Below are 55742 nucleotides of genomic sequence, written 5' to 3'. Positions count from 1 at the left end.
GGGAGCCGCCGTTCTCGATGTTGCGGGCCGCACCCAGGAAGCGCTTGGGCGGGTACAGCGCCGTGGAGTCGACACCGCCGGAGAGGATGCGCCCGCTGGCGGGGGCCGCCAGGTTGTAGGCACGGCCCAGGCGCGTGATGGAGTCCAGCAGGACGACGACGTCGTGGCCCATCTCGACCAGGCGCTTGGCCCGCTCGATCGACAGCTCCGCGACCGTGGTGTGGTCCGACGGCGGCCGGTCGAAGGTCGAGGCGATGACCTCGCCCTTCACCGAGCGCTGCATGTCGGTGACCTCCTCGGGCCGCTCGTCGACGAGGACGACCATGAGGTGGCACTCGGGGTTGTTCGTCGTGATCGCGTTGGCGATCGACTGCAGCACCATCGTCTTGCCGGCCTTGGGCGGGCTGACGATCAGCGCGCGCTGCCCCTTGCCGATCGGCATGACCAGGTCGATGACCCGGGTGGTCAGCTGGTGCGGCTCGGTCTCCAGCCGCAGGCGCTCCTGCGGGTAGAGCGGGGTCAGCTTGGTGAACTCCGGACGCTGCCGCGCCTGCTCGGGGTCCAGGCCGTTGACGGTGTCGAGCCGGACCAGGGCGTTGTACTTGTCCTTGCGCTCGCCCTCGCGCGGCTGCCGGACGGCGCCGGTGATGGCGTCACCGCGGCGCAGGCCGTAGCGGCGCACCTGCGACAGCGAGACGTAGACGTCGTTCGGCCCGGTCAGGTACCCGGAGGTGCGGACGAACGCGTAGTTGTCCAGCACGTCGAGGATGCCCGCGACCGGCAGCAGGACGTCGTCCTCGCTGACCGTGGGCTCGTTCGGCTCGAAGCGCTCGCGCCCGTTGGGGCGGCGGTTGCGGTCCCGGTACCGGCGCCCGCGGCGGCCGCGGCCGCCCTCGAAGTCGTCGTCGTCCTCGTCGGGACGGTCGTTGCCCCGGTCGTTCCGGTCGTTCCGGTTGTCGCGGGTGTCGGTGCGGTTGTCCGGCCGGCCGCCGCGCTCGGGGCCGCGGTCGTTGCGGTCCTGGCCACGGTTGCCGTCGCGGTCGGGGCGGTTGCCGTCCCGGTCGGCGCGGTTGCCGCGCTCGGCCCGGTCGCCACCGTCGCGGGTGGGGCGCTCACCGCCGTCGCGGGTGGGGCGCTCGCCGCCGTCGCGCTCCGGGCGGCTGCCGCGCTCGGCGCGGTCACCGCCGTCGCGGTCGGTGCGGCTGCCGTCACGCTCGCCGCGGGTGCGGCCGGTGCGCTCGCCACGGTCACGGCTGCGCTGCGGGCGGTCACCCTCGGCGCGGTCGCCGTCGGTGCGCTCGCCCTCGGTCCTCTCGGGAGCCGGGGCCGGAGCCGCGACCTGCGCGGACTCGGCGGCGGGCGCCTCGAGGCGCGGCTCGGGGGTGGCCGGGGCCGCCGGAGTGACCTCGCCGGCCGGCGCGGTGCTCTCGACCGCCGGCGGCGCCGCGGCGCGGCCTCGGTCGCACCGGTGGCGGGCGCCGTCACCGGGCCGCTGTTCGCGCCGCCGCTGACCGGGGCCTCGAGCGGCTCGGCCGTGGCGGCGACACCGCGGGCGGTGTCGGCACCGCGGGCGGCCGGGATCCCGGCGGTCGGAGCGACATCGGCGGGCGCGTCGCTGGCGCCATCTCCGCCCACCTGGCGGGCGGAGATGGCGGCGACCAGGTCGCCCTTGCGCATCCGGCCGGTGCCGGAGATGCCGAGCTCGGCCGCCAGGCGCTGCAACTCGGGCAGCAGCATGCCGGACAGCCCGCTGCCGCGGCGACGGGTACGGCCCGTCGTCCCAGAAGCGGCAGGTGCCTCGTCGTTCTCAGCGCCCTGCGGCGCGGTGACGAGGTCGGTGGTCTCGCTCACGTACAGGTCCTTCCCTGCGGAGACCTGCGCCTATAAGCGCAGGGGGTGACCCGGTTCCTCCCCGCCCGGCCTGTGTGAGGACAGGGGAGAGAACGGGATCGAGTGGGTGCGAGGCGGAATCTGCGGCGACGGAATCTCTTCGGTCTGCAACGCCCCGCGCGAGGCTCGCCCGAGAGGGCGGCTACGTCGTGAGCCTAAACCGCGCTCACGACCACGACAACACTGGTGGGTACCGGTGTGTTCCCCGTTACCGAGACGATACCTGAACTGCGCCGTTCACGACGCAGGCGCCGCCCGCGTCGACGTCCAGCGGACGCACCTTCCACCCCGCAGGGGTGAGATCGGCCACCTCGCGCAGCGCGGGCAGCTCCTCCCCCGTCGTCCGCCGGGCGAGCACCAGCACGCTCGGCCCAGCGCCGGAGACCACGGCGGCGTGGCCGGCGGCCCGCAGCCGGTCGAGGAGGGCCAGGGTGTCGGGCATGGCCGCGGCGCGCTGCCGCTGGTGCAGCCGGTCCTCGGTGGCGTCGAGCAGCAGCGCCGGCTCGGCGGTCAGCGCGTGCACGAGCAGCGCCGCGCGGGCGGCGTTGAAGGCGGCATCGGCGTGCGGGACCAGCTCCGGCAACAGGCTGCGGGCCACGTGGGTCGACAGCGTCGCCTCGGGCACCAGCACGATCGGCGCGATGGAGGGGTCGACCGGCAGCCGGTCGGCGACCGGGCCGCGGTCGGTCGTCCACGACAGCGTCGCCCCGCCGTACAGGCACGGCGCGACGTTGTCGGGGTGCCCCTCCAGTTCGGTCACCAGGCGCAGGACGGCACTGCGGTCGATCTCGGCGACGTCGGGGCACAGTGCCCAGGCGCCGACGACCCCGGCGACCACGGCCGCGGCCGAGGACCCCATCCCCCGCCCCTGCGGGATGCCGTTCTCCGCGACGACGCGCAGGCCGGACGGCGTCCAGCCCAGCTCGGCGCAGGCCGCGCGGAAGGCGCGCACCACCAGGTGGGACTCGCCCGTGGGCAGCTGGCCGGCCCCGACGCCGGAGACCTCGACGCTCAGGCCCGCGGTCGTGACGGCGAACTCGAGGACGTCGTGGCAAGCCAGGGCCAGGCCGGCGCAGTCGAACGCGGGGCCGAGGTTCGCGCTGGTCGCGGGCACCCGCACCCGCGCGATGCCGGTCACAGCCCGAGCTTCGCGGCGGCCACGCCGGCGTCGACGGGGACGGTCACCGGGGCCGGCGCGCCGGAGATCGCCCACTCCGGGTCCTTGAGGCCGTTGCCGGTCACCGTGCACACCACCCGCTGCCCGGGCTCCAGGCCGCCGGCCTCGGCCACCTGCAGCAGCCCCGCGACCGAGGCGGCCGACGCCGGCTCGACGAAGACCGCCTCGCTGCGGGCCAGCAGGCGGTAGGCGGCCAGGATCGCCCGGTCGGTGACCGCGTCGATCAGCCCCCCGGACTCGTCGCGGGCGGCCAGCGCCTTGGTCCAGGACGCCGGGTTGCCGATGCGGATGGCCGTGGCGATGGTCTGCGGGTGCTCGACGACCTGACCGCTGACGATCGGGGCCGCGCCCGCGGCCTGGAAGCCCCACATCCGCGGCGTGCGTGACGCGGTGCCGTCCGCGGCGTACTCGCGGTAGCCCTGCCAGTACGCGGTGATGTTGCCGGCGTTGCCGACCGGCAGGCAGTGGATGTCGGGGGCGTCGCCGAGCACGTCGACGATCTCGAAGGAGGCGGTCTTCTGCCCCTCGATGCGGAACTGGTTGACGCTGTTGACCAGGCTGACCGGGTAGTCGATCGCCAGCTTGCTGGCCAGCGCCAGGCAGTCGTCGAAGTTGCCGTCGACCTGCAGCAGCTTCGCGCCGTGGACCAGCGCCTGGGCCAGCTTGCCGAGCGCGATCTTCCCCTGCGGCACGAGGACGGCGCAGACCAGGCCGGCGCGGGCGGCGTACGCGGCCGCGCTGGCGCTGGTGTTGCCGGTCGAGGCGCAGATGACCGCCTGCGAGCCCTCCTCGACGGCCTTGGTGATGGCCAACGTCATCCCGCGGTCCTTGAACGACCCGGTCGGGTTGGCGCCCTCGACCTTGAGGTAGACCTCGCAGCCGGTGCGGCGGGACAGCTCGCGGGCGGGCACCAGCGGGGTGGCGCCCTCCTGCAGCGTGATCACCGGCGTGCTCTCGCTGACCGGCAGCCGCGAGCGGTAGGCCTCGATCAGGCCGGGCCAGTACGGCGAGACGGCACCCCGCACAGGCAGGTCGGTCGTCATGAGAGTCCTTCCACACGCATGGTGCTGGTGACGGCGCGGACGGCCGGCATCTCCCGCAGCGCGGCCACCGTCGCCGAGAGCGCGGCGTCCGGGGCGCTGTGGGTCACGATCACCAGCGTGGCGGCCTCGCCGTGCCCGTCCTGGCGCACCGTCGCGATGCTGACGCCGTGCCGCGCGAACTCCTGCGCCACGGTCGCCAGCACGCCGGGCTTGTCCGCGACGTCCAGGCTGACGTGGTAGCGGGTGGGCGTCTCGTCGATCGACCGGACCGGCAGCCCCGCGTAGGTGGTGACCCCGGGGCCCGCCACGCCGGTCACCCGGTTGCGGGCGACGGCGACCAGGTCGCCGAGGACGGCGCTGGCGGTCGGCTCCCCGCCGGCGCCCTGGCCGTAGAACATCAGCTGGCCGGCCGCCTCCGCCTCGACGAACACGGCGTTGAACGCCCCGCCGACGGCGGCCAGCGGGTGCGTCGTCGGGATCATCGCCGGGTGCACGCGGACGGCGACGGAGTCCCCGCCCTCGCCCGGGACCCGCTCGCAGATGGCCAGCAGCTTCACCGTGCAGCCGATCTCCGCCGCCCGGGCCACGTCGGTCGCGGTGACCGCGGAGATGCCCTCGCGGTGGACGTCGGCCGCGGTGACCTCGGTGTGGAAGGCCAGCGAGGCGAGGATGGCGGCCTTGGCGGCGGCGTCGAAGCCGTCGACGTCGGCGGTCGGGTCGGCCTCGGCGTAGCCGAGCTCGGTGGCCTCGGCCAGGGCCTCGGTGAACCCGTGCCCGGTCTCGGCCATGCGGGACAGGATGTAGTTGGTCGTCCCGTTGACGATGCCGACCACCCGGCGCAGCTGGTCGCCGGCCAGCGACTCGCGCAGCGGGCGCAGCAGCGGGATGGCCCCGGCGACCGCGGCCTCGTAGTACAGGTCCACCCCGGCCTTGGCGGCCGCCCGGTGCAGCGCGGTGCCGTCGTCGGCCAGCAGCGCCTTGTTCGCGCTGACCACCGACTTGCCCGCCTCGACGGCGGCCATGAGCAGCGCGCGGGCCGGCTCGATCCCGCCGATCACCTCGACGACGAGGTCGACGTCCGGCCGGGTCACCAGGGCCGCGGCGTCCGTGGTGAGCAGCTCGGCGGGGACGTCGGGGTGCCGGTCGGGACGGCGGACGGCGACCCCGGCGACCTCGACCGGCCGGCCGATGCGCGCGGCGAGGTCGCCGGCCTGCTCCTCGAGCAGCCGCAGCACGGCGCTGCCGACGGTGCCGCAGCCGAGCAGGGCGACCTTCAGTGGGGCGGTGTTCACGAGCGGGCTCCGGCGGGGTGCTCGGGTGCGGGCTGGTCGATCGCCGGCGAGGGTGCGGGCACGTCGGCGAGGACGGCGTCGAGGGCGAACACGTCCGCCAGTGTCTGCCGACGGACGATCTCCGTGGCGACGCCGTCCCGCACGGCGACCACCGGCGGCTTGAGCAGGTAGTTGTAGTTGCTCGCCATCGACCAGCAGTAGGCGCCGGTCGCGGCGACGGCGAGCAGGTCACCGGGCTGGACGTCGGCGGGCAGCCAGAGGTCGCGGACCAGGACGTCGCCGCTCTCGCAGTGCTTGCCCACCACGCGGCACAGCGCGGGCGGGGCGTCGGAGACGCGGTTGGCCAGCACGCAGGTGTAGGCGGCGTCGTAGAGGGCGGTGCGGATGTTGTCGCTCATCCCGCCGTCGACCGACACGTAGTTGCGCACGAGCGGGGTGCCGGGCGCTCCGCTGGCACCGAGCCGGACCGGCTTGATCGTGCCGATCTCGTAGAGCGTGACGGTGCCCGGACCGGCGACGGCCCGGCCGGGCTCGACGGCCAGCCGCGGCACCGGCAGCCCGGCCATCGCGCACTCGGCCTCGACCACGGCGACCAGCCGCCGGGCGACGTCGGCCGGGCTGACCGGGTCGTCGTCGGCGAGGTAGGCGATGCCGAACCCGCCGCCGAGGTTGAGCTCCTCGAGCACCTGGCCGGTGGCCTGCGAGACCTGGCCCATCAGCCCGACCACGCGGTGGGCGGCGGCCTCGAAGCCGGCCGTGTCGAAGATCTGCGAGCCGATGTGGCTGTGCAGGCCGGTCAGCCGCAGCGCCGGCTCGCGGATCACCCGCACCGCGGCGGTCAGCGCGTCGCCGGTGGCCAGCGAGAAGCCGAACTTCTGGTCCTCGTGGGCCGTGGCGATGAACTCGTGGGTGTGCGCCTCGATGCCGACCGTCGCGCGGATGAGCACCGGCACGGGGCTGCCGCCCGCGGCGACCCGCGCCGCGGCCAGGGGCAGCAGCCGCTCGATCTCGTCGAAGGAGTCGAGGACGACGTGCCCGATGCCGGCGTCGACGGCCAGCCGCAGCTCGACCAGCGACTTGTTGTTGCCGTGCAGCGAGATGCGCTCGGCCGGGAAGCCGGCGGCCAGCGCGAGGGCCAGCTCGTTGCCGGAGCAGGCGTCCAGGTGCAGGCCGTCGTCGGCGATCCAGCGGGCCACCTGCCCGCACAGGAACGCCTTGGACGCGTAGTGCACGTCGGCGCCGTCGAACGCGGCGGCGAAGTCGGCGGCGCGGCCGCGGAAGTCGGCCTCGTCGAGCACGAACAGCGGCGTCCCGTGGGCGCGGGCCAGCTCGGTGACCGGCCGGCCTCCGAGGTGCAGCTCCCCGCCGACCCGCGTCGCAGTCCGCGGCCAGACGTGCGGGACGAGCGCGCCGAGGTCGGCCGGGGGCGCGCCGGCCGCCGTCGGCGGGGCGATCGTGCCGTGCAGCGGCCCGGCCGGGTGCGCCCTCACATCCGCTCCGGGGCGCTGACGCCGAGGACGCCGAGGCCGTTGCGCAGCACGACGGCGGTGGCCGCGCACAGCCACAGCCGGGCGGTGGTCAGCGCGGTCGGCTCCTCGTCGCCGCGCGGCAGCACCCGGCAGTTGTCGTAGAACCGGTGGTAGGTGCCGGCCAGCTCCTCCAGGTAGCGGGCCACCCGGTGCGGGGCGCGCAGCTCGGCTGCCGCGGACACCACCCGCGGGAACTCGCCGATCGCCCGCAGCAGGTCGTTCTCCCGGTCGTGGGTCAGCTGCGCCGCGTCGACGTCGCCGGGTCCGCCGAGGGCGAGACCGAGGTCGGCGCCGTTGCGCAGCACCGAGGAGATCCGGGCGTGCGCGTACTGCACGTAGAAGACCGGGTTGTCGTTGGTCCGCCGGCTCCACAGGTCGACGTCGATGTCGATCTGCTGGTCGACCGAGGCGCGTGCCAGCGCGTAGCGGGCGGCGTCGACGCCGATCGCGTCGACCAGGTCCGACAGCAGCACGATCGTGCCGGCGCGCTTGCTCATCCGCACCGGCTCGCCGCCCTGCAGCAGGTTGACCAGCTGGCCGATGAGGATCTCGAGGTGCTCGTCGGGGTCATCACCGGCCGCGGCGACCAGCGCCTTGTACCGGCCGACGTAGCCGGAGTGGTCGGCGCCCAGCATGATCACGACCCGGTCGAAACCGCGGCCGCGCTTGTCCAGGTAGTAGGCGCAGTCCGAGGCGAAGTAGGTCGTCTCGCCGTCGGCCTTGACCAGGACGCGGTCCTTGTCGTCGCCGAAGTCCGTCGTCCGCAGCCAGACCGCACCGCCGGCCTCGTAGACGTGGCCCTGCTCGCGCAGCCGGGCCAGCGCCTTCTCCACCGCGCCCGAGTCGTACAGCGACTTCTCGCTGAACCAGACGTCGAAGGCGGCGCCGAAGTCCTCCATCGACCGGCGGATCTCCTCGAGCATCAGCGCGACGCCGCGGTCCCGGAAGACGGCCAGCTGCTCGGCGTCGTCCCGGCCGGTCACGTCGGGCTCGAGCGCGACGACCTGCGAGGCGATGTCGGCGATGTAGGTGCCCCCGTAGCCGTCCTCCGGCACCGGCCGGCCGTTCGCGGCGGCCGCCAGGCTCCGGGCGAAGCGGTCGATCTGCGCGCCGGCGTCGTTGATGTAGTACTCGCGGGTCACCTCGGCGCCGCTGGCCTCCAGCAGCCGGCCGATCGCGTCGCCGACCGCCGCCCACCGGCTGCCGCCGATGTGCACGGGGCCGGTCGGGTTGGCCGAGACGAACTCCAGGTTCAGCCGCTGGCCGGCGAGGGCGCCGGTGCGGCCGTACGCCTCGCCCGCGGTCACCGCCTCGACCGCGATCCGGCCGAGCGCGCCCTCGGCGAGGGTGATGTTGAGGAAGCCGGGGCCGGCGATGTCGACCGCGGCGATCCCCGCGTGGGCCCGCAGCTCGGCGGCCAACACCTCGGCGACCGCGCGCGGCGGCCGGCCGGCGGGCTTGGCCAGCCGGAGGGCGACGTTGGTGGCGTAGTCGCCGTGCTCGGGGTTCTTGGGACGCTCGACGAGGACGTCCGCGGGCACGTCGACGGGCAGCTCGCCGCGGTCGACGGCGGCGGCCACGGCGGTCCGGACGACGTCGCGCAACTGCTCCGGTGTCACCGCGTGATCGTACGCAGCGCGGTGCGCATGCCCGGTCCCCCGCCCCCGACGCGGCACGCCGCTGCCAGGGCCCTGCCAGGCAGCCGCCCTAGACTGGCCCCCCGGGGAGGGCAGCGGGCCCGTCCCCGGACCAGCGCGTGCGTGGGCTCCCGGGCCCCCACCAGGCGCGGCGCGGTCCCGCGAGCATCTGGTGCACGAGGAGACAGTCCGTGGCCAAGGACGGTAAGCCCCAGGACGGCCGCGCGCGCGGCGGGTCCGGCAAGCCGGGCGGCCGACCGGCCGCCGGCACCAAGGGGCGCACCCGCCCGCCGGTGACCAACGTCGTCAGCCAGCAGCGCCCCTGGGGCCTCATCGCCGGAGCGGTCGCCGTGGTGGTGTTCGCCGCCGCCGTCATCACCTACGCGGTGGTGCAGGTGAACCAGGCGGAGGAGGGCCGGATCGACTCGGTCGACGAGATCGCCGGGGTCGCGACCTTCGAGTACGCCGCGGGCCAGGAGCACGTGACCACCCCCGTCCAGTACGAGCAGTCGCCGCCGGTGGGGGGGCCGCACGACGGCGAGTGGGCCGACTGCACCGGCACCGTCTACGACGTCGACATCCGGCACGAGAACGCCGTCCACAGCCTCGAGCACGGCGCCGTCTGGATCACCTACGACCCGGACGCGCTCTCCGAGGACGAGATCGCCACGCTGGCCGAGCTGGCCGACGAGTCCGGCCGGATGCTGTCCCCCTACGCGGGCCAGGACTCCCCCGTCAGCATCCAGTCCTGGAACCACCAGCTGAAGGTGGACTCCGTCGAGGACGTGCGGCTGACGCAGTTCGCCGACTTCCTGACCTACAACCAGGAGTTCTTCCCGGAGCCCGGGGCCAGCTGCGAGAACCCGCAGTTCATCAGCGCCCCGCTCACCGTCGACGACGTCAGCCGCGGCAGCGCGTCGATGACGACCGACGCCCCGACCACGCCGGAGGCCGGGGCCGAGACCGGCGCCCCGTGACCCCCGCCGGGGGCCCCGGACGCGGGCTGCGGACGGCCCTGCTCGCGGTCATCGCCGTCGGGCTGGTGCTGCTCGGCGGCGGCCTCGCCGTGGCCCTCGGCATCGGCCGGGGCGACCCGGTGCCCGGCGCCGACTCGGTGGACGCCGGGTTCGCCCGGGACATGTCGCGCCACCACCTGCAGGGCGTGGAGATGGCCAACCTCGCCCTCGACCTCAGCGCCGACCCCGAGGTGCGCCGGCTGGCCTTCGACATCTCCGCGACCCAGACGAACCAGACCGGCCGGATGCAGGGCTGGCTGTCGTTGTGGGGGCTGCCCCCGACCGGCGGCGAGACGATGGCCTGGATGGCTCCCGCGACCGGGCACACCGGCCACGGGACGGCCGGCGAGCTCATGCCCGGGATGGCGACCGACGAGGAGCTGGCCCAGCTGCGCTCTCTGACCGGCACGGAGTTCGACGTCCAGTTCCTGCGGCTGATGATCCGGCACCACCAGGGCGGCCGGGAGATGGCCGAGTACGCCGCCGAGCACGCCACCCAACCTGCGGTGGCGACGCTGGCGGGCACGATCGCCGAGACGCAGGCCGCCGAGGTGACGACGATGGAGCGGATGCTGACCGCCCGCGGAGGAACGCCCCTGCCCGCGCCGTGACGGCCGCCGTCAGGGCTGCCGCGCGGGGCTGGTAGGTTTCTCCCTGCCCCACCGCAGAGCCCCCGTAGCTCAGGGGATAGAGCACCGCCCTCCGGAGGCGGGTGCGCAGGTTCGAATCCTGCCGGGGGCACCCTTCAGTCCAGCACCGCGATGGCCTCCACCTCGATCAGCAGGTCCGGCTCGGCCAGCGCCGCCACCCCGACGAGCGTCGTGGGCCGCCGCGGGTCGACGCCCAGCCGCTGCGCGGCCCGCCCGGCGCCGGCGCCGAGGTCGGCCATCTTCTCCGGCGACCAGTCGACGACGTAGATCGTCAGCTTGGCGACGTCGGAGTACTCCGCCCCCACCCCGCGCAGCGCGGTGACGACGTTGATCAGCGCCTGCTCGGTCTGCGCCGCGAGGTCACCGGCACCCACCGGGCGCCCGTCGGCGTCCCGGGCCACCTGACCGGACAGGTAGACGGTGCGCGTGCCGGTGGCGACGCCCACCTGCGCGTACTGCTCGGACCTCGGCAGACCTTCGGGATCGACGATGTCGACGGGCACGGGGGTCTCCTCGCGGTGGTCGGGTGGAGCGGGTGCGAGGAGGACAGCACGGGCCACCGACAGGAACGGCCGCCGCCCCGCGGGTCTCGTCTCCGCACCCCGGTCGGCGTAGCGTCCCCCGCGTTGTGAACTGGGTCACGTTCGAGGTGTTCGACGGCGCCACGGCGGCCGCCGGGTGGGCGCGCGGGTGGCACGACCGGCTCGTCGAGGCGGCGCTGGCCGGCGGCGCCGCCTTCTGGGACGAGCACGAGCACCGGTGGGGTGTCGTGCTCGAGTTCGCCTTCCCCGAGGAGCGGCAGCGGGACGCCTTCCGGCAGTCCCCCGTCGTCGGCGCCGCGCTGGACGCCGCGCCCGACCCGGTGAACGGCGTCCTCGTGTACCCGCACCGCGGCGGGGGCACCGGCGACCGGGTGCCCCGCCGGCCGGGCCCGCTGGTCAGCGGCGGTGCCGCGGCGCTCCCGGAACCGGATCCCGACGCCGACCGGGTCGTCGCCTGCACCTGCCGGGTGGAGGAGTGCGCCGGCTGACCCGGCGTCAGGCCGGCAGGGGGCGTCCCACGACCGAGGACACCACCAGCTCGGGGACCGGGACCGCCGGGTCTCCGGGATCCGCGCGGCCGGGGAAGTCGAAGACGCCCAGCATCAGCTGCACCGGGTAGTCGGGCGCCTGGCCGACCCGGCGGACGACGTCGCCGTCGACGCTGAACACCAGCGACCCGGGCGCCCAGTCGACGGCGTAGGTGTGGAACCGCGCAACGTCGACGGGCAGCCGCTCGGCGCCGAAGTCCTCGGTCAGCCGCGGGTCCCGGAACCGGTGCAGGCCGGTCCCGACCGCCGCGGTCCCGTCGCGGACGGTGTCCCCGAAGACCTCGGCCACGCAGATCTCCCCCGAGTGCTCCGGCCGGTCCTCGATGCCGGAGAGCCAGAACGCGACCATGGACCGGCCCGTGATCCGCGCCCGCATCCGCACCTCGAGGTGCCCGTACCGCGGGGTGTAGCCCCAGAACGGAGCGTGCTCCTCCCGCACCACGAGGCCCTCGGCGAACGGCTGCTGACCCACGCTGCTGCCGGTCTGCAGGCAGGACACCCGCAGCGGCTCCTCGTGCAGGTCCGGGCACCAGAGCGGCTGGTCGGCGGGGATGGTCAGGTGCAGCTCCCCGTCGGCCACCCGCCACGTCGCCGCGGACGCCGCCCGCGAGCTCCAGTGCGGCAGGTAGTGGGGGAACCACACGTCGGTGTCGAGCGACTCCCCCGGGAAGCGCTCGTCCAGCTCCTCGCGCACGGCCGGCAGCGTAGGGCCGGCCGCCGACGCCGTCAGCTGGTCAGCAGCCCGCCCTCGACCGGCAGCGTCGTGCCGGTGACGTAGCCCCCGGCGTCGCTGACCAGGAACACCAGCGCCGCGGCCAGCTCGCGGGGGTCGCCCTTGCGCCCGACGAGCACCCGGGACAACTGCGACTCGATGTACCCCTCCGGGTACTGGTCGGTCATCTCCGACTCGAAGAACCCGGGCGCGAGCGCGTTGACCCGGATGCCCTTGCGGCCGGTCCACTGCTGCGCCAGGTCGCGGGTCAGCCCGATCAGGCCGGCCTTGCTCGCCGCGTACGCCGCCTGCGGCAGCCCCGCCGTCGTCAGCCCGAGGATGCTCGAGACGTTGACGATGGAGCTGCCCGGCTGCATGACCCGCCCGCAGGCCTGGGCCATCCAGTAGCAGCCGTTGAGGTTGACGTCGATGACGTCGCGGAACTGCTCGGGGGTCTCCCGGGTGGCCGGGACGGCGGTGCCGACCCCGGCGTTGTTGACCAGCACGTCGACCTTGCCGAACTCGGCCATCGCGGCGTCGACCAGGCCCTGGCAGTCCTCGGGCCGGGCGACGTCGGTGCGCACCGGGATCGCCCGCCGGCCCGCGGCCTCGACCGCCTCCCGGGTGCCGGCCAGCCGGTCCTCGCGACGGGCACCGAGTGCGACGTCGCAGCCGGCCTCGGCGAGCGCCTGGGCGAAGACCGCGCCCAGGCCGGAGGAGGCCCCCGTCACGATCGCCACCCGGCCGTCGAGCCGGAACATGTCGAGGATGCCTGCCACTGTCGCTCCCGTCGTCGGTGTCGGTGCCCGCGAGCCTGTCGCCCGCGAGGCCCGGCCGCCACCGCGACCCCAAGTGAGGGGTGGACCACCCCGCGGCCGGGTAGGGGTCGGCTCCCAGCCCCCAGCAGAGGTGGCAGCCCCATGACGAACCTGGCCCAGCACCTGGTGGACACCGCGGCGGCGCACGGCGACCGCCCGGCACTGCGGATGGACGACGCCGTCCTCACCTACGACCGGTTCCGGGAGGACGCGACGCGGGTCGCCGCCGGGCTGCGGGCCCGCGGGGTGCAGCCCGGCGACCGGGTGGGGATGGTGCTGCCCAACGTCGTGAGCTTCCCGGTCGTCTTCTACGGCGCCCTCATGGCCGGTGCCGCCGTCGTCCCGATGAACCCGCTGCTCAAGGCGCGCGAGGTCGAGTACTACCTGCGCGACTCCGGCGCCCGGATCGTGGTCGCGCTCGACTCGGTGGCCGAGGCGGCCACCGAGGCCGCCGGCGCGGTCGGTGTGGACGCGGTGGCCGTGGGGCCGACCGGGACCGGGGACGCGCTGACCGGCACCCCCGACGGCGACGTCGTGGACCGCGCCGACGGGGACGCCGCGGTGATCCTCTACACCTCGGGGACCACCGGCCCGCCCAAGGGCGCCGAGCTCACCCACGCCAACCTGCGCGGCAACGCCCGGACGACGCAGGAGACGCTGCTCGAGGGCTCCCCGGACGACGTGATCATGGGCTGCCTGCCGCTGTTCCACGTCTTCGGCCTGACCTGCGCCCTCAACGCCGGCGTCCTCGCGGGGTCGTGCCTGACCCTGCTGCCGCGGTTCGACGGTGCCAAGGCGCTGTCGATCGTCGAGCGGGACCGGGTGACCGTCTTCGAGGGGGTGCCGACGATGTTCTCGGCGATGCTGCACTCCCCCGACCGCGACCGGTACGACGTCTCCAGCCTGCGGCTGTGCGTCTCGGGCGGGTCGGCGATGCCGGTGGAGGTGATGCGCGGCTTCGAGGAGGCGTTCAGCTGCATCGTCCTGGAGGGCTACGGCCTGTCGGAGACCTCGCCGGTCGCCTCGTTCAACCACCCGCACGCGGAGCGGAAGCCCGGCACGATCGGCACGCCGATCCGCGGCGTGGAGATGCGCCTGGTCGACGACGAGGGCCGCGACGTCCGCGAGGGCGACGTCGGCGAGATCGCGATCCGCGGCGAGAACGTCATGAAGGGGTACTGGAACCGCCCCGAGGAGACGGCGAAGGCCATCCCGGACGGCTGGTTCCGCACCGGCGACCTCGCCCGCCGGGACGCCGACGGCTACTACGCGATCGTCGACCGGAAGAAGGAGATGATCATCCGCGGGGGCTACAACGTGTACCCGCGGGAGATCGAGGAGGCGCTCTACGAGCACCCGGCGGTCGCCGAGGCCGCCTGCATCGGCGTCCCACACGCGGAACTGGGTGAGGAGGTCGCCGCCGCCGTCGCGCTCAAGCCCGGCACACAGGCCGACCCGGCCGAGCTGCAGGCCTGGGTGAGGGAGCGGGTCGCCGCCTACAAGTACCCGCGGCACGTCTGGCTGGTCGACAGCCTCCCCAAGGGGCCCACCGGCAAGATCCTGCGCCGCGCCGTCGAGGTCCCCACGGAGGTCGGTCAGTGACGCAGCAGTTGGACACCAGCCACCTGGGCGAGGCCCTCGGCACCGACTTCTTCTCGGTGCGCGACCAGTTCACCGAGGAACAGTGGGAGAAGTTCCTCGCCGTGCGGCGCTTCGTGGACAGCGAGGTGCTGCCGGTCGCCGGCGACTACTGGGAGCGCGCGGAGGTGCCGTGGCCGCTGATCCGCCGGCTGCCCGAGCTGGGCATCGTCGGCGGCAGCATCACCGGCCACGGCGCTGCGGGGATGAGCCCCATGGCCGCGGGCCTGGTGCAGATGGAGCTGCACCGCGGCGACGGCAGCCTGGGCACCTTCCTCGGCGTGCACGCCGGGCTGGCGATGCAGTCGATCGAGATGTGCGGCTCGGCGGAGCAGAAGGACCGCTGGCTGCCGCAGATGTCGACGCTGGACAAGCTCGGCGCGTTCGCGCTCACCGAGCCGCACCACGGGTCGGACTCCGTCGCGCTGGAGACCACCGCCCGCCGGGAGGGCGACACCTGGGTGCTGGACGGCTCGAAGCGCTGGATCGGCAACGGGTCGCTGGCCGACCTGGTGGTCGTGTGGGCGCGGGACGTCGCCGACGGACAGGTCAAGGGCTTCGTCGTCCAGACGCCGGCCGAGGGGTACGAGGCGACGGTCATCACCGGGAAGATGTCGCTGCGCGCGGTCTGGCAGGCCGAGATCGAGCTGAGCGGCGTCCGGGTGCCCGAGGCCGACCGGCTGCAGGAGGCGCACAGTTTCGCCGACACCGGCCGGGTGCTGGCCACCACCCGCGGCGCCTGTGCGTGGATGGCCCTGGGGCACGCCACCGCCGGCTACGAGACGGCGCTTGCCTACACACGCGAGCGCAAGCAGTTCGGCAAGCCGCTGGTCAGCTTCCAGATCGTGCAGGAGCGGCTGGTGCGGATGCTCGCCGCGCTCACCGGGATGCAGCTGTACTGCATGCAGATCGGCCGGCTGGCCGAGGCCGGCCGGCTCTCCCCGACCGTCGCGGGGCTGGCCAAGATGCACAACACGCGGACCGCCCGCGAGATCCTCGCCGAGGCCCGCGACCTGCTCGGCGGCAACGGGATCCTGCTGCAGAACCACGTCATCCGGCACATGGCCGACATCGAGGCGATCCACACCTTCGAGGGCACCGAGACGGTGCAGACGCTCATCGTCGGCCGCGACATCACCGGGGTCAGCGCCTTCACCTGAGCCCGCACCCGCCGACCCGAGGAGGAACCGTGGCCGACGCACGCCCGCCGCTGTGGCGGCAGGCCTTCGACGCCGCCGAGCGCCGGGTGACCCCGCGCGCCGAGGAGTTCGTCCGCACCGACACCTTCTCGATCGGCGCCGCGCTGCTGCGCCGGGCCACCACGCTGGCCCGCGACTCCGCGCGGGACGTGACCACCCGCGCGTGGCACCTGCTGAACCTGCCCGCCGGCACCGACGTCAGCCGGCTGCGGGCCCAGGTGGGGGCGCTCGACCGGGAGATCCGGCGGCTGACCCTGCAACTCGAGGCGGAGCGACGACGCACGACCGAGGAGAGCCATGCCGACAGCGCCTCGTCCGCAGACGATCCTCGACCGCGTCCGTCGCGACGTCGAACGCAACGCCCTGCGCGCCCGTAACGGGCTGAAGCTGGTCAGCGGGGTCGACCGGCCCGGGGTCGGGCTGACCCCGAAGGACGTCGTCTGGCAGCGCGGCCGCACCCAGCTGTGGCACTACCGCAACGACGACGTGCGGCACAGCCCGCCGCTGCTGATCGTGTTCAGCCTGGTCAGCCGCAGCTACGTCCTGGACCTCACGCCGGGCAACAGCTTCGTCGAGCAGCTCCTGGGCGCGGGGTTCGACGTCTACCTGCTCGACTGGGGGGAACCGGACGAGCGGGACGCGGCCAACACCCTCGAGGACTACGTCGACGACTACATCCCGGCCGCGGTGCATCGGGTGCTGGAGCTCTCCGGCGCCGGCGAGGTCAACCTGTTCGGCTACTGCTTCGGCGGGAACCTCACCCTGCTGTACGCCGCGCACCACCCCGACGCCCCGCTGCGCAGCCTCACCGTGCTCGCCACGCCGGTCGACTTCCGGCACATGGGCCCGCTGGCCGACCTGTTCCGGGTGGGCGGCCTGGAGGTCGCCGCGGTGCTCGACGCGAACGGCAACGTGCCGCCGCGGGTCGTCGTCCAGGGCTTCCGCGCGCTGACCCCGACCTCCGAGGTCACCCGCTACGTGACCCTGTGGGAGCGGCTCTGGAACGACGAGTACGTCTCCGCCTACCAGGCCATGACCGGCTGGTCGGACGACCACGTGCCCTTCCCCGGGGCGGCGGCGGAGGAGACGGTGCGGATGCTGGTGCGGGACAACGGGATGGTCACCGACCGGCTGGCGGTGAGCGGGGACCGGATCCACCTGGCCGACATCCGCGTGCCGTTCCTCACCGTCCGAGCCGACCGCGACCACATCGTCCCGCCCGAGGCGACCGCGCCGCTGATCGACCTGGTCGGCTCGCCGGACAAGCACGAGCTGCGGCTGTCGGCCGGGCACATGGGCCTGGTGGTCGGGCGGACGGCGGCCCGCACGACGGTGCCGCAGATCATCGACTTCCTCCGGCGGCGCAGCGAACCGCTGGACGCGACCGCCGAGGAGGCCGCCCGGTGAGCGACGTCGTCGAGGTGACCGACGCGCACTGCGACGCGCTGCTGCGCTTCTTCGCCGACCTCCCCGAGGGCGACCGCACCTTCATCCGCGAGGACGTCACCGACCCCGACGTGGTGCGGGGGTGGACGGCCGGCGCCCCCGGCGTCCGGCGGTGGGTGGCCCTGGACGGCGACGGGCGGGTCACCGGGTACGTCGCGGTGCTGCGGCTGCCCGGCTGGTCGGACCACGTCGGCGAGCTCCGGCTGGTCGTGGCGCCCGGCGCGCGCGGCAGCGGCCAGGGCCGCGAGCTGGCCCGGCACGCGATGGTGCAGGGCCTCGAGGAGGGGCTGACCAAGCTGGTGGTCGAGGTGGTCGCCGAGCAGGGCGCGGCGCTCGCGCTCTTCACCGACCTGGGCTTCACCGGCGAGGCGCTGCTGGTCGACCACATCCGCGACCGCGACGGGGAGCTGCGGGACCTGCTGGTGCTGGCGCACCACGTCCGCGACACCTGGGCCGGGATGAGCGCGGTCGGCCTCGCCGACGCGCTCGGCGACGGCTGAGCCGGCAACCGGCGCGGAGCGCCCACCCCGGAACGTCCCGGCACCGTCGCCTCGGTGTCATCGCCCGGCCATCTCCGCCGGTCACGCTCGGTCCCCACGGGCCCACCCGGGCCCGGGTGACCCTGGAGGTCCCGGTGTCCCGACCGTCCGTGCCCCCGCCCCCCGCCTCCGCCCGCTGGCTGCGCACCGGCGCCCTCGTCGCCACCGAGCGGCTGCGCCCCGCCGTCGGCAGTTCCCGGCGCCGGGCGGTGTGCGGCGCCTCCCGGGTGCTCACCGGCCTGGGGGTCCGGGTGGCGGTTCGCGCACCGTCGGCGCCGTGGCCCCGCGCCGGCCGCGACCCGGGACTGCTGCTGGTCGCCAACGCCGTCTCCGCGCTGGACCCGCTGGTCCTGCAGACGGCGCTGCCCGGGGTCCTGGTCGCGGGACACCGCGACCGGATCGCCGGGGTGCCCGTGCCCGCCGTCGCCCCGGTCTCCGCCCGCGTCGCGACCGCGCTGCGCCGCGGGACGCCGGTCGTCGTCCGCCCCGAGGAGCAGCCGACCGGGGCCGCCGCGCTCGGCCGCTTCTCCCCCGCGCTGTTCGCCGCGGCGGCGGAGACCGGCGCCCCCGTCTGCCCGGTGGCGCTGCGCTACCGCGGCGCGGGCGACCCGCCGGCGACCCGCTCGACGGTCGCCACCCTCCGCTGGCTGGGCGCCGCCGCGGGCGTGGTCGTGGAGGTGCACCTGCTGCCGGCGCTCTCCTCGGCCGCCGCGACGGCCGAGGAGCTCGCGACGCTGGCCGAGTACGCGGTGGCCGCCGTCCTCGAGGCGCCGTCGCCCGCCCCGGCGACCGGCCTCGCTGGAGGGGCCCGCCGCGAGCCGGCGAGAGGTCCCGCTACCCGGTGACCCGGCCGCCGTCGACGGCGAGCCGGCGGGTGGTCTCCACCGCGGCCAGCATCCGGCGGTCGTGCGTGACCAGCAGCAGCGTGCCGCGGTAGCCGGCCAGCGCCTGCTCCAGCTGCTCGATGGCCGGCAGGTCCAGGTGGTTGGTGGGCTCGTCGAGCACCAGCACGTTGACGCCGCGCGCCTGCAGCAGGGCCAGCCCCGCGCGGGTGCGCTCCCCCGGCGAGAGCGTGTCGGCGGGCCGGAGCACGTGCTCGGCGGTCAGCCCGAACTTGGCCAGCAGGGTGCGCACCTCCGCGGTCGGCCGGTCGGGCACCTCCGCCGAGAACGCGGCCAGCAGCCCCTCCGACCCCAGGAACGCCCGGCGCGCCTGGTCCACCTCGCCGATCCGCACCGCCGGCCCCAGCGAGTGCCGCCCCGCGTCGAGCGGCACCCGCCCGAGGAGGGCGGCCAGCAGGGTGGACTTGCCGGCGCCGTTGGGCCCGGTGATCGCCACCCGGTCGCCCCAGTCGACCTGCAGGTCGACCGGCCCGAGCGTGAAGCCGCCGCGCCGGACGACGGCGCCGGACAGGGTGGCGACCACCGCACCGGCGCGCGGCGCCGCGGCGATCTCCATCCGCAGCTCCCACTCCTTGCGCGGTTCCTCCACCTCCTCGAGCCGCTCGATCCGCCGCTCGGTCTGCCGGGCCTTGGCCGCCTGCTTCTCCGAGGTCTGCCGCTGGAAGTTCTTGACGTGCTTGTCCGGGTCCTTCTGCTTGCGGACGGCGTTGCGCAGCCCCTTGTCCATCCAGGAGCGCTGCGTCCGGGCCCGCGCCTCGAGCCCCGATCGGGTGTCGGCGTACTCCTCGTACTCCTCGCGGGCGTGCCGGCGGGCGACCTCCCGCTCGACGAGGTAGGCCTCGTAGCCGCCATCGTGCACCCGCACCAGCTGCTGGGCGAGGTCCAGCTCGACCACCCGGGTCACCGTGCGGGCGAGGAACTCGCGGTCGTGGCTGACCACGACGATCCCGCCGCGGGCGTCGGTGACGAACCGCTCCAGCTGCTCCAGGCCGGCCAGGTCGAGGTCGTTGGTCGGCTCGTCGAGCAGCAGGACGTCGTAGCGCGACAGCAGCAGCGCCGCCAGCCCGACCCGGGCGGCCTGCCCGCCGGAGAGCCCGGTCATGGCGGCGTCGAGCGCGACGCCGGGTGCCACCTCGGCCACCACCTGCTCCGCGCGCTCGTCCAGGTCGGCGCCGCCGAGCGCCAGCCAGTGCTCGAGGGCGTCGCCGTAGGCGTCGCCGGCCCCGTCGAGCCCGGCGGTGAGCGCGGACGTGGCCGCGTCCAGTGCGGCGTGGGCCGCGGTCACCCCGGTGCGGCGGGCCAGGGCGTCGCGCACCGACTCCCCGGGGCGCCGCTCGTGCTCCTGCGGCAGGTACCCGAGAGTTGCCGTCGGCGGGCTGACCGTCACCTCCCCGGACTCGGCCGGCAGCTCGCCGGCCAGCGTGCGCAGGAGGGTGGACTTCCCCGCGCCGTTCACCCCGACCAGCCCGACGACGTCACCGGGCGCGACGACGAGGTCGAGGTCGGAGAACAGGACGCGGGCGCCGTGGCCGGCGGCCAGCCCGCGGGCGACGAGGGTGGCGGGCACGGGTTCAGCCTCTCACCGGCCCCTGTCAGGGCTGCTCGCCGTCCTCCGGGGCGGCGAGGACCTCGTCGGCCATCTCGTCGAGCATGCCCTCCAGGGCGTTGTCCTCCCCGCCGGGAGGACGGCGGCGGACCAGCCACGGCTGCAGCTGGTCGTACCCGCGGACGGAGACCCGGTTCAGCGGGCGGACCCGGTACCGCGGCAGGCCGCGCAGGTGCCGGGCCAGCTCGCGGTCGACCAGCAGGGCCGACGGCCGGGCGATCGAGGTCAGCCGGCTGGCCAGGTTGACCACCGGGGAGTAGACGTCGCCGAGGTGGGTCAGCACCGTGCCGTGCGCGGCACCCACCCGCAGCGGCGGGCGGTCGGCGGCCTGCCACGCCTCGGGGAGCTCCAGCCCGATCTCGACGGCGTCGATGGGTGAGACGGCGGTGTAGAGGACGCCGTCCCCCACGGTCTTCACCACCCGGCCGTGGTGGCGGGCGATCACCTCGCTGGCGGTGCTCTCGAAGTCCTCGACCATCTCGCCGAGCTCCCGCCCGCCCATGCCGCGGCTGCGGGTGGTGTAGCCGACGAGGTCCGCGAAGCCGACGGCGAGCTCGCGCCGGTCGCCGGGTCCGGCCGAGGCCAGCAGCCGGTCGGCGTTGGCGGCCAGGTGACGCCGCCACACGTAGTCCTGCACCTCGCGCAGCAGCGGGAAGAGCCGCTGCGCGGTCCGCACCGCCTCCGCGGGGTCGATCGCCTGCTCGCCGCCGGCGTCCCGGGTCAGCAGGTCGGCGAGCATGTCGGTCTGCCAGTCGGCCAGCCGGGACAGCGACTGGCCCATGGCCCGGGCGATCGACGCCTCGGTCTCGGGGTCGACGAAGCCGGAGTCGATCAGCGCCGAGAGCGTGCCCAGCGCCCGCACGTCGGTGTCGGTGAAGAGCGCCTCGTCGTCGGCGGCGTCGGGGAAGCCGAGCGCCCGCCACAGCCGCTGCGTCCGCTCCGGCGGCATGCCGGCCAGCTCGGCGACCTGCAGCCGGGTGTAGCAGCCCGGGCCGTCGAGGAGCAGCCGCTCGAGCGCCTCCCGGGCGTCGGGTGCACCCGCGGCGGCGTCCTCGGCTCCGGTGCCCGGCAGGGGGTCAGCCCGTGGTGTGGACGACCAGCACGTCGACCGTGGACCGGCGGGTCACGTCGGAGGGCACCGACCCGAGCAACCGGCCCTTGATGCTGTTGAGCCCGCGGTTGCCCACCACGAGGAGGTCGGCCTGCTCGCGGGCGCACACGTCGAGCAGCGTCTCGACCGGCGCGCCGACGACGGCGATCGGGTAGACGTCGGTGGCGCCGGCCTCCCGCGCACGCTCGGCCGCGGTCTGCACCGTGGACTCGGCCGGGCCCGAGCCGATGACCTGGTAGGCGTCGTCACCGAAGACCTCGCGCGCCTCCTGGAGCTCGCGCTCGTCGACCCGCGGGGGCTGGTAGGCGCAGACGAGGACCAGCCGCGCGCCACAGGCCCCGGCCAGCGCGCCGGCGCGGCGCACCGCCCGCAGGGATGACTCCGACCCGTCGGTCCCGACGACCACCGTGCGATACGCGCTCACGGCTCGGGAACCTACCGGCAGGGCCTCCGCTGTGCGCGCGATCACCCTCGGCCGCCACGCCCGCCGGGACTCCCGGACCGTCGTCCGGGTGCGCTTGGATGGAGCCGTCGTCAGGCCCCCGCCGACCCCAGGAGAGCGCCATCCGCCCCGGCAGCACCGCACCCCGAGACCCCGTGCGGGTCGAGGTCCGCGGCCTCACCAAGACCTTCGGCGCCGTGCGCGCCGTCGACGACCTGACCTTCACCGTCGAACCCGGGTCGGTCACCGGCTTCCTCGGGCCCAACGGGGCCGGGAAGACCACGACCATGCGCATGCTGCTGGGCCTGGAGCAGCCGGACTCGGGCACCGCGACGTTCAACGGCGCCCCGTACACGGCCCTGCCCGCGCCGGTCCGCACCGTGGGCGCCGTCCTCGAGACGGCGTTCCACCCGGCCCGTTCCGGCCGCAACCACCTGCGCGTGTACTGCCGCGCGGCGGGGCTGCCGCTCTCCCGCGCGGAGGACGTCCTCGTGCAGGTCGGGCTGGCCGACGCCGGCGGACGCCGCGCGGGCGGCTACTCCCTCGGCATGCGGCAGCGTCTCGCGCTGGCGACGGCGCTGCTGGGCGACCCGGCGGTGCTCGTCCTCGACGAGCCGGCCAACGGCCTGGACCCCGAGGGCATCCAGTGGCTGCGTGGGTTCATCCGCCACCTGGCCCACGAGCAGGGCCGCACCGTGCTGGTCTCCAGCCACCTGCTCTCGGAGATGGAGCACACCGCCGACCGCGTGGTCATCGTCGGCGCCGGCCGGCTGGTCCGCGAGGGCTCGATCGCCGAGCTGCACGCCGGCGCCCAGGGCCCCGGGACCGTGCTCGCCCGCAGCCCCGAGGCCGCCCGGCTGGTCGAGGTCCTCGGATCCGCCGGCCTCGAGGTCGCACCGGGCGGCGACGGGCTGGTGACCGTCTCCGGGACGACGCCGGCCGTCGTCGGCGCCCGCGCGTTCGCGGCCGGGATCGAGCTGCACGAGCTGCGCGCCGAGAGCAGCGGCCTGGAGGACCTGTACTTCCGGCTCACCGCGGGCCAGGAGCAGTTCGCCGCCGCTCCGACCGACACGATCACGCAGGGAGCTGCCCGATGACCGCGCTCGTCCGCGCCGAGTGGACCAAGCTGTTCACCACGCGCGTGTGGATCGGGCTGCTGCTCGGCGCCTGCGTCATGGTGACCGGCTTCGCGATCCTCTTCACCGCCTTCGCCGGCGGCGCGGAGAGCGGCCTGCCCGCCGTGGGCACGGAGGCCTACGAGGAGCTCGCGCTGGCCACCGCGGCCAACGTCACGGTGCTGTTCCTCATCCTCGGCATCATCGGGATGACCCAGGAGTACCGGCACCGCACCGCCACGCCGACCTTCCTCACGACGCCCCGGCGCGGCCGCGTCGTCGTCGCCAAGCTGATCGGCTACGCGCTGGCGGCGGTGCCCTTCGCTCTGCTGGTGCTGGCGGTGAACTACCTCGTCGTCGCGATCCACGCCGGCGCCCGGGGGGCGGCACCGTCGCTGACCGGGGACAACCTGCGGGTCATGACGGGTGCCGGCCTGGCCCTGGTCATCTACGCCGTCATCGGCGTCGGTCTCGGCGCGCTGCTGCGCAACCAGGTGGGCGCCATCGTCGGCGGCCTGGTCTACCTGTTCGTGGTCGAGCCGATCATCCGCCAGATCCCGGCCACGGCCGGGGCCTACAAGTGGATGCCCGGCGGCGCGCTCGAGGCGATGACGGCGACCTTCCAGGGTCCCGAGCTCCTCGAACCCTGGCAGGGCGGGCTGCTGCTGCTCGGTTACGGTCTGGTGGCGGCCCTGCTGGGCACCCTGCTCGCCGTCCGGCGGGACGTCGTCTAGCACGGCCGCCCGGCACGTCCCGAACGGAAACGGGGATCCCCCATGACCACCCGCATGACCGGCCCGCGGCTGGCCCGGCTGATCGCCCAGGGTGACGTCGACGCCGTCCGCACCGCCGTCGAGCAGTCGCCGCGGCTGCTGTCGGCGACCGTGGAGCGGGACGGACAGGGCGGCTGGACGCCGCTGCACGTCGCGGTCGCCGAGGGTCAGGCCGAGATCGTCCGGCTGCTGGTCGCCGCCGGCGCGGACCCGGCCGCGCGCACCGAGCAGCACCGCACGCCGCTGCACACCGCGCTGGAGTCCGCACCAGACCTGGTCGCCGTCCTCCGGAGCCTCGGCGCCCCGGTCGACGCGCCGAGCGCGGCCTACCTCGACGACGCCGACCAGCTGGCCGCGGCGCTCGACGCGGGCGCACCGCTGGCCGACCCGGTCACCGGCGTGGACCTGCTGACGTGGGCCGCCGCGGGCGGTGCGGCCGGGGCCGCCCGCGCGCTGCTCGACCGGGGCGCGGACGCCGACGCCGGGGCCCTGCACGCCGCCGCGGCGCACGGCCGGCTCGAGCTGGTCCGGCTGCTGCTGGACGCCGGCGCCGACGTCAACCGTCGGGAGCCGGACACCGGCCGCTCCCCGCTGCACGCCGCCGTCGCGGCCGGCGTCGACCGCGACGCGCCCGAGGTGGTGCGTGTCCTGCTCGACGCCGGCGCGGACGTCAACGCCACCACCAACGACGGGGCCAGCGCCCTCGACATCAGCCGCGTGTCGGCGGCCCGCACCCGACGCGAGGACGCCGGCCGGGCCACCGCCCACGACGCGCTGGCCGACCTGCTCGTCGCCCACGGTGCCACCGCCTGATGCACCGCCACCCGCCTGGCCGCGAGCCGGTGCAGGCTGCGCGGGCAGCCCGGTCCGGGCACCCGGACGGGCGTACACTCCCCACCCGGTCCAGACACGTCCACCGACGACGAAGAAGGCACTCGACCCCGTGTCAAGCGTGAACTCATCCCGGCCGTCCTCCACCCCCTCCTCCTCAGCGGTGGCAGGGTTCGGCACCAACGAGTGGCTGGTCGAGGAGATGTACCAGCAGTACCTCGCCGACCCGTCCAGCGTTGACCAGGCCTGGCACGAGTTCTTCGCCGACTACCGGCCGGGCAGCCCGGTGGCCGCGAGCGACGACCGCCAGCAGCCGGCCGCCTCCCCGGACGGCCCCGAGCCGGCCCCGTCCTCCGCCGAGCCGTCGGCCGAGCCGGAGGCGACTGCGCCGGCGGCCGGCGCCCCGGCCCCGCAGGCGCCCGCCGCCCAGGAGCCGGCGGGCGGCGCGCCGTCCCGGGCCACCCCGGTGGAGCCGAAGACGGAGGCGACCGTCGTCGACCGCGCTGCCGACACCGCCGCCGCCCAGCAGAAGGCCACCCCGGCGCCGAAGCCGGCCGCCAAGCCCGCGCCGCCGAAGGCGCCGGCCGGCGAGGGCCCGAAGCAGACACCGCTGCGCGGCGCGGCCGCCAGCATCGTCAAGAACATGAACGCGTCGCTGACCGTCCCGACGGCGACCAGCGTGCGCGCGGTGCCGGCCAAGCTGCTGGCCGACAACCGCATCGTCATCAACAACCACCTCGCCCGCTCCCGCGGCGGGAAGGTCTCCTTCACGCACCTGATCGGCTACGCGCTGATCCGGGCGCTGGACGACTTCCCGGAGATGAACGCCTCCTTCACCGAGGTCGACGGCAAGCCGACCCTGGTGACGCCCGAGCACGTCAACTTCGGCCTGGCCATCGACCTGCCGAAGGCCGACGGCTCGCGGTCCCTCGTCGTGGCCTCGATCAAGGCCGCCGAGCAGATGGACTTCGCCCAGTTCTGGGGCGCCTACGAGGACGTCATCCGCCGGGCCCGCGCCGGCAAGCTGACCCTCGAGGACTACTCCGGAACGACGATCAGCCTCACCAACCCGGGCACGATCGGCACCAACCACTCGGTGCCGCGGCTGACCGCCGGCCAGGGCACGATCGTCGGCGTCGGCGCCATGGAGTACCCGGCCGAGTTCCAGGGGATGAGCCCCGAGGCGCTCACCGAGATGGCGGTCAGCAAGATCATCACGCTGACCTCGACCTACGACCACCGGATCATCCAGGGCGCGCAGTCCGGCGACTTCCTCCGCCGCCTGCACCAGCTGCTGCTGGGTGAGGACGGCTTCTACGACGGCGTCTTCCGGTCGCTGCGCATCCCCTACGAGCCGGTGCGCTGGATGCCCGACGTGCGGGTCAGCCGCGAGGGGCAGATCGACAAGGAAGCCCGGGTCATCGAGGTCATCGAGTCCTACCGGCGCAACGGCCACCTCATGGCCGACACCGACCCGCTCGAGTTCAAGGTCCGCAGCCACCCCGACCTGGACATCCTGCAGCACGGCCTGACGCTGTGGGACCTCGACCGGAAGTTCCCGGTCGGCGGGTTCGCCGGCGAGAAGCTCATGGCCCTGCGCGACGTCCTGGGCGTGCTGCGCAACTCCTACTGCCGCACCGTCGGCGTGGAGTACATGCACATCACCGACCCCGAAGAGCGGGACTGGATCCAGCAGCGGGTCGAGCTCAAGGCCGAGCAGCCCGACCGGGACAAGCAGAAGCACGTGCTCGGCCGGCTCAACGCCGCCGAGGCCTTCGAGACGTTCCTGCAGACCAAGTACGTCGGCCAGAAGAGGTTCAGCCTCGAGGGCGGCGAGTCGGTGATCCCGCTGCTGGACGAGGTGCTCATCGCCGGCACCGACCACGACCTCGACGAGGTCGCGATCGGCATGGCGCACCGCGGCCGGCTCAACGTGCTGGCCAACGTCCTGGGCAAGAGCTACGCCAAGATCTTCGGCGAGTTCGAGGGCAACATCGACCCCGGCACCGTGCAGGGCTCCGGCGACGTGAAGTACCACCTGGGCGCCGAGGGCACCTTCAAGAACCCGTTCGACGACAAGTCGATCGCGGTGTCGCTGGCCAGCAACCCGTCGCACCTCGAGACGGTCAACCCGGTGCTCGAGGGCATCACGCGGGCCAAGCAGGACCTCATCGACAAGGGCGAGAACGGCTTCACCGTGCTGCCGGTCCTGCTGCACGGCGACTCCGCGTTCGCCGGCCAGGGCGTGGTCGCCGAGACGCTGAACCTCTCCCAGCTGCGCGGCTACCGCACCGGCGGAACCGTGCACGTCGTCATCAACAACCAGGTCGGCTTCACCACCAGCCCGGCGGCGGCCCGGTCGAGCCTCTACTCGACCGACGTCGCCCGGATGATCGGCGCGCCGGTCTTCCACGTGAACGGCGACGACCCCGAGGCCTGCGTGCGGGTGGCGCGGCTGGCGGTCGAGTACCGGCAGGCGTTCAAGAAGGACGTCGTCATCGACCTGGTCTGCTACCGCCGGCGCGGGCACAACGAGGGCGACGACCCCTCGATGACCCAGCCGCTGATGTACGACATCATCGACCGCAAGCGCTCGGTCCGGAAGCTCTACACCGAGGCGCTGATCGGCCGCGGCGACATCACGCTGCAGGAGGCCGAGGAGGCGCTCAAGGACTACCGCGAGCAGCTGGAGCGGGCCTTCGCCGAGACCCACGACGCGCAGGACTCCTCCGCGCCCGAGCCGGTCATGGACCCGCGGACGGCGCACGAGTCCACGGTCGCCACCGCGATCACCACCGAGGTGCTCAAGGCGATCGGCGACGCGCACGTCTCGCTGCCGCAGGACTTCACCGTCCACCCGAAGCTCCAGCGGCTGCTCGAGCGCCGCGCGGCGATGGTCAGCGAGGGCGGCATCGACTGGGCCATGGGTGAGCTGCTGGCCTTCGGCTCGCTGCTCATGCAGGGCGTCCCGGTCCGGCTGGCCGGCCAGGACTCCCGCCGCGGCACGTTCGTGCAGCGCCACTCGGTCCTCATCGACCGGCAGTCGGCCGCGGAGTACACCCCGCTGGCCAACCTCGCCGAGGACCAGGCGAAGTTCTTCGTCTACGACTCCCTGCTCAGCGAGTACGCGGCCCTGGGCTTCGAGTACGGCTACTCGGTGGCCAACCCGAAGGCCCTGGTGCTGTGGGAGGCTCAGTTCGGCGACTTCGTCGACGGCGCGCAGATGGTGATCGACGAGTTCATCAGCTCCGGCGAGGCCAAGTGGGGTCAGCGCTCCGGCGTCGCCCTGCTGCTGCCGCACGGACTCGAGGGCCAGGGCCCCGACCACTCCAGCGGTCGCCCCGAGCGGTTCCTGCAGCTGTGCGCCGAGAACAACATGACCGTCGCCAACTGCACGACGCCGGGCAACTACTTCCACCTGCTGCGCCGCCAGGCGCTGTCGGACGTGCACCGGCCGCTGGTCGTCTTCACACCGAAGTCGCTGCTGCGGGCCAAGGCGGCGGTCAGCCCGGTCGAGGACTTCACCGAGCAGAACTTCCGCCCGGTCCTTCCGGACGCCGGTGTCGGTGGCGAGCCGCTCGACGACGCCGCGGTGCGGCGGGTCCTGCTGTGCAGCGGCAAGGTCGCCTACGACCTGCAGGCGCAGCGGGAGTCCGACGGCAGCGCAGACACCGCCGTGGTGCGGGTCGAGCAGCTCTACCCGCTGCCGGCCGAGCAGATCCGGGCGGAGCTGGAGCGGTACCCGAACGCGAGCGACGTCGTCTGGGTGCAGGAGGAGCCGATGAACATGGGCGCCTGGCAGTTCATGGCGGTCAACCTGCCCGAGCACCTGCCGGCCGGCCGCACCCTGCGCCGGGTCAGCCGTCGCGCGTCGGCCAGCCCGGCCGTCGGCTCGGCCAAGGTGCACGAGGCCGAGCAGAAGCAGCTGATCGCGACCGCCTTCGCCGACTGACCCACCCGCCCGACTCCGACGCCCGGCCACCGATCTCCCTCGGCGGCCGGGCGTCGTAGGTTCTGGTGCGTGTACTTCACCGACCGGGGTCTGGAAGAGCTCGCCGAGCGGCGCGGCGAGGAGCAGGTCACGCTCGCCTGGCTCGCCGACCAGATGCAGGCGTTCGTCGACCAGCACCCGGACTTCGAGGTGCCGGTCGAGCGGCTGGCGACCTGGCTGGCGCGGGGCGGCACGGACGACGACGACTGAGTTGTCGGCACGTCGACCCCGTCCCGGGTCCCGCCCTGAGCCTGCGAAGGGCGGGGTGGACGGCGCCCTCTCCATCCCGTTGGAACGGGTGACCGTCCGGCGGGAAATCCGCGAGCCCGACGCCTGGTTCTGGGCGCTGCCGGTCATCGCGCAGCTGCGGGACGAGGGCATGCCGCTGGCGCCGGTCACCGTGCTGGTCGGGGAGAACGGCAGCGGCAAGTCCACGCTCGTCGAGGCCGTCGCCCGCGCCTGGCAGGAGCTGCTCACCGCCCAGGTCCACCACTGGGGTCCCGAGCCGTCGGCGGAGGACGCCTCCCTGTGGCGGGGGCTCTGGCTGGAGACGGCGTACCCCCGCCCCCAGGGCGGCATCTGGCTGCGGGCCGAGACGATGCACCAGCTCTTCGCCTCCGTCGACCGGGAGGCGGTCGAGTTGCGGCCCTTCGACGGCGTTCCGCTGAACACCCGCTCCCACGGCGAGGGCTTTCTCGCCTTCCTCGAGTCGCGCACCACCGAGCGGGGCCTCTGGGTGCTCGACGAGCCCGAGTCGGCGCTGTCCTTCCGGTCCTGCCTGCGGCTGATGGTGCTGCTGCAGGGCGCGGTGCGGACCGGCTCCCAGGTGCTGCTGGCCACGCACTCCCCCGTGCTGGCGGCGTACCCGGGCGCCACCGTCTACGAGCTCGACGCCGGCGGCTACGCCGCCCGGGCGTGGGCCGAGCTGGAGCTGGTCCGGGACTGGGCGGCCTTCTACGAGGACCCCGGGCGGCTGCTGCACCACCTGTTCGACGAGTGAGGTGACACGCCCGGGCGCCGGGATCCCCCGCTGCCGGCCCGGACGGCGGGACGCTTCGTGCGTGCTCGGTCACTCGCACGCCCTGTCCGGGCTCGCCGCAGGCGCGGCGACACTGCCGTGGGCCCCGGTCGAGGGCCCCGTCGCCCAGGTCGCCTGGATCGCCGCCGTCGGCGGGATGTCGATGCTCCCGGACCTGGACTCCAGCGGCTCGACCGTCTCGGACATGTGGGGGCCGGTGACCGACGTCCCCTCGGGGGCGATCGGGCGCCTGGCGCAGGGGCACCGCTGGGGCACACACGACGCCGTCCTCGCGCCGATCGCGTTCGGGGCGCTCGCGCTGGCCGCGGCCAACGCGTTCTGGTCCAGCCTGCTGCTCCTGGCCCTGGCGATCGGGCTGGCGCTGCGCGCCCTGCACTTCGTCATCCCCGGCCGGGCGGAGAACACCGTCGTCGGCAACCTGGTGCTGTCCTGGGGCTCGGCCTGGCTGCTGCTCGGGCACATGCCCTCCCCGGCCTGGCTGCCGTGGGCGGTGGCGCTCGGCGTGCTCACCCACATCGCGGGCGACGCGATCACCAAGCAGGGCGTCCCCGTCCCGCTGATCTGGCTGGTCCGGCGCTGCCGGGTGGTGCTGACCCCGCTGCGCACCGGGGCCACCCTCGAGAAGGCCGTGCTCGCCCCGGCGTTCGTCGTCGGAACGCTGTGGTTCGTCTACGCGAACACCGGCGTCCGGACGGCGGTCGAGCCGTGGCTGCAGGACCTCAGCGGCCTGCTCTGATCCGGGCGCGGCCCCCGGTTCGCTAGGTTGCCCGCCGTGACCGCCGTCTCCTCCGCGCCGCCGACCCCCCGGCTGGGCCGCGGAACGCACCTGGGCTACGCCCTGGGCTCCATCGGGACGGCCGCATTCGGCACCGTGCCCGGGCTGTTGCTGCTCTTCTACCTGACCGACGTCCTGGGCGTCGCCGCCGGTGTCGCCGGGCTGGTGGTGTTCGCGCCCAAGGCGTGGGACGTCGTCCTCAACCCCTGGATCGGCAACCGCTCGGACCGCACCGAGAGCCGCTGGGGCCCGCGCCGGCCCTGGATGCTGGCCGGCGGGCTGACCCTCCCCCTGCTGTTCGTGCTGGTCTTCGCGGGGCCGGGTGCGCCGCCCGGACCGGCCGCGCTCTGGGTCGCGGTGGCCTTCCTGCTGGCCGCCACCGCCTACGGCTGCTTCCAGGTGCCCTACGTCGCCCAGCCGGCCGAGATCACCGATGACCCCGGCGAGCGGGCCACCCTCATGTCCTGGCGGGTGGCGGTGCTGGCGCTGGGCATCCTGCTGGCCGGCGCCGGTGCTCCGGCGGTCGTCGACCTGGCCGGCGGCGGGCGGGCGGGACACCTGGCGATGGCGGCCTTCGTCGCGGTGCTCCTGGCCGTGGGCATGCTGGGCGCGGTCGTCGGCACCCGCTCGGCCCCGACGCTGACCCGCGTGCGCAGCGAGGGCCGGCTGCTCGCCACCCTGGTCCGCGCCTGGCGGTCCCGGCCGTTCCGGCTGCTGCTCGCCGGCTTCGTCGTCCAGGCACTGGGGATCGGCGTGATGCTGGCCGGTGTCCCCTACTACTCCCGGCAGGTCCTCGGGGACCCGGCCGCCGGGTCGCTGCTGTTCGCGGCGCTGGTCGGCCCGGCGATCCTGGTCATGCCGCTGTGGCTGCGGGTGAGCCGCCGGCTGGGGAAGCGGACCGGCCTGCTGGCCGCCTCGGTGCTGTTCGCGGCCGGCGCCGCGGCGCTCGCGCTCGGCGACGCGGGCGGGACCGGCCTGGTCATCGCGCTCGTGGTGCTGGTCGGGGTCGGCTACGCCGGGATGCAGATGTTCCCCCTGGCGATGCTGCCCGACGTGATCGCCGCGGACGAGGCCGCGTCCGGGCAGCGCCGGGCGGGGGTGTTCACCGGGGTCTGGACGGCGGCCGAGACGCTCGGCCTGGCCGTCGGCCCGGGCCTGCTCGGCGGGCTGCTGGCGCTGGCCGGCTACGTCTCCTCGACCGGGGACCAGGTCGTCGCCCAGTCCGCGTCCGCGGTGACCGCGGTGCAGCTGGGGTTCAGCGTCGTCCCGGCCGTGTTGGTGCTCGCCGCGCTGCCCTTCTTCGCCCGCTACCGCCTCGAGGAGACCGGCCCATGACGCCCGACGACGTCCTGGCCGAGCTGACCGCGCTGCAGGCCGGCGACGTGCCCACGCACGGCGGAGCGACCATGGCCTACGTCTACGACTCCGGGCTGGAGGGGCTGGACGACCTCGCGGCCGCGGCCCAGGCGGCGTTCCAGTGGACCAACGCGCTGGACCCGACCGCCTTCCCGAGCGTCGCCCGCATCGAGAACGACCTGGTCGGCGCCGCGGCAGCGCTGCTCGGCGGCGGGCCGGACGTCGTCGGGACGCTGACCAGCGGCGGGACGGAGAGCTGCCTGCTCGCGGTGCTGTCCGCCCGCGAGCGGTGGCGCGCGGCGGGCGCGCCGGGGCGCCGCCCGCGCCTGGTCCTCCCGGTCACGGCGCACGCCGCCTTCCGCAAGGCCGCGCACCTGTTCGACCTCGAGGTGGCCGAGGTGCCGGTCGACCCGGTCACCTGCCGGGCCGACGCCGCGGCGGTCGCCGCGCTCCTGGACGAGCGAACGGCCCTGGTGGTGGTCAGCGCACCGTCCTACCCGCACGGGGTCCTCGACCCGGTCGGCGAGGTGGCCGCACTGGCCGCGGCGGCCGGCGTCCCCTGTCACGTGGACGCGTGCATCGGCGGCTGGGTGCTGCCCTTCCTCGACGGCGTCCCGGAGCGCTTCGACCTCTCGGTGCCCGGCGTGACCTCCCTGTCGGTCGACCTGCACAAGTACGGGTACGCGCCCAAGGGCGTCTCGGTGCTGCTCACCGCCGACCCCGGGCTGCGCCGGGCGCACTGGTTCACCACAGCCGGCTGGCCCGGCTACCCGGTGGTCAACCCGACCCTGGCCGGCACCCGATCGGCCGGTCCGATGGCCGCGGCGTGGGCGGTGCACCGGCTGCTCGGCGTCGAGGGGTACCGGTCGCTGGCCCGGCGGGCCCGGGCGGCCACGGTGGCCCTGGCCGAGGGGATCGGCGCCGTCGAGGGGCTGCGCGTGGTCGGGACGCCGGCGGCCACGCTCGTCGCTCTCGCCCAGGACGGCGCGGACGGCGTCGACGTCCTCAACCTGGCCGACGAGATGACCGCCCGCGGCTGGCTGCTGCAGCCGCAGCCGCCGTTCGGCCAGCCCGGCGGCGCGGACCTGCCCGCGACCCTCCACCTGACGGTCACCGCGGCGACCGCCGGCCGGGTCGACGCGCTGCTGGCCGACCTGGCCGACGCCGCCCGTGCCGCGGCCGCGCTGCCCCGCCCGGTCGCCGACCCGGCCCTGGTGGCGGCCGCGGCGACGCTCGACCCGGCGGCGCTCACGGCCGTCGAGGTCGACGCGCTCCTCGCGCTGGCGGGGGTCGGCGGCGGGCTGCCCGAGCGGATGGCGCCGGTGCACGCGCTGGTCGCGGCGCTCCCCCGCCCGCTGGCCGAGCGGCTGCTGGCGGGCGTGCTGGAGCTGGTCTACCGGCCGACGACGGTGCCCCGGTGAGCGGTCCGGCCGTCCTGCCGGCCCCGCCGGGCGAGAACGGACGAGGAGCCTCATGAGCGGGCACGTGTACGTCACCCGGCTGCTGGTCGACGACGCGATGGCGACGCTGGCCGAACTCGGGCCGCCCCTGGTGACCGGGCGGGAGGAGCCACCGACGGCCGAGGAGATGCGGCGCGACGTGGCCGGGGCCGTCGCCGTGGTGAGCACGCTGACCGACCGGGTGGACGCCGCGCTGCTCGACGCGGCCGGACCGTCGCTGCGGGTGGTCGCGAACGTGGCGGTGGGCTACGACAACGTCGACGTCGCCGCGGCGGCCGAGCGGGGCGTCGTCGTCACCAACACCCCCGGCGTGCTCGACGCCGCGACCGCCGACCTCACGATGGGCCTGGTGCTGGCCGCCGCGCGCCGGATCGCCGAGGGCGACCGCTTCCTGCGCACCGGCACGCCCTGGATCTGGGGGCCGCGGATGATGACCGGCCTGGACGTCTCCGCCGGGGCCACCCTCGGCGTCGTCGGCTACGGGCGGATCGGGCGGGCCGTGGCCCGCCGCGCGCGGGCGTTCGACATGCGGGTGCTGGCCACCCCGACCCGCACCCCGCTGGGCCCCGACGACGGTCCGGTGGAGTTCCGGGAGCTGCCCGAGCTGTTCGCGGAGAGCGACGTCGTCACCCTGCACTGCCCCCTCACCCCGGAGACCCACCACCTGGTGGACGACGCCTCGCTCGCCCGCATGAAGCCGACCGCGCTGCTGGTCAACACCGCCCGGGGCCCCGTCGTCGACACCGACGCGCTGGTCCGAGCCCTGCAGGAGGGCCGGCTGGGCGGCGCCGCGCTCGACGTGTTCGAGGGAGAGCCGCGGGTGGACCCGCGGCTGCTCGCGCTGGAGCAGGTGGTGCTGACCCCGCACCTGGGCAGCGCCGCCGACCGCACCCGCAGCGCCATGTGTGCCCTCGCGGTGCGCAACGTCGCCGAGGTGCTGGCCGGACGGCCGGCGCTCACCCCGGTGTGACGTCGAGGCCGACCTCGGCGCGCGCCGCGTCCCGGAGGCGGTCCCGGTCGACGCCCAGCGCGGTGAGCGCGCGGATCGCGGTCCCCCGCTCGAGGGCGCAGGCCGCCGCGACGACGTGCGCCCCCTGCAGGAGGGCGGGCCGCGTCGACGTCGACAGCGCGACGGCCTCCTGGAAGACCTGCTGCGCCTGAGGGGTCGAGCGGAGCACGCCGGTCGCGGGGCCGCGCAGCCCGGAGGCGGCCGGGGAACGGTGCTCGGCGTCGACCCCCACGGCGGCCAGGGCGCTCACGTGCGCCGCCTCGACCGCGCGCCGCAGCTGCTCCGGGGCAACGCCGACGCGGGCCAGGGCCCGGAGCGCCGTGCCGTCGGGCAGCGCCGCGGCGGCCAGCAGCAGGTGCTCGGGGCCGGGCGTCTCCTCCCCGCTCCGCCGCGCCTCCGCCTCGGCGCCGGTGAGCAGCCGCCGGATCGTCCGCACGTCCCGCACGGCGTTGACCACTCGCATCGACGTTCCTCCTGGCTAGCGGTCGCGCCGCGCGCGGACCTCGGGTGCGAACTTCTTGTGCGCCGCCTGGGCACTGATGCCGAGCGCCTCTCCGACCTGGGCCCACGTCCAGCCCTGCGCGATCGCCTCGGTCACCGCGTCGACCTCCAGCGCGGTCGCCAGCCGGCGCAGCGCCACCACGGCCGCCAGCGCTGCCTCGGGGTCCTCCGGTGGCGGGAGGGGCTGCGGCTCGGCCACGCCATCAACCTAGATTGATGCTCCGCGTGCCGTCAACCACCGTTGATGCGCACCCTGGACGCGGACCGGGGACCCGAGGAGGCTGTCGCTGCCGGCCCGAGGCCGGCACTCCGGCGGGAGGGGCCGGCCGATGCGCTTCCGGTTCAGCTTCCACACCCGGGCGACGCCCGAGCAGGTGTGCACCGCGTTCACCGACGTCAGCGACCGTCGTCTGCAGATCTGGCGACGCACGCTCGACCCGGCGAAGTACGAGGTGCGCGAGGCCGGCGACCACTGGGCCGTCCTCCGGGAGGGCAGCCGCGGGACCGGGATCTGGGTGCTCCTCCGGTACGAGTGGCCCGACCCCGGCACCATCCGGTGGACGCTCCTCGACAGCGACCACTGCGACCGCGGCCGCGGCGAGGTCGTCGTCACGCCGGGGGCGGGCGGCGGGAGCAGGGTCGACGTCGTCATCGACCACGGCGCGCCCCGGGGGTTGCGCGGCCGGGCGATCCTGCTCGGCCAGCGCCTGGCCGGCCCGCTGGCGTTCCCGCGGCTCTGGCGCTCGACCCTCGACGAACTGGCCGCCACCTCCGTCTGAGCGGAGTCGCCTGGTGACGGGGACCGTCACCGGGCGACTCCGCTCAGCGGGTGACGCCCTGCTCCCGCGCGCAGGCTGACACGGCGGCGGCCACGGCCGCGGCGACCCGGCGGTCCAGCGGGCTGGGGACGACATAGTCCGGGCGCACGTCCGCGCCCACCACGTCGGCGATCGCGGTGGCGGCGGCCAGCTTCATCTCCTCGGTGATGCTGGTCGCGCCGGCGTCGATCGCCCCCCGGAACACCCCGGGAAAGGCCAGCACGTTGTTGATCTGGTTGGGCTCGCCGCTGCGCCCGGTCGCCACGACCGCCGCGTACTTGGCGGCCATCTCCGGATCCACCTCGGGGATCGGGTTGGCCAGCGAGAACACGATGCACTGGGGGGCCATCGAGGCGATGGCCGCCTCCGGCACCGTTCCGCCGGACAGGCCCAGGTAGACGTCGGCCCCCTCCAGCGCACCGGTCATCGTGCCCGCGTACCCGGCCAGGTTCGTGTTCTCCGCGACCCACCGCTTGATCGGCGTGAGGTCCTCCCGGCCGAGGTGGATGACCCCCTTCGAGTCGGCCACGGCGATGTCACCGACGCCCGCCTCGAGCAGGATCTTGGAGCAGGCGATGCCCGCCGCCCCGGCCCCGGCGACGACGACCCGCAGGTCGCCGAGCTCGCGCCCGACCACCTTCGCCGCGTTGCGCAGCGCGGCCAGGACGACGATCGCGGTGCCGTGCTGGTCGTCGTGCATGACCGGGATGTCCAGCCGGTCCCGCAGCCGCTCCTCGATCTCGAAGCAGCGCGGGGCGCTGATGTCCTCGAGGTTGATCCCGCCGAAGGACGGCGCGATCGCCACCACCGTCTCGACGATCCGGTCGACGTCGGTGGTGGACAGCACGATCGGCACCGACGAGATGCCGGCGAACTCGCTGAACAGGCAGGCCTTGCCCTCCATGACCGGCAGCGCGGCGGCCGGCCCGATGTCGCCGAGGCCGAGCACGGCGGTCCCGTCGGAGACGACGGCGACCACCCGCGGCGCCCAGGTGAACCGGCGGGCCAGCGCCGGCTCGGCGGCGATGGCGCTGGAGACGCGGGCGACGCCCGGCGTGTAGGTCAGCGCGAGGTCGGCGACCGAGTCGATCCCGCGGGTGGGCCGTACGGCGAGCTTCCCTCCCTCGTGCACCGCGAACGCCGGGTCATCGGCGAAGCGGTCGACGGTCGCGTCCTGCAGGTGGTCGGCGCCCATGGACCCGGCAGCGTAGACCAGCCGCCGCCGGGGATCTGCAGCCGTGGGCGTTACCGTCCTGACGTGCAGATCCGGGAGCTCGCCGTCCGCGACGCCTACGTCATCGACCTCGTGGCGCACGGCGACGCGCGCGGCCGGTTCACCGAGTGGTACCGCGCCGACGTCCTCTCCGCCGCGGTGGGTCACGCCCTCCCCCTCGCCCAGGCCAACCACAGCGTGTCGGCCCGGGGCGCGCTGCGCGGCGTCCACTTCGCCCTCGTACCACCGGGGCAGGCCAAGTACGTGTACTGCCCGGCCGGGCGGGTGCTCGACGTCGTCATCGACGTGCGGGTCGGCTCCCCGACGTTCGGCCTGCACGACTCCGTCGTCCTCGACGGCGAGCAGCCCCGCGCGGTGTACCTCGCCGAGGGCCTCGGCCACGCCTTCCTGTCACTGGCCGACGGCAGCTCGGTGACCTACCTCGTCTCCAGCGCCTACGACCCCGCCCGCGAGGTCGGCGTCGACCCGCTGGACCCCGAGCTCGGCCTGCCCTGGCCGGCCGACGTCGAGTTCGCGCTGTCGGCCAAGGACCGGGAGGCGCCCAACCTCGCGCAGGCCCGGGAACAGGGCCTGCTGCCCACGATGGCGGAGTGCGAGGCGCGGTACGCGCTCCTAGGCACCGGCGGCTGAGCCGAGCCGGCCCGGCCGCGGCCAGAGCCGGCCCACCACGCGGCCGACGACGACCGCAGGGCCGAACGCGCGGCTGTCGTCGGCGACGAGCGGGTTGTCACCCTCGACCCAGTGGCCGCCGGGCACTCGCCGGCGCACCCTCTTGACCACGAGCAGCTCCGGGCGGGCGGGGAACCGGGCCAGGACGACGGCACCCGGGCGGATCCCGTCGCCGGCGCCGACCCGGCGCACCAGGAGTCGGTCGCCGTCCCGCACCGTCGGCGACATCGAGGGGCCCGACACCCGGGCCATGACCCACGGCGTGACCAGCGGCGGGACCGCTGCGGGGCCTCGGGCCTCGGACCTGTCGGAGCGCATCACCGGGAGTAGGGTCCCAGACGAACCGACCCACGAGACCCGGAGGGCAAGTCCATGCGTTTCCGCATGTTCTCCGCCGTGGAGGCCACCGCGCACTGCGACCTCCCCTGCGGCGTGTACGACCCGGCCCAGGCCCGCATCGAGGCGGAGTCCGTCAAGGCGATCCAGCAGAAGTACCAGGACAACGAGGACCCGGTCTTCCGCACCCGCGCCATCCTGATCAAGGAGCAGCGGGCCGACCTGGTCAAGCACCACCTGTGGGTGCTGTGGACCGACTACTTCAAGCCCCCGCACTTCGAGAAGTACCCGCAGCTGCACGAGCTGTTCAACAAGGCCACCAAGCAGGCCGGCGCCTCCGGCGGCAAGGGCAGCATGGACCCGGCCGAGGGCCAGAAGCTGCTCGACTACATCGCCGAGATCGACAAGATCTTCTGGGAGACGAAGGCAGCTGCCTGACCATCCCCTCGACAGCGGCGCCGGCCGGCGGGACTCCCGCCGGCCCGGCGCCGCGGCCGGTTCCGACCCACGCACCGGACGGCGGTCGCCGTGAGCACCGCCGTCGCCGATCCAGCACGCCCGCCAGACGACCCAGCCCGGAGGTTCGCGATCGACGTCGGCGCCCTGCTCCACCGGGTCGAGGCCGCGGCACCGATCGAGGCGGTCGAGGCCGTGGCCGCGGCGCTCGCCGAGCAGGTCACCGCCCGGCAGGTCAGTTTCCTGATCGCCGACTTCAGCGGCCGGGCCGTCGTCCGCCTGACCTCCGCCGGGCCGGTCGAGGGCGCCCGCACCCGCGACGGCGAGCAGGCCGAGACGGTGCCCCTCGACGGGAGCGTCTTCGGAGAGGTCCTGCGGACCCAGCGGGTGGACGTGCGGACGGAGGGCGACGCGTACCGGCTGATCGTCCCGGTGACCGACCGGGGCGACGCGATCGGGCTGATCGAGCTGCTCCTGTCGCAACCCCCCACCCCCCAGCAGGTCGCGGAGGTGGCCGGCGCCGCGCACGCGCTGGCCTACGTCGTCATCGCCGCCCGCCGGCACACCGACGTCTTCGAGTGGGGCATGCGCTCCACGCCGTTCACCCTCGCCGCCGAGATCCAGCGCCGGCTCCTGCCGAGCGCCTACACCTGCGAGGGGGCGCAGTTCACCCTCGCCGGGTGGATGGAGCCGGCCAGCGAGGTGGGTGGCGACACCTTCGACTTCACGCTCGACCGAGACACCCTCCAGCTGTCGGTCACCGACGCCGTGGGCCACCAGGTCCCGGCGGCGTTGCTGGCCACGCTCCTCGTCGGCGGCCTGCGCAACGGCCGGCGCCGCGGTCTGGACCTCGCCGCACAAGCCCGCTACGCCGGCGACGCCTTGGCGGAGAACTCCGCCGCGGGGCAGTTCGTCACCGGCCAACTGCTCCGGGTGGACCTCGGCACCGGGTCGGCCGGCGTCGTCAACGCCGGCCACCCGTTCCCCCTCCGGCTCCGGAACGGCCGGGTCACCGAGATCCCCCTGGCGATCGACCCCCCGTTCGGCGTCTGGCCCGGCTGGGACTTCCGCGTCCAGCCCTTCCCGCTGGAGCCGGGCGACCGCGTGGTCTTCCTGACCGACGGGATGCAGGAGCGCAACGCCGCCACGTTCGACGTCGCCGCCGCGCTCGCCGACTCCGCCGACCTCCACCCGCGCGAGGTGGTGCACGCCCTCGGCGCCGCGGTGCTGCACGCCACCGGCGGCGACCTGCGGGACGACGCGACGATGCTCTGCCTGGACTGGTACGGCGGCCCGCCCCGAGCCAGGGACAGCGAGTACGGCGCCGACCACGCCCGCGTCTCGCCGTCCGCCACCCCCCGGTGACGGCGGGTGCATCCCGGTACCGTCTGACCCCGATGCGCATCGATCCGGCCGGGTGGCCCTTCATCGCCGGTCCCGTGGCCCCAGCGGCCCTGTTCACCGCCGCCGGGCGGTTCACCGGCCGGCGCGGGCTCCGCGTCGCCGCCTGGCCGTTCCTCGTCCTCGCCGCCTACATGACCCTGTTCTTCCGGGATCCCGACCGGCGCTGCGACGCCGAACCGCCCGACCCCGACGACGTCGTCTCACCTGCCGACGGCGTGGTCATGGTCGCCGGCGAGCCCCAGGAGGGCGTGGCCCCCGAGGGCGAGTGGCAGCAGGTCAGCGTCTTCCTCTCCGTCGTCGACGTGCACGTCAACCGGTCCCCGTACCACGGCGAGGTCGTCGAGAGCTCCTACCGCAGGGGCAGCTTCCTGGCCGCCTACCGCAAGGAGTCGGCGCACCGCAACGAGCGCAGCGAGATCTGGCTGCGCGACGGCGACCGCACCGTGGTCTTCCGGCAGATCGTCGGCGTCCTGGCCCGCCGCATCGTGACCCGCACCGGCGTGGGCCGGCGGCTGGCCACCGGCGAGCGGATGGGCCTGATGAAGTTCGGGTCCCGGATGGACGTCTTCGTACCCCGTGAGTGCACGATCACCGTGCGTACGGGCCAGCGGGTGCGCGGCGGGGAGACCGTCGTCGCCCGGTGGTCCCCGGCCGGCTGAGGAGGCGGCCCATGCCCAGCTCCGCGTCTGGCGCACGCCCTCCGCAGACCCGCCGCACGGCCACGGTCGAGTTCGTCCGGGGCTCGGTCCGCGGCACCCGCCGCCGGGCGCTGGCCACCCTGCCCAGCATGTTCACGCTCGCCAACATGCTGTGCGGCTTCGCCGCGATCCTGGTCTCCATCCGGGGCCAGTACACGCTGGCCGCCGTCCTGGTCGGGTTGTCGGTGGTCTTCGACATCACCGACGGCGCCGTGGCCCGGCTGGTCGGCGCGGTCACCCCGTTCGGCCTGCAGTTCGACTCGCTCGCCGATCTGGTCTCCTTCGGGCTGGCCCCGGCGCTGCTGGCGTTCACCCTGTTCTCCGAGGGCCGCGACGAGTGGGACCCGCTGGGCTGGGTCGTCTGCTTCCTGTGGGTGGCCTGCGCGGCGATCCGCCTGGCCCGCTTCAACACAACGATCGACCCGACCGCGGACAAGCGGTACTTCACCGGGATGCCCAGCCCCGGCGCGGCCGGCGTGGTCCTGGCCTCGGTGTTCGCCTTCGGCGACCAGATGCAGGGCCGCGACCGGCTGTGGGTGCTGCTGATCGTCGCCGTCCCGGCCCTGCTCATGGTCAGCCGGATCCGGTTCCGGTCGTTCCGCTCGCTGGTCAGCCCGAAGAGCGGCCGCCCCTACGGCCTGGTGCTGGCGGCCCTGGCGATCGTCGTGGGCTTCGCCCTGGCGCCCGTCGTCACCGGCTGCGTCCTGGCCTACGGCTACCTCCTCGCGCCGGTGCTCGTGCCGGTGCTGTCCCCGCTCGGCCGGCTGGTGCCGGCCCGACTCAAGGAGCTGCTGACATGAGCGTCCGGCCGATCCGTCCCGACGACGTGCCGGCGGTCGTGGGGCTGGTGCGGGAGCTGGCCGAGTACGAGCGGGCCGCGCACGAGGTGCGGCTGACCGAGGAGCAGCTGACCACCGCGCTGTTCGGCGACTCCCCCAAGCTGTTCGGTCACGTCGCGACCGCCGGGGACGGGGTCGTCGTCGGCACAGCGCTGTGGTTCCTCAACTTCTCCACCTGGCGCGGCACCCACGGCATCTACCTCGAGGACCTCTACGTCCAGCCGCAGCACCGCGGCAGCGGCCTGGGGCGGGAGCTGCTGCGCACGCTCGCCGAGCTGTGCGTCGATCGCGGCTACGACCGGCTGGAGTGGGCGGTCCTGGACTGGAACACCCCGTCGATCGACTTCTACAAGGCCGCCGGCGCGGTGCCGATGGACGACTGGACGGTCTTCCGGCTCACCGACGACGCCCTGCCCGGCTTCGCCGCCGACCGGCGCGTGCCGTGAGCCTGGAGCGCGGGCTGGCCGAGTGCTGGCTCACCGACATGGACGGCGTCCTGGTGCACGAGGGCCAGGCCCTACCCGGCGCCGCGGACTTCCTGCAGCGCCTGGTCGACCGGGAGCGCCGGTTCCTCGTGCTCACCAACAACTCGATCTTCACCCCGCGCGACCTCGCCGCCCGGCTGGCCCGCTCGGGCCTGCACGTGCCGGAGGAGTTCATCTGGACCTCCGCGCTGGCGACGGCGGCCTTCCTGTCCGGCCAGCTGCCCGGCGGGTCGGCCTACGTCATCGGCGAGGCGGGGCTGACCACGGCGCTGTACGAGGCCGGGTACACGCTCACCGACACCGACCCGGACTACGTCGTCCTCGGGGAGACGCGCACGTACTCGTTCGAGGCGATCACCCGCGCCATCCGGCTGGTCGGCCAGGGCGCGCGGTTCATCGCGACCAACCCCGACGTCACCGGGCCCTCCCCCGAGGGCCCGCTGCCGGCCACCGGGTCGGTGGCCGCGATGATCACGAAGGCGACCGGAGCGGAGCCCTACTTCGTGGGCAAGCCCAACCCGATGATGTTCCGCAGCGCGATGAACCGGATCGAGGCCCACTCGGAGTCCACGGTCATGGTCGGCGACCGCATGGACACCGACGTCGTGGCCGGCATCGAGGCCGGGCTGCACACCATCCTGGTGCTCACCGGTTCCACCGCCGCGGCCGACGTGGGCCGCTTCCCGTTCCGGCCGAACCGGGTGCTCGACTCGATCGCCGACGTCGTCGCGCTCGTGTGACCGCTCAGCGGCGGTAGAACGCCAGCCGCGCCTCGGGGGTGAGCAGCAGGTAGATCTCCAGGCCGACCAGGACCAGGATCGGGACGCCGATCAGCGGCCGGCCGGCCTCGAACGCCGAGGTGTAGCCGAAGAGCCCGAGCAGCACCTGCAGGACGACGACCGGGCCGCGCGCCCAGCCCGACACCCGCCAGAGCCCGACGGACGCGGCGGCGAGCAGGACGGCGAAGAAGGACACGTAGACGATCTCGGCCACGGCCCGGCTCACGCTGTCGGCCGCCGACGTGATCGTCAGGTACAGCAGCACCAGCGCGAGGACGCCCAGCGCCACGGCCTCCACCGCGACGACCAGGGCGGCGCGCCGGACGGCCGCCGGCGCCTCGGCCCGGGGCTGGGCGTGGCGCGGTGCGCTGCGCTCGGCGGCGCCTCCGAGCAGCCGCTCGGCCCGGCGTCCAGGCCGCGGCGGGCGGGCTCCGGGCTGCTCGGTCACGGCCGCGAGGGTACGCGCCACGGCGCTCCGCCCCGGTCGCGCCGAACGCCGCGACGCAGGCCACGGGCGGCCCAAGGAGCCCGCCCGCCCCGCGCCTGACCGTCCGTTGCCGCTGCGCTGGCTAGCCTGGGCAGATGCGTGCGCTCGTGGTGGCCAACCCCGCGGCGACGACGACCACCCGGGGGGTGCGGAACGACGTCCTCACCACCCTGGCCGGGGACCTCAAGGTGGACCTCGCCGAGACCGCCCACCGCGGCCACGGCCGCGACCTGGCCCGGCAGGCCCGGACCGAGGGGGTCGACGTCGTCGTGGCCCTCGGCGGCGACGGCACGGTCAACGAGGTGGTCAACGGCCTCCTCGCCGACGGCCCGGGGCCGGACGTGCCCGTCCTCGCCGTCGTGCCGGGCGGGTCGACGAACGTCTTCTCGCGCGCCGTCGGTCGCTCCCGGGACCCCCTGACGGCGGCGACGGAGATCGTCGACTGCCTCCGGGACGGCCGCACCCGCCGCGTGGCCCTGGGGACGGCCAGTGCCCGCGGGACGACGACGAGGCCCGCGCACGTCCCCGACCCGGCGCTCGCCCAGGCCGTCGCCGACACCGCGGCGGCGACCCACCCCGAGTGGACCGACCCCCGCTGGTTCGTCTTCTCCGCCGGCCTGGGGTTCGACGCCGACGTCATCGGCCGGGTAGAGGCGCACCGGGCCCGTGGACGCCGGTCCACCGGCCTGCTCTACGTGCGGGAGGCCACGAGCGCCTTCGTGCTGGGCCACGAGCGCCGGCGCCCCGCGATGACGCTGGAGCTGCCCGAGGAGCCGGCGCTGGACGGGCTGTTCCTGTGCCTGGTCTCCAACGTCGCGCCCTGGACCTACCTGGGCACGCGGCCGGTGAACCCGAGCCCGGAGGCGTCCTTCGAGACCGGGCTGGACGTCTTCGCGATGGGCCGCATGGGCGTCTTCCGGATGCTGCACCACGTGCGGCAGGTCTTAGCCCGGCGGCCCGACGCCCGGGGCCGCGGGGTGCACCGTCGGCACGACCTGCCGTGGCTCACGCTGACCGCGGAGCGGCCCCAGGGCTGGCAGGTGGACGGCGACCACCTGGGGACGGCGACGGGGCTTCGGGTGACCAGCGTCCCGGCCGCCCTGCGCGTCGTCGGCTGACGCCGGCGGGAGCATCGCAGCGAGCGCCAGCGAGCGAGGAGCGGACCGGTGGCGGAAGCCGACCCGTGGACACCGTCGGCTGACGCCGGCGGGAGCATCGCAGCGAGCGACCGAGCCGACAGCGAGTGAGCATCGCAGCGAGCGCCAGCGAGCGAGGAGCGGAGCGAGCGCGGAGGCGAGCGGGATCGCAGCGAGCGAGGAGCGGACCGGTGGCGGAAGCCGACCCGTGGACACCGTCGGCTGACGCCGGCGGAGGACTGAGAGGTCTCGCTGTCCGGCCTCTCACCTGCGTCTTCGTGCACATCTGGGCGCGGTTGTCAACGCTCGACACGCGTCCGACCCGAGTCGAGTGGCGCACCTAGCATGCCCGTGGTGAGCTTGCTCACGAGGGGTCGACCGAAGCCCTCGATCTGCTTGACAGGTCTCCTCTGCGTGAAAACATCGCGGGAGGAAAGCAACCTGTCGGTAACAAATGCACGAAGTCGCTGTGCCATGGCGCTGGACACCCCGGTGCCGGCCTGCGGAGCGGTCCGAGGCCGGCGACTGATGCACCACACCGTAGACGACATCGAGGAGATCACCGCCATGGACTGGCGCCACCGCGCGCTCTGCCGCGACGAGGACCCGGAGCTGTTCTTCCCCATCGGGACGACCGGCCCCGCCCTCGGTCAGATCGAGCAGGCCAAGGGTGTGTGCCGGCGCTGCCCCGTCGTGGAGTCCTGCCTGGACTGGGCCCTGCGCTCGGGTCAGGACTCCGGCGTCTGGGGCGGGCTGTCCGAGGACGAGCGGCGCGCCCTCAAGCGGCGCCAGGCTCGCACTCGGGTGCACACCGCCTGACCCACGCCGGCACCCGGGCTCTCCGCCCGGCACCGCCGCACCGCACCGCCACGAGGCCGGTCCCGGAGTTCCGGGGCCGGCCTCGTGGCGTCCGCGGGCTCGACGGCGTCAGCGGCGGATGCGGCCGGCCCCCGGGAGGCTGAGGACCACCTCGGTGCCCGGCTGCCCGTCCTCCGGCGCCCCCATGGCGAGCGTGCCGCCCAGCTCACTGGTGACCAGCGTCCGCACGATCTGCAGGCCCAGGCCGTCGCTGGTCGCCGGGTCGAAGCCGGCCGGCAGGCCACGCCCGTCGTCCCGCACCCGGACGACGAGGTCGTCGCCGTCCCGCTCGGCGACCAGCTCGATCGAGCCGGGGCTGCCGTCCGGGAACGCGTGCTCGGCGGCGTTGTGCAGCAGCTCGGTGACCGCGAGGACCAGGGGCGTGGCGGCGACCGCCGGCAGCTCGCCGAACCGGCCGACGCGCCGGGTGCGGGCCGCCGGGCCGACCGAGGTCAGGTCGCCGAGCATGGGCAGCACCTGGTCGAGGACCGCGTCGACGGCGACGACGTCCTCGCGGCTGCCGGCCAGCGTCTCGTGCACCACCGCGATCGAGGCCACCCGGCGCACCGACTCCTCGAGCGCCTCGCGCGCGGCGGGCTCGGTCATCCGGCGGGCCTGCAGCCGCAGCAGCGCGGCCACCGTCTGCAGGTTGTTCTTCACGCGGTGGTGGATCTCGCGGATCGTGGCGTCCTTGGTGAGCAGCGCCCGGTCGCGCCGGCGGACGTCGGTGACGTCGCGGACCAGCACCAGCGCGCCGGCCTCCGCACCCGGGGCCTGCAGCGGCAGCGCCCGGACCAGCATCGTGCCCGCGAGGCCCTCCACGTCCATCGGGTCGGGGAACCGGCCGCCGACCGCCGCGCGGATGCCGGCCGCCACCGCCTCGCCGGCCACCCGGTCGGCCGCCGCGTTGCGGGTCAGCCGGGCCAGGTCGGCGCCGACGACGTCCCCGATGACGCCCATGCGGCGATACGCCGACAGCGCGTTGGGGCTGGCGTAGACGGCGAAGCCGTCGTCGTCCAGCCGGACCAGGCCGTCCCCCACCCGCGGGCTCAGCTCGGCGTCCAGGATCTTCTGGGGCGGGAAGGTGCCGGCCGACACCATGAGACAGAGGTCGGCGGCGATGTCGAGGTAGGTCAGCTCCAGGGTCGACGGGGACCGGGTGACCGCCAGGTTCGTGTCCCGGGCGAGGACGGCGACCACGACGCCGTCGTGCCGCACCGGGATCACCTCGCGGCGGCGCGGGGCCACGCCCGACCAGTCCGGCTCGCCCTCCGTGACCGGGCGCCCCTCCCGGTGGGCCACCTCGAACGGCTCGGCGGGCGGCCCGTCCACCTCGCTGCCGACGAGGTCGTCGGGCTGGCTGGTCGGCGCCGTGAGCGGCCGGACCTGCGCCACGCACCACCACGAGCCGCTGGCCAGCGGGACCCAGAGGGTGAGGTCGGCGAAGGAGAGGTCGGCCAGCAACTGCCAGTCGGCGACCAGCCGCCGGGCGTGGTCGACCTGTTCGGGCGCGGAGGCCGCCCCGCGGGTGAGGCGTTCGGAGAGGCTGCTCATGGTGCCTCCGAGGGTAGATAGGGGGTCTCCTCCCCCCACCCGCTCCCGGGCTCGCGGCGGGACCCCCTCCACGAGGGCCACCTACGCTCGGGCCGTGGTCTCCCCCGCCGGTGCGCCGTCCGTGCCCGCCGAGCCCGCCGTGTCGGTCGGGCCGGCCCGGCCGGAGGACTTCCCCGCCATCGCCGACCTGACCGTCCGCGTCTACGTCGACGGCGGGCTGACCGGCCCCGGGTACACGCCCGAGCTGGCCGACGTCGAGGGCCGGGCCACCCGTGCCGAGCTGCTGGTCGCCCGCGACTCGGACGGGCGGGTCGTCGGCAGCGTCGCCCTCGTGCTGGACGGGGACTTCGGCGAGGTGACCGAGTCCGACGACGAGGCCGCCTTCCGCATGCTCGTCGTCGACCCCGCGGTCCAGGGTCAGGGTGTCGGCACGCTGCTGGTGACCACGTGCCTGCACCGGGCCCGGGCGGCCGGCAAGCGCCGGATGGTGCTCTCCACCGGCCCCACCATGACCGCCGCGCACCGGCTCTACGAACGGCTGGGGTTCACCCGGCTGCCGGAGCGGGACTGGGCGCCCGTCCCGGGCATCGACCTGATGGTGTACGCGCTGGAGCTCTAGTCGGCCGTCGACGACACCGTGGCGATGAGGTCGCCCTCCTGCAGCACCTCGCCCTCCACGACGTGCAGCTCACGCACCGTGCCGGCCTGCTCGGTGAGGACGGGGATCTCCATCTTCATCGACTCGAGGATCACCAGGGTGTCGCCCGCCGAGACCTCGCTCCCCGGCTGAACGAGCACCTTCCACACGCTCGACACCATCTCGGCGTGGATCTCCTCGACCGCCACCGGCACCTCCTCGCTGACCTGCGTCCATCCAAGCACGCGGGCCGACGGCGGCCGTCCGGTCAGCTCCTCCGGGCGGCGTGGCCGGCGGCGAGCCGGTCGAGCACGGGGAGGATCTCGGGCCCGTCGTGCGGAACGCCGGTCTCCGGCAGGCCGGTGAGGACCTCGCTGGCCGCTCGGGCCGCGGTGGCGGTGTCGGGGCCGCTGGCGCTCACGGTTGCGAGCAGGGCGTCGTACCAGCCGTCGAGCCGGTCGCCGGGGTCGTAGCCGCTCACCGCCACCAGCTCGACGTCCGGCCTCGCTCCCGTCCGCCGTCCCGACTCCGGCAGCCGGCCGGTGACCCGGCCGGCCGATCCAGGCGGCAGGGTCGACCGCAGCTGGACGACGACCGCCTTGCGCGGCGTGCGGCCGGCCGTCTCCCGGGTGACGGCGCGGCCCCGCACGGCGCTGCGCAACGCCAGGTCGACGGCGTCCACGCCGTGCGCCCGCTCGAGGACGGCCATGTCGAGGGAGAACCCGGCGGCCACCTCGGCGAGCTCGCCGTCGGGCGAGATGCCGACGGTGACCAGGCCGCGCCAGCCGATCTCCGACAGCCGCTCAGCCGCGGGCGGGAGCTCGACCGGTTCGTCGGGGGTCCAGGAGACCCGGGCGATGCCGGCGGCGCGGTCGCGGGAGACCGGCGTGGTGTAGCGGAGCCCGGCGTCGGTGACCCAGGCGAGGAGGCCCCGCTCGCTGGCCGGCTCGACCCCGTCCCCGCCCAGCCGCTCCAACACGGCCGCGGACGGCCCGACCCAGGTCAGCCCGGCGGCGACGACGGCGCCGGCCAGCCGGGCATTGCCGGCCAGCGCGGGCGGCACCGGGAGGACGGCGGCGACCCCGCTGCGCCGGGCGGCCTCGACGATCCGGTCGACGGCGAGGTAGGACTCGGCCGCCGGCGCCGGGCCGAGCAGCACGGCGTCGTCGGCCAGCCGGACGTGCCGGGCGGACCGCTCGGCCTCGGAGTGGACGGCGACGGCCTTGACGCCCAGTCGCGAGCAGGCCGCCACAACCGCGCACGCCGCCGGGCCGCGCCCCGCCACGAGCACGCTCTCGATCCCGCCCTGTGGCACCGTGCCGTCCTCCCCGAGTGCACCGTCGTCCGTCCCCAGCCTCACCGCTGCCCGGCCGGACCGCCACAGGCAGGCCCGGGCGGGCGCGTGAGAAGCTGGGGCGTCAGCTTGACGGGTCGACCGGTGCCACGCACACGGGGGCACCGGGGCACGGACGCAGAAGGGCCCCTCGGGGCCGGAACACCGACGAGGAGAGGAGGGCAGCGATGTCCAAGCGTGGACGCAAGCGGCGCTCCCGCAAGGGGAACAAGGCCAACCACGGCAAGCGCCCCAACGCGTGACGACAGCCCCGGGAGCATCGAGCGAGCGCCAGCGAGCGAGGCGCGGACCGGGGCGGGGAGCACGCTGAGAGAGTGCCCCGTCTTCCGGGACGGGGCCCCGACGCGAGAGGCCCGGGACCCTGACGGGTCCCGGGCCTCTCGCGTTCAGCAGTCGTCAGGCGGTGGGGCGCTCCTGCGTCCGCTCGGCGGACACGCGCTCGACGCTCACCTGGGTGCCGTCCTCCTCGAAGGCGACGCTGGTCAGCTGGACCTTGATCCGGTCGCGCAGGCCGGGCGGCGGGGCGTCCCCACCGCAGCGACGGCGGACCAGCGCCTTGAACTCCTGCTCGATGCCGAACTGCCGGAGACAGGGCGAACAGTCCTCGAGGTGCTCGGCGATGAGGTCACGGCGGGCGTCGTCGGTCTCGTGGTCGAGGAACTCGAAGACGTGGGACAGCACGTCGTCGCACGAGTGGATCTCGATCGGGTCGCCCCGGTCCTCGTCGCTCACGACTGCGTCGCCTCCTCGCCGGTGCCGGCGCGGACGAAGCCGCGCTCGCGTGCGTAGTCGGCCAGCAGCTTCTGCAGCCCCCGGCGACCGCGGTGCAGACGGGACATCACCGTGCCGATGGGCGTGCCCATGATCTCGGCGATCTCCTTGTAGGCGAACCCCTCGACGTCGGCGAGGTAGACCGCCAGCCGGAAGTCCTCCGGCAGCTGCTGGAGGGCCTCCTTGATGTCGGAGTCCGGCAGGTGGTCCAGCGCCTCGATCTCGGCCGACCGCAGCCCGCTGGAGGTGTGCTCCTCGGCGGCGTACAGCTGCCAGTCCTGCACCTGGTCGGTGGGGTACTGCTGCGGCTGGCGCTGCTTCTTGCGGTAGCTGTTGATGTAGGTGTTCGTCAGGATCCGGTACAGCCAGGCCTTGAGGTTGGTGCCCTCGGCGAACTGGTGGAACGCGGAGTAGGCCTTGACGAAGGTCTCCTGGACGAGGTCCTCGGCGTCGGCGGGGTTGCGGGTCATCCGCAGCGCCGCCGGGTAGAGCTGGTCGAGGAAGGGCAGCGCGTCGCGCTCGAAGCGGGCGTCGCGCTCGGCGCGCGTCTCCGCCACCTCGGTACGGCTGCCGCCTGCGCGCGCCTCGGGGACCTCCACCGGGGCGGTCTCGGGGTTCAGGTCCGCGGACTCCTCAGGCACCGACCGTCCTCTCTGCGGACCCCGGACGCGGGGTACCGCCTCGGTCGATCCTAGCCGCGCGGTGTCGGGGCGGCCCGGGGGCCGCCGGTGCGCGACCCGGTGGCGGGCGCTGGAGGACAGGGCGTTGCTCACGGGCTGTCCAACCGCGCCGGTGCGCGCCTCCATTCCCGTGCGACCCGGATCTCCGTCGCCGTCCCCTGGGCCCCTGGCTAGGCTCCCGCGCCGTGGCGGCGACCCCGGCGGTGCGGGCCCTGGAGAAGGCCCGCGTGCGGCACACCCTGCACCCCTACGACCCTGAGCACCCCTCCGACCAGGGGCACGGCGAGGCCGCCGTGGCCGCGCTCGGCGCCGACGCGCGTCAGGTCTTCAAGACCCTGGTGACCCGGGTGGACGGCGCCCTCACCGTCGCCGTCGTCCCGGTGAGCGGCAGCCTTGATCTCAAGGCGCTGGCCGCCGCCGCGGGCGGACGCCGGGCCGCGATGGCCGAGCCGGCCGACGCCGAGCGGACGACGGGCTACGTGCTCGGCGGCATCAGCCCCCCTGGGCCAGCGCAAGGCCCTGCCGACCGTGGTCGACGAGTCCGCGCTCGGCTTCGACACAGTGCTGGTGAGCGCCGGCCGGCGGGGCCTGCAGGTCGAGCTGGCCCCGGCCGACCTGGTGCGGCTCACCCGGGCCCGCACCGCCCCCATCGGCCGCTGAACGCCGTCGCTCTCCGCGGAGAACGACGGGAGTGTCAGCGACGGTTTCCGCGGAGAACGTCCGGGGTGTCAGGAGCCGGGGGCCGCGTACGGGGTGAGCAGCTGGTCGACCGGCGCGTGGTCGTCGGTGAGCACCTCCGCGTCCCCGACGAACCCGTCCAGCCGCTCGCCGTCGGTCACCCGCCAGGTCAGCCCGTGCCCGCGCAGCGCCGCGTCGATCGCCGCGGTGGGCAGCGGCTGCCGGGAGGCGACCGCGACGACGTTGCCGCCGTCGTCCCCCGCCAGCACCGCATCCCGGGCCAGCAGGCCCACGTGCGGGAAGACGGCGCGCAGGGTGGCCAGCTCCGCGCGGACGAAGCCCATCGGCGGGTGGTCGATGAGGTTCGCGACGTACACGCCGCCGTCGGTGAGCGCGTCGTCGACGAGCCCGAGCGCCTCCACGGTGGTCAGCTGCCACGGCACCGACAGCCCACCGAAGGCGTCCCCCACCACGAGGTCGCGCTCCCCCCGCGGCTCGTCGGCCAGGCCCACCCGGGCGTCGACGACCCGGACCCGCAGCTCGTCGCTCTCGACCAGCCCGAGCTGCTCGCGGTCCATCGCGACCACGCCGGGGTCGACCTCCAGCACGAGACTCGTCGTCCCGGGGCGGACCTCGGCCAGGTAGCGCGGCACGGTGACCCCGCCGCCGCCCAGGTGCAGCGCCGACAGCGGCTGCCCCTCCGGGGTCATCGCGTCGGTGACCGCGGCGATCGCCCGGACGTACTCGAACTCCAGGTGCGTGGGGTCGGCGAGGTCGACGTAGGAGTGCCGCAGGGTGTCGAGCCGGAGCACCCGGCCGGTCTCCCGCTCGGGATCGGCCGCCACCCGTGCGCAGTGGTAGGCGGTCTCGGCCTCGCACGGCGTCGGCGCGACGGCCGCCAGCAGCGAGCCGGCGAGCGCGAGCACGAAGAGGCCGACCGGCACCCGGCCCGCGCCGCCGCCGGCCCGGCGGTGCAGCAGCAGCCCCACGGCGCCCCCGGCGAGCACGGTGACCAGGCCGGTACCGACGAGGATGCCGCTGGTCGGGAAGATCGCGATGAGCAGGAACCCGGTGACGAACGTGGCCGCGATCCCCCCGAGGGTCCCGATGCCCGACAGCCGGCCGACGACGGAGCCGGTCTCGGCCAGGCTGGCCAGCTGCAGCTTCACCACCATGGGCGGCACCGCCGACAGCAGCGCGGCCGGGACGACGACGGCGACCGCGGCCAGCAGCAGCACGCTGCCGGCGTCCGCCCCGGTCAGCCACGAGCCGGCGAAGCGGACCAGCGGGAGGACGGCGACGACCAGCGCGCCGCCGGCGACCATGAGCGGGGCGATCAGCCGCCGGGGGTCGGTGCGGTCGGCGGCCCACCCGCCGGACCACGCGCCGAGCGCGATCGCGGCCAGGGCGAACCCGATGACGGCGGTGTTGGTCTGCAGCGTGATGCCGACGTAGGGCGCGATCAGCCGCAGCCCGGCGATCTCGAGCACGAGCACCGCGCCCGAGCACAGGAACGTGACGACCACGGCCACCCAGTCCGGCAGGGCGCCCGGCCGGGTCGCGGGCTCGACCGCCTCCTCGATACCGGCCACCTCAGAACAGCGCGGGCTGGTCGGCCGGCGCGCTGACCGACTCGGCGCGGGCGGTCAGCTCGGCGCCGTTGTTCTTGACGCTGTTGACGGCGGTGGTCACCGGCCGCAGCTCCAGCCCCTCCACCAGCTCGGGCGGGGTGGGCTCGGTCAGCGCCTCGACGTCGTCCCGCCCCGGGTCGAGCCAGTCCGCCCAGCGCTCCTGGGGCAGCAGGAGCGGCATCCGCTCGTGGATCTCGGTGAGCGCGCCGACGGCGGGGGCGGTGACCACGGTGCAGGTGTACAGCCGGTCCTCACCCCGACCCCAGACCTCCCACAGCCCGGCGAAGGCGAGCACCGAGCCGTCCTCGGGGGTGATGAAGTAGGGCTGCTTGCCCGGGGAGTCCAGGCGCTTGGCCCACTCGTACCAGCCGTCGGCGGGCACCAGGCAGCGCCGGGAGCGGGCGGCGGCCCGGAACGCCGGCTTGTCGGTGAGCGACTCGACCCGGGCGTTGAGCAGCCGGTTGCCGACGGAGGCGTCCTTCGCCCACGAGGGCACCAGCCCCCAGCGGACCGAGCGCAGCTCGCGGTGCCCGCCGCCGGTCGGGCTGCCCTCGGCGTCGCGCTCCTTCTTGTGCCGCACGACGTAGACGTCCTTGGTCGGGGCGACGTTGTAGTCGGCCGGCAGCGCGGACTGCCCCTCGGCGCGGACCGCCTCGAACTCCAGGACGAGGTCCTCCGGACGGCGGCTGGCGGCATAGCGGCCACACACGGTGCGCACTCCCTCCCCGGGCGGGCGCAGGTCCGCCCGGACGACGGCCGGCGACCCCTGCGGTCGCGAGCCTAGATCCGACTCCCGTCCGGTGCGGGCCCCTGCGCGTGCCCACAGGGGTCAGGGGTAGACCTGGGGTGCGACACAAATCGACACGCGACGGAGGACACACAGCAGTGACCACCACCGAGACCTCCCCGGCCGGCAAGACCGCGAGCGACGCCGGCGACCGGCCGTACGCGACGGTCGACCCCACCACCGGACGGACCGAGAAGGAGTTCCCCTTCCTCGACAGCGGCGAGGTGGAGGGCGTCGTCGACAGGGCGCACGCGGCCTTCCTGGAGTGGCGCCGCCGCTCCGTCGACGACCGCGCCGCCGTCGTCGGGCGCATCGGCGAGCTGGTGACCGAGCGCCGGGACGACCTCGCCGCGCTGATCACGAAGGAGATGGGCAAGCCCGTCCGCGAGGCCGCCGGCGAGGCGATGCTCGTGGCCGGCATCTTCGACTACTACGCGAAGAACGGCCCGCGCTTCCTCGAGCCGCGGCCGATCGACGTCATGGACGGCGAGGCGGTCGTGGTCAACGAGCCGACCGGTGTCCTGCTGGCCATCGAGCCGTGGAACTTCCCGCTGTACCAGGTGGCCCGGGTGGCCGCGCCCAACCTCGTGCTGGGCAACGCCATCCTGCTCAAGCACGCGGAGAACAACCCGCAGACCGCCCTGGCCCTGGAGCAGCTGTTCCACGACGCCGGCGTCCCCGAGGGCGTCTACACCAACCTGTTCCTGCGGATCTCCGACGTCGAGAAGGTCATCGCGCACCCGCACGTGCATGGCGTGACGCTGACCGGCAGCGACCGGGCCGGCAGCGCGGTGGCCTCCCTGGCCGGCCGGTACCTGAAGAAGTCGGTGCTCGAGCTCGGCGGCAGCGACCCGTTCATCGTGCTCGACGCCCCCGAGCTGCAGAAGACGGTCAAGGCCGCGGCGATGTCGCGGACGATGAACGCCGGCCAGGCGTGCATCGCCGCCAAGCGGTTCATCGTCATGGACGACGTCTACGACGAGTTCGTCGCCGGCCTCGCCGAGGTCTTCCAGGGCCTGCAGCCCGGTGACCCGAGCGACCCGTCCACCCGTCTGGGCCCGCTGTCCTCCGAGCGGGCCGCGGCCGACCTCACCGCACAGGTGCAGGACGCGGTCGACAAGGGCGCGACGGTGCTGGCCGGCGGCGGCCGCCCGGACCGCGAGGGCGCCTTCGTCGACGCGACCCTGCTGGCCGACGTCACGCCGGAGATGCGGGCCTACCGCGAGGAGCTGTTCGGCCCCGTGGGCGTCGTCCACCGCGTCTCCAGCGAGGAGGAGGCGGTCCGGCTGGCCAACGACACCCCGTACGGGCTGTCGGCGACTGTGTTCAGCGGCGACGTCGAGCGCGCCCGGAAGGTGGCCGACCAGGTGGAGTCGGGCATGGTGTGGATCAACTCGCCGTCCGGCACCTCCCCCGAGCTGCCCTTCGGCGGCGTGAAGCAGTCCGGCTACGGCCGCGAGCTCTCCGAGCTCGGCATGTTCGAGTTCGCCAACCGCCGGCTGGTGCGCACGGCCGGGGCGAAGAAGGCGAGGCCTGCGGACGCCGCGGCCGCCGGCTGACCGGTGTGACGGCCCGGGTCCTGTCGCCACGGGACCCGGGCTGCCAGGCTCCGGCCATGAGATTCACGACCACGATCGAGCTCGGCGGCAAGACCGCGACGGGCATGCAGGTGCCGGCCGAGGTCGTCGAGGCGCTCGGGGCCGGGAAGCGGCCCGCGGTCACGGTCACCGTGGGCGGGCACACGTACCGCAGCACCGTCGCGCCTTTCACCGGCGCGTACTACCTCCCGCTGTCGGCGGAGAACCGGACCGCCGCCGGGATCGCCGCCGGCGACACCGTCGAGGTCGAGGTGGAGCTGGACACCGCCCCGCGGGTGGTGGAGGTCCCGGCGGACCTCGCGGCCGCGCTGGACGCCGAGCCCGAGGCCCGGCGCCGCTTCGACGCCCTCTCCTACAGCCACCAACGGCGGCACGTGCTCGCCGTCGAGGGCGCCAAGGCCGAGGCGACCCGGCAGCGCCGGGTGGCCTCGGCCGTCGCCATGCTGCTGGAGGGCTGAGCGCGCAGGGCAGACTGGGCGCCGTGACGCTGGTCTGGACGACGCCGCACCGCGCGACCCCGGTGGACGCCGTCGTGGCGCTGCCCGGGTCCAAGTCGCTGACCGCCCGTGCGCTCGTGCTGGCCGCCCTCGCCGACGGCCCGAGCCGGCTGGTGCGCCCGCTGCGGGCCCGCGACACCGACCTCATGGCCGCCGCCCTCCGCGCGATGGGCGTGCGGATCGACGACGACGGCGACGACTGGCTGGTCACCCCGGGCGCGCTGACCGGGCCCGCCGAGGTCGACGCCGGACTGGCCGGCACCGTGCTGCGCTTCCTCCCGCCGGTCGCCGCGCTGGCCACCGGACCGGTCCGGCTGGACGGCGACCCGCGGCTGCACGAGCGGCCCAACGCCGGCCTGATCGCGGCGCTGCGCGACCTCGGCGTGCGGATCGAGGACGGCGGCCGCGGCCGGGCGCCGTTCACCGTGCACGGCACCGGGCGGGTGCGCGGCGGGGCGGTGACCGTCGACGCGAGCGAGTCCTCGCAGATCGTCTCCGGGCTGCTGCTGGCCGCCGCCCGCTTCGACGAGGGCGCCGACCTGGCCCTGGCCGGCGGGCTGCCGTCGATGCCGCACGTGGAGATGACGGTGGAGTCGCTGCGCGGGCACGGCGTCGCGGTCACGCCGACCGAACGCGGCTGGCGGGTCTCCCCCGGACCGATCGCCGCCCGCGACGAGATCCTCGAGCCCGACCTCTCCAACGCCGCTCCCTTCCTCGCCGCGGCGCTGGTGACCGGCGGGCGGGTCACCGTCCGCGACTGGCCCGAGGC

60 protein-coding genes, 1 tRNA gene and 1 pseudogene (2 of these 62 running past the window's edge) are annotated in these 55742 nt (G+C 74.9%); 37 read left to right on the top strand and 25 right to left on the bottom strand.

Annotated elements, in window-relative coordinates; genetic code table 11:
• The 7 genes from rho to argS form a co-directional block, all read right to left on the bottom strand.
• Positions 1 to 760 carry the 5' portion of a transcription termination factor Rho gene (gene rho, locus MY526_RS09145; RefSeq protein WP_436703747.1) on the bottom strand. The gene continues 344 nt to the left of window position 1, outside the view, so the window shows 760 of its 1104 coding nt (coding positions 1-760); its start codon is at positions 758 to 760; its stop codon lies off the left edge, out of view.
• Complete coding sequence (locus MY526_RS09140; protein WP_436703761.1) at positions 718 to 1737, bottom strand: Rho termination factor N-terminal domain-containing protein; 1020 nt, start codon at positions 1735 to 1737, stop codon at positions 718 to 720. The genes rho and MY526_RS09140 overlap by 43 nt, the downstream gene beginning before the upstream one ends.
• Before the next feature lie 361 nt (positions 1738 to 2098).
• Entirely contained in the window at positions 2099 to 3028 is a 930-nt protein-coding gene (thrB, locus tag MY526_RS09135; protein WP_436703746.1) for a homoserine kinase, read from the bottom strand.
• Positions 3025 to 4110, bottom strand: a complete 1086-nt coding sequence (gene thrC, locus MY526_RS09130) for a threonine synthase (RefSeq protein ID WP_436694416.1) — start codon at positions 4108 to 4110, stop codon at positions 3025 to 3027. Before thrC ends, thrB begins: the two co-directional genes overlap by 4 nt.
• Positions 4107 to 5402 (bottom strand): homoserine dehydrogenase, encoded by a 1296-nt coding sequence (locus MY526_RS09125; RefSeq protein ID WP_436703745.1) that lies wholly within the window; start codon positions 5400 to 5402, stop codon positions 4107 to 4109. Before MY526_RS09125 ends, thrC begins: the two co-directional genes overlap by 4 nt.
• Positions 5399 to 6892, bottom strand: a complete 1494-nt coding sequence (gene lysA, locus MY526_RS09120; RefSeq protein WP_436694414.1) for a diaminopimelate decarboxylase — start codon at positions 6890 to 6892, stop codon at positions 5399 to 5401. Before lysA ends, MY526_RS09125 begins: the two co-directional genes overlap by 4 nt.
• A complete protein-coding gene (gene argS / locus MY526_RS09115) occupies positions 6889 to 8550 on the bottom strand; it encodes an arginine--tRNA ligase (protein ID WP_436703744.1) in 1662 nt (553 codons plus the stop codon). The genes lysA and argS overlap by 4 nt, the downstream gene beginning before the upstream one ends.
• Before the next feature lie 209 nt (positions 8551 to 8759).
• Between argS and MY526_RS09110 the strand changes: the two genes are divergently transcribed.
• The 3 genes from MY526_RS09110 to MY526_RS09100 all read left to right on the top strand — a co-directional run bounded on the left by MY526_RS09110 (position 8760) and on the right by MY526_RS09100 (position 10325).
• Positions 8760 to 9545 carry a DUF3105 domain-containing protein gene (locus MY526_RS09110; RefSeq protein ID WP_436694412.1) on the top strand — a complete coding sequence of 262 codons (786 nt, stop codon included), beginning with the start codon at positions 8760 to 8762 and terminating at the stop codon, positions 9543 to 9545.
• On the top strand, positions 9542 to 10195 hold the full coding sequence (locus tag MY526_RS09105; RefSeq protein WP_436694411.1) for a DUF305 domain-containing protein: 654 nt from the start codon (positions 9542 to 9544) through the stop codon (positions 10193 to 10195). Before MY526_RS09110 ends, MY526_RS09105 begins: the two co-directional genes overlap by 4 nt.
• 58 nt (positions 10196 to 10253) lie before the next feature.
• Positions 10254 to 10325 (top strand) — tRNA-Arg (locus tag MY526_RS09100).
• Between the two features lie 4 nt (positions 10326 to 10329).
• Here the strand turns inward: MY526_RS09100 and MY526_RS09095 are convergent.
• Positions 10330 to 10737 carry a RidA family protein gene (locus MY526_RS09095; RefSeq protein ID WP_436694410.1) on the bottom strand — a complete coding sequence of 136 codons (408 nt, stop codon included), beginning with the start codon at positions 10735 to 10737 and terminating at the stop codon, positions 10330 to 10332.
• 125 nt (positions 10738 to 10862) lie between these two features.
• On the opposite strand from MY526_RS09095, the gene MY526_RS09090 reads away from it, so the two are divergent.
• Entirely contained in the window at positions 10863 to 11264 is a 402-nt protein-coding gene (locus MY526_RS09090; RefSeq protein WP_436694409.1) for a hypothetical protein, read from the top strand.
• Positions 11265 to 11271: 7 nt separating this feature from the next.
• On the opposite strand, the gene MY526_RS09085 is transcribed toward MY526_RS09090, so the two are convergent.
• Positions 11272 to 12018: a glycoside hydrolase family 16 protein gene (locus MY526_RS09085; RefSeq protein WP_436694408.1), complete on the bottom strand. Its 747-nt coding sequence runs from the start codon at positions 12016 to 12018 to the stop codon at positions 11272 to 11274.
• Between the two features lie 32 nt (positions 12019 to 12050).
• Positions 12051 to 12815: an SDR family NAD(P)-dependent oxidoreductase gene (locus tag MY526_RS09080; RefSeq protein WP_436694407.1), complete on the bottom strand. Its 765-nt coding sequence runs from the start codon at positions 12813 to 12815 to the stop codon at positions 12051 to 12053.
• 141 nt (positions 12816 to 12956) lie between these two features.
• Here MY526_RS09080 and MY526_RS09075 point away from each other — a divergent pair, with 141 nt between their 5' ends.
• The 6 genes from MY526_RS09075 (at position 12957) to MY526_RS09050 (ending at position 18521) form a co-directional block, all read left to right on the top strand.
• The gene (locus MY526_RS09075; RefSeq protein ID WP_436703743.1) at positions 12957 to 14456 is read left to right on the top strand and encodes a long-chain-fatty-acid--CoA ligase; all 1500 of its coding nucleotides are present in this window, start codon (positions 12957 to 12959) and stop codon (positions 14454 to 14456) included.
• A complete protein-coding gene (locus MY526_RS09070) occupies positions 14453 to 15652 on the top strand; it encodes an acyl-CoA dehydrogenase family protein (protein ID WP_436694405.1) in 1200 nt (399 codons plus the stop codon). The genes MY526_RS09075 and MY526_RS09070 overlap by 4 nt, the downstream gene beginning before the upstream one ends.
• A gap of 29 nt (positions 15653 to 15681) precedes the next feature.
• Entirely contained in the window at positions 15682 to 16068 is a 387-nt protein-coding gene (locus MY526_RS09065) for a hypothetical protein (RefSeq protein WP_436694404.1), read from the top strand.
• Complete coding sequence (locus MY526_RS09060; protein WP_436694403.1) at positions 15989 to 17098, top strand: alpha/beta fold hydrolase; 1110 nt, start codon at positions 15989 to 15991, stop codon at positions 17096 to 17098. Before MY526_RS09065 ends, MY526_RS09060 begins: the two co-directional genes overlap by 80 nt.
• Complete coding sequence (locus MY526_RS09055) at positions 17095 to 17637, top strand: N-acetyltransferase family protein (protein WP_436694402.1); 543 nt, start codon at positions 17095 to 17097, stop codon at positions 17635 to 17637. The genes MY526_RS09060 and MY526_RS09055 overlap by 4 nt, the downstream gene beginning before the upstream one ends.
• 134 nt (positions 17638 to 17771) lie before the next feature.
• Complete coding sequence (locus tag MY526_RS09050; protein WP_436703742.1) at positions 17772 to 18521, top strand: hypothetical protein; 750 nt, start codon at positions 17772 to 17774, stop codon at positions 18519 to 18521.
• Here MY526_RS09050 and MY526_RS09045 read toward each other — a convergent pair.
• The 3 genes from MY526_RS09045 to MY526_RS09035 form a co-directional block, all read right to left on the bottom strand.
• On the bottom strand, positions 18511 to 20145 hold the full coding sequence (locus tag MY526_RS09045; protein ID WP_436694400.1) for an ABC-F family ATP-binding cassette domain-containing protein: 1635 nt from the start codon (positions 20143 to 20145) through the stop codon (positions 18511 to 18513). The genes MY526_RS09050 and MY526_RS09045 overlap by 11 nt on opposite strands.
• Before the next feature lie 25 nt (positions 20146 to 20170).
• A complete protein-coding gene (locus MY526_RS09040; RefSeq protein ID WP_436694450.1) occupies positions 20171 to 21190 on the bottom strand; it encodes an adenylate/guanylate cyclase domain-containing protein in 1020 nt (339 codons plus the stop codon).
• Positions 21191 to 21260: 70 nt separating this feature from the next.
• Positions 21261 to 21719 carry a universal stress protein gene (locus MY526_RS09035; protein ID WP_436694399.1) on the bottom strand — a complete coding sequence of 153 codons (459 nt, stop codon included), beginning with the start codon at positions 21717 to 21719 and terminating at the stop codon, positions 21261 to 21263.
• Positions 21720 to 21934: 215 nt separating this feature from the next.
• Here MY526_RS09035 and MY526_RS09030 point away from each other — a divergent pair, with 215 nt between their 5' ends.
• The 10 genes from MY526_RS09030 (at position 21935) to MY526_RS08985 (ending at position 34047) form a co-directional block, all read left to right on the top strand.
• On the top strand, positions 21935 to 22834 hold the full coding sequence (locus tag MY526_RS09030) for an ABC transporter ATP-binding protein (protein WP_436694449.1): 900 nt from the start codon (positions 21935 to 21937) through the stop codon (positions 22832 to 22834).
• Positions 22831 to 23586, top strand: a complete 756-nt coding sequence (locus tag MY526_RS09025; RefSeq protein ID WP_436694398.1) for an ABC transporter permease — start codon at positions 22831 to 22833, stop codon at positions 23584 to 23586. The genes MY526_RS09030 and MY526_RS09025 overlap by 4 nt, the downstream gene beginning before the upstream one ends.
• A 42-nt stretch (positions 23587 to 23628) precedes the next feature.
• Entirely contained in the window at positions 23629 to 24438 is an 810-nt protein-coding gene (locus MY526_RS09020; RefSeq protein WP_436703741.1) for an ankyrin repeat domain-containing protein, read from the top strand.
• Positions 24439 to 24568: 130 nt separating this feature from the next.
• The gene (locus tag MY526_RS09015; protein WP_436703740.1) at positions 24569 to 28408 is read left to right on the top strand and encodes a multifunctional oxoglutarate decarboxylase/oxoglutarate dehydrogenase thiamine pyrophosphate-binding subunit/dihydrolipoyllysine-residue succinyltransferase subunit; all 3840 of its coding nucleotides are present in this window, start codon (positions 24569 to 24571) and stop codon (positions 28406 to 28408) included.
• Between the two features lie 69 nt (positions 28409 to 28477).
• Complete coding sequence (locus MY526_RS09010) at positions 28478 to 28657, top strand: DUF6104 family protein (RefSeq protein WP_436692696.1); 180 nt, start codon at positions 28478 to 28480, stop codon at positions 28655 to 28657.
• Positions 28658 to 28712: 55 nt separating this feature from the next.
• Positions 28713 to 29447, top strand: a complete 735-nt coding sequence (locus tag MY526_RS09005) for a hypothetical protein (protein ID WP_436692697.1) — start codon at positions 28713 to 28715, stop codon at positions 29445 to 29447.
• A 61-nt stretch (positions 29448 to 29508) separates the two neighbouring features.
• Positions 29509 to 30222 (top strand): metal-dependent hydrolase, encoded by a 714-nt coding sequence (locus tag MY526_RS09000; protein ID WP_436692698.1) that lies wholly within the window; start codon positions 29509 to 29511, stop codon positions 30220 to 30222.
• A gap of 36 nt (positions 30223 to 30258) precedes the next feature.
• Positions 30259 to 31596, top strand: a complete 1338-nt coding sequence (locus MY526_RS08995) for an MFS transporter (RefSeq protein WP_436692699.1) — start codon at positions 30259 to 30261, stop codon at positions 31594 to 31596.
• On the top strand, positions 31593 to 33038 hold the full coding sequence (locus MY526_RS08990; RefSeq protein WP_436703739.1) for a pyridoxal phosphate-dependent decarboxylase family protein: 1446 nt from the start codon (positions 31593 to 31595) through the stop codon (positions 33036 to 33038). The genes MY526_RS08995 and MY526_RS08990 overlap by 4 nt, the downstream gene beginning before the upstream one ends.
• Positions 33039 to 33090: 52 nt before the next feature.
• A complete protein-coding gene (locus tag MY526_RS08985) occupies positions 33091 to 34047 on the top strand; it encodes a 2-hydroxyacid dehydrogenase (protein ID WP_436703738.1) in 957 nt (318 codons plus the stop codon).
• Here MY526_RS08985 and MY526_RS08980 read toward each other — a convergent pair.
• Positions 34034 to 34549, bottom strand: a complete 516-nt coding sequence (locus tag MY526_RS08980) for a Clp protease N-terminal domain-containing protein (protein WP_436703737.1) — start codon at positions 34547 to 34549, stop codon at positions 34034 to 34036. The genes MY526_RS08985 and MY526_RS08980 overlap by 14 nt on opposite strands.
• Positions 34550 to 34564: 15 nt before the next feature.
• Positions 34565 to 34786, bottom strand: a complete 222-nt coding sequence (locus MY526_RS08975) for an RNA polymerase subunit sigma-70 (protein WP_436692703.1) — start codon at positions 34784 to 34786, stop codon at positions 34565 to 34567.
• Positions 34787 to 34916: 130 nt separating this feature from the next.
• On the opposite strand from MY526_RS08975, the gene MY526_RS08970 reads away from it, so the two are divergent.
• Positions 34917 to 35366, top strand: coding sequence for an SRPBCC family protein (locus MY526_RS08970; protein ID WP_436703736.1), 450 nt, complete (start codon positions 34917 to 34919; stop codon positions 35364 to 35366).
• A gap of 43 nt (positions 35367 to 35409) precedes the next feature.
• Here the strand turns inward: MY526_RS08970 and MY526_RS08965 are convergent, their stop codons facing one another.
• Positions 35410 to 36600, bottom strand: a complete 1191-nt coding sequence (locus MY526_RS08965) for an NAD(P)-dependent malic enzyme (RefSeq protein WP_436692706.1) — start codon at positions 36598 to 36600, stop codon at positions 35410 to 35412.
• Between the two features lie 63 nt (positions 36601 to 36663).
• Here MY526_RS08965 and MY526_RS08960 point away from each other — a divergent pair, with 63 nt between their 5' ends.
• Positions 36664 to 37269, top strand: coding sequence for a dTDP-4-dehydrorhamnose 3,5-epimerase family protein (locus MY526_RS08960; protein WP_436703735.1), 606 nt, complete (start codon positions 36664 to 36666; stop codon positions 37267 to 37269).
• Here MY526_RS08960 and MY526_RS08955 read toward each other — a convergent pair.
• Positions 37252 to 37626 (bottom strand): S26 family signal peptidase, encoded by a 375-nt coding sequence (locus MY526_RS08955; protein ID WP_436692710.1) that lies wholly within the window; start codon positions 37624 to 37626, stop codon positions 37252 to 37254. The two genes, MY526_RS08960 and MY526_RS08955, sit on opposite strands and share 18 nt — an antisense overlap.
• Positions 37627 to 37680: 54 nt before the next feature.
• Here MY526_RS08955 and sodN point away from each other — a divergent pair, with 54 nt between their 5' ends.
• The 6 genes from sodN to MY526_RS08925 all read left to right on the top strand — a co-directional run bounded on the left by sodN (position 37681) and on the right by MY526_RS08925 (position 42266).
• Positions 37681 to 38082 carry a superoxide dismutase, Ni gene (sodN, locus tag MY526_RS08950; RefSeq protein ID WP_436692712.1) on the top strand — a complete coding sequence of 134 codons (402 nt, stop codon included), beginning with the start codon at positions 37681 to 37683 and terminating at the stop codon, positions 38080 to 38082.
• A gap of 90 nt (positions 38083 to 38172) precedes the next feature.
• Positions 38173 to 39465 (top strand): PP2C family protein-serine/threonine phosphatase, encoded by a 1293-nt coding sequence (locus MY526_RS08945; RefSeq protein WP_436692714.1) that lies wholly within the window; start codon positions 38173 to 38175, stop codon positions 39463 to 39465.
• 32 nt (positions 39466 to 39497) lie between these two features.
• Positions 39498 to 40163, top strand: coding sequence for a phosphatidylserine decarboxylase (locus MY526_RS08940; protein WP_436703734.1), 666 nt, complete (start codon positions 39498 to 39500; stop codon positions 40161 to 40163).
• Between the two features lie 11 nt (positions 40164 to 40174).
• The gene (gene pssA, locus MY526_RS08935) at positions 40175 to 41002 is read left to right on the top strand and encodes a CDP-diacylglycerol--serine O-phosphatidyltransferase (protein ID WP_436692720.1); all 828 of its coding nucleotides are present in this window, start codon (positions 40175 to 40177) and stop codon (positions 41000 to 41002) included.
• Entirely contained in the window at positions 40999 to 41487 is a 489-nt protein-coding gene (locus MY526_RS08930) for an N-acetyltransferase family protein (protein ID WP_436692722.1), read from the top strand. The genes pssA and MY526_RS08930 overlap by 4 nt, the downstream gene beginning before the upstream one ends.
• Positions 41484 to 42266: an HAD-IIA family hydrolase gene (locus MY526_RS08925; protein WP_436703733.1), complete on the top strand. Its 783-nt coding sequence runs from the start codon at positions 41484 to 41486 to the stop codon at positions 42264 to 42266. The genes MY526_RS08930 and MY526_RS08925 overlap by 4 nt, the downstream gene beginning before the upstream one ends.
• Positions 42267 to 42270: 4 nt before the next feature.
• Here MY526_RS08925 and MY526_RS08920 read toward each other — a convergent pair whose 3' ends face one another.
• On the bottom strand, positions 42271 to 42753 hold the full coding sequence (locus MY526_RS08920; protein ID WP_436692725.1) for a hypothetical protein: 483 nt from the start codon (positions 42751 to 42753) through the stop codon (positions 42271 to 42273).
• 134 nt (positions 42754 to 42887) lie between these two features.
• Between MY526_RS08920 and MY526_RS08915 the strand changes: the two genes are divergently transcribed.
• Positions 42888 to 43910, top strand: a complete 1023-nt coding sequence (locus tag MY526_RS08915) for a diacylglycerol/lipid kinase family protein (protein WP_436703732.1) — start codon at positions 42888 to 42890, stop codon at positions 43908 to 43910.
• A 546-nt stretch (positions 43911 to 44456) separates the two neighbouring features.
• Entirely contained in the window at positions 44457 to 44747 is a 291-nt protein-coding gene (locus MY526_RS08910) for a WhiB family transcriptional regulator (protein ID WP_436692728.1), read from the top strand.
• A 108-nt stretch (positions 44748 to 44855) separates the two neighbouring features.
• Here the strand turns inward: MY526_RS08910 and MY526_RS08905 are convergent, their stop codons facing one another.
• Positions 44856 to 46340, bottom strand: coding sequence for a sensor histidine kinase (locus tag MY526_RS08905; protein ID WP_436692730.1), 1485 nt, complete (start codon positions 46338 to 46340; stop codon positions 44856 to 44858).
• Positions 46341 to 46434: 94 nt separating this feature from the next.
• Between MY526_RS08905 and MY526_RS08900 the strand changes: the two genes are divergently transcribed.
• On the top strand, positions 46435 to 46959 hold the full coding sequence (locus MY526_RS08900) for a GNAT family N-acetyltransferase (RefSeq protein WP_436703731.1): 525 nt from the start codon (positions 46435 to 46437) through the stop codon (positions 46957 to 46959).
• Here the strand turns inward: MY526_RS08900 and MY526_RS08895 are convergent.
• Both MY526_RS08895 and MY526_RS08890 read right to left on the bottom strand, forming a co-directional pair.
• Positions 46956 to 47186: a biotin/lipoyl-binding carrier protein gene (locus MY526_RS08895; protein WP_436692733.1), complete on the bottom strand. Its 231-nt coding sequence runs from the start codon at positions 47184 to 47186 to the stop codon at positions 46956 to 46958. The two genes, MY526_RS08900 and MY526_RS08895, sit on opposite strands and share 4 nt — an antisense overlap.
• Before the next feature lie 59 nt (positions 47187 to 47245).
• Complete coding sequence (locus MY526_RS08890; protein WP_436703730.1) at positions 47246 to 48292, bottom strand: biotin carboxylase N-terminal domain-containing protein; 1047 nt, start codon at positions 48290 to 48292, stop codon at positions 47246 to 47248.
• Between the two features lie 206 nt (positions 48293 to 48498).
• Here MY526_RS08890 and MY526_RS08885 point away from each other — a divergent pair, with 206 nt between their 5' ends.
• Positions 48499 to 48573, top strand: coding sequence for a 50S ribosomal protein bL37 (locus MY526_RS08885; protein ID WP_014377707.1), 75 nt, complete (start codon positions 48499 to 48501; stop codon positions 48571 to 48573).
• Positions 48574 to 48727: 154 nt separating this feature from the next.
• Here MY526_RS08885 and rsrA read toward each other — a convergent pair whose 3' ends face one another.
• Positions 48728 to 49063 (bottom strand): mycothiol system anti-sigma-R factor, encoded by a 336-nt coding sequence (gene rsrA, locus MY526_RS08880; protein ID WP_436692737.1) that lies wholly within the window; start codon positions 49061 to 49063, stop codon positions 48728 to 48730.
• The gene (locus MY526_RS08875) at positions 49060 to 49743 is read right to left on the bottom strand and encodes a sigma-70 family RNA polymerase sigma factor (protein WP_436692739.1); all 684 of its coding nucleotides are present in this window, start codon (positions 49741 to 49743) and stop codon (positions 49060 to 49062) included. Before MY526_RS08875 ends, rsrA begins: the two co-directional genes overlap by 4 nt.
• Before the next feature lie 224 nt (positions 49744 to 49967).
• Here MY526_RS08875 and MY526_RS08870 point away from each other — a divergent pair.
• Both MY526_RS08870 and MY526_RS08865 read left to right on the top strand, forming a co-directional pair.
• Positions 49968 to 50228 (top strand): annotated as a pseudogene (locus MY526_RS08870) (YbaK/EbsC family protein); the annotation flags it as partial.
• Between the two features lie 82 nt (positions 50229 to 50310).
• Positions 50311 to 50442, top strand: a complete 132-nt coding sequence (locus MY526_RS08865) for a hypothetical protein (protein WP_436703729.1) — start codon at positions 50311 to 50313, stop codon at positions 50440 to 50442.
• 68 nt (positions 50443 to 50510) lie between these two features.
• Here MY526_RS08865 and MY526_RS08860 read toward each other — a convergent pair whose 3' ends face one another.
• Together MY526_RS08860 and MY526_RS08855 are read right to left on the bottom strand one after the other, a co-directional pair.
• A complete protein-coding gene (locus MY526_RS08860; protein WP_436703728.1) occupies positions 50511 to 52052 on the bottom strand; it encodes a fused MFS/spermidine synthase in 1542 nt (513 codons plus the stop codon).
• A gap of 1 nt (position 52053) precedes the next feature.
• Positions 52054 to 52800: an SOS response-associated peptidase gene (locus tag MY526_RS08855; RefSeq protein ID WP_436692744.1), complete on the bottom strand. Its 747-nt coding sequence runs from the start codon at positions 52798 to 52800 to the stop codon at positions 52054 to 52056.
• Positions 52801 to 52976: 176 nt separating this feature from the next.
• Here MY526_RS08855 and MY526_RS08850 point away from each other — a divergent pair, with 176 nt between their 5' ends.
• The 3 genes in view from MY526_RS08850 to aroA are tightly spaced (at most 56 nt apart) and all read left to right on the top strand, a layout consistent with a single transcriptional unit that may run on beyond the window.
• The gene (locus tag MY526_RS08850; RefSeq protein WP_436692746.1) at positions 52977 to 54437 is read left to right on the top strand and encodes an NAD-dependent succinate-semialdehyde dehydrogenase; all 1461 of its coding nucleotides are present in this window, start codon (positions 52977 to 52979) and stop codon (positions 54435 to 54437) included.
• Between the two features lie 56 nt (positions 54438 to 54493).
• Positions 54494 to 54934, top strand: coding sequence for a YdeI/OmpD-associated family protein (locus tag MY526_RS08845; RefSeq protein WP_436703727.1), 441 nt, complete (start codon positions 54494 to 54496; stop codon positions 54932 to 54934).
• 23 nt (positions 54935 to 54957) lie between these two features.
• Positions 54958 to 55742, top strand: the 5' portion of a protein-coding gene (gene aroA / locus MY526_RS08840; protein ID WP_436692749.1) for a 3-phosphoshikimate 1-carboxyvinyltransferase. The gene runs 484 nt beyond the window's last position; the window shows 785 of its 1269 coding nt (coding positions 1-785); it begins with the start codon at positions 54958 to 54960; its stop codon lies off the right edge, out of view.

Source organism: Geodermatophilus sp. CPCC 205761, from assembly GCF_051383655.1.
In the GTDB taxonomy this organism is placed as follows: Bacteria; Actinomycetota; Actinomycetes; order Mycobacteriales; family Geodermatophilaceae; genus Geodermatophilus.
This window is presented reverse-complemented; position numbering and strand designations above follow the sequence as displayed.

What these genes read in the sequence shown, in the direction of transcription:
- MY526_RS08905 (WP_436692730.1), bottom strand. Translation starts at nt 46,340, where the DNA reads ATGAGCAGCCTCTCCGAACGCCTCACCCGCGGGGCGGCCTCCGCGCCC.
- MY526_RS08990 (WP_436703739.1), top strand. Translation starts at nt 31,593, where the DNA reads ATGACGCCCGACGACGTCCTGGCCGAGCTGACCGCGCTGCAGGCCGGC.
- sodN (WP_436692712.1), top strand. Translation starts at nt 37,681, where the DNA reads ATGCGTTTCCGCATGTTCTCCGCCGTGGAGGCCACCGCGCACTGCGAC.
- thrC (WP_436694416.1), bottom strand. Translation starts at nt 4,110, where the DNA reads ATGACGACCGACCTGCCTGTGCGGGGTGCCGTCTCGCCGTACTGGCCC.
- MY526_RS08930 (WP_436692722.1), top strand. Translation starts at nt 40,999, where the DNA reads ATGAGCGTCCGGCCGATCCGTCCCGACGACGTGCCGGCGGTCGTGGGG.
- MY526_RS08910 (WP_436692728.1), top strand. Translation starts at nt 44,457, where the DNA reads ATGCACCACACCGTAGACGACATCGAGGAGATCACCGCCATGGACTGG.
- MY526_RS08970 (WP_436703736.1), top strand. Translation starts at nt 34,917, where the DNA reads ATGCGCTTCCGGTTCAGCTTCCACACCCGGGCGACGCCCGAGCAGGTG.
- MY526_RS08845 (WP_436703727.1), top strand. Translation starts at nt 54,494, where the DNA reads ATGAGATTCACGACCACGATCGAGCTCGGCGGCAAGACCGCGACGGGC.
- MY526_RS09140 (WP_436703761.1), bottom strand. Translation starts at nt 1,737, where the DNA reads ATGCTGCTGCCCGAGTTGCAGCGCCTGGCGGCCGAGCTCGGCATCTCC.
- MY526_RS09020 (WP_436703741.1), top strand. Translation starts at nt 23,629, where the DNA reads ATGACCACCCGCATGACCGGCCCGCGGCTGGCCCGGCTGATCGCCCAG.
- pssA (WP_436692720.1), top strand. Translation starts at nt 40,175, where the DNA reads ATGCCCAGCTCCGCGTCTGGCGCACGCCCTCCGCAGACCCGCCGCACG.
- MY526_RS08955 (WP_436692710.1), bottom strand. Translation starts at nt 37,626, where the DNA reads ATGCGCTCCGACAGGTCCGAGGCCCGAGGCCCCGCAGCGGTCCCGCCG.
- MY526_RS09025 (WP_436694398.1), top strand. Translation starts at nt 22,831, where the DNA reads ATGACCGCGCTCGTCCGCGCCGAGTGGACCAAGCTGTTCACCACGCGC.
- MY526_RS08985 (WP_436703738.1), top strand. Translation starts at nt 33,091, where the DNA reads ATGAGCGGGCACGTGTACGTCACCCGGCTGCTGGTCGACGACGCGATG.
- MY526_RS08940 (WP_436703734.1), top strand. Translation starts at nt 39,498, where the DNA reads ATGCGCATCGATCCGGCCGGGTGGCCCTTCATCGCCGGTCCCGTGGCC.
- MY526_RS08915 (WP_436703732.1), top strand. Translation starts at nt 42,888, where the DNA reads ATGCGTGCGCTCGTGGTGGCCAACCCCGCGGCGACGACGACCACCCGG.
- MY526_RS08965 (WP_436692706.1), bottom strand. Translation starts at nt 36,600, where the DNA reads ATGGGCGCCGACCACCTGCAGGACGCGACCGTCGACCGCTTCGCCGAT.
- MY526_RS08980 (WP_436703737.1), bottom strand. Translation starts at nt 34,549, where the DNA reads ATGCGAGTGGTCAACGCCGTGCGGGACGTGCGGACGATCCGGCGGCTG.
- MY526_RS09060 (WP_436694403.1), top strand. Translation starts at nt 15,989, where the DNA reads ATGCCGACAGCGCCTCGTCCGCAGACGATCCTCGACCGCGTCCGTCGC.
- MY526_RS09075 (WP_436703743.1), top strand. Translation starts at nt 12,957, where the DNA reads ATGACGAACCTGGCCCAGCACCTGGTGGACACCGCGGCGGCGCACGGC.